56 protein-coding genes, 1 other RNA gene and 2 pseudogenes (2 of these 59 only partly in view) are annotated in these 57,671 nt (G+C 47.3%); 35 read left to right on the top strand and 24 right to left on the bottom strand.

From position 1 onward, the window contains the following. From BUQ89_RS07760 to BUQ89_RS07720, 9 genes are all read right to left on the bottom strand, one after another. Positions 1-904, bottom strand: the 5' portion of a protein-coding gene (locus tag BUQ89_RS07760; RefSeq protein WP_074202559.1) for an efflux RND transporter periplasmic adaptor subunit. It extends 368 nt beyond the left edge of the window; the window shows 904 of its 1,272 coding nt (coding positions 1-904); its start codon is at positions 902-904; its stop codon lies off the left edge, out of view. Between the two features lie 134 nt (positions 905-1,038). Continuing rightward, the gene (locus tag BUQ89_RS07755; protein WP_083399534.1) at positions 1,039-2,172 is read right to left on the bottom strand and encodes a PepSY-associated TM helix domain-containing protein; all 1,134 of its coding nucleotides are present in this window, start codon (positions 2,170-2,172) and stop codon (positions 1,039-1,041) included. A gap of 61 nt (positions 2,173-2,233) precedes the next feature. Next, the gene (locus BUQ89_RS07750; RefSeq protein ID WP_028461744.1) at positions 2,234-3,004 is read right to left on the bottom strand and encodes an HpcH/HpaI aldolase family protein; all 771 of its coding nucleotides are present in this window, start codon (positions 3,002-3,004) and stop codon (positions 2,234-2,236) included. 1 nt (position 3,005) lies between these two features. After that, positions 3,006-4,220, bottom strand: a complete 1,215-nt coding sequence (locus BUQ89_RS07745) for a type III PLP-dependent enzyme (protein WP_028461745.1) — start codon at positions 4,218-4,220, stop codon at positions 3,006-3,008. Further along, a complete protein-coding gene (locus BUQ89_RS07740; RefSeq protein ID WP_028461746.1) occupies positions 4,211-6,052 on the bottom strand; it encodes an IucA/IucC family protein in 1,842 nt (613 codons plus the stop codon). Before BUQ89_RS07740 ends, BUQ89_RS07745 begins: the two co-directional genes overlap by 10 nt. A 21-nt stretch (positions 6,053-6,073) precedes the next feature. Beyond that, positions 6,074-7,246: an MFS transporter gene (locus BUQ89_RS07735; protein ID WP_028461747.1), complete on the bottom strand. Its 1,173-nt coding sequence runs from the start codon at positions 7,244-7,246 to the stop codon at positions 6,074-6,076. Continuing rightward, positions 7,243-9,090 carry an IucA/IucC family protein gene (locus BUQ89_RS07730; protein WP_083399532.1) on the bottom strand — a complete coding sequence of 616 codons (1,848 nt, stop codon included), beginning with the start codon at positions 9,088-9,090 and terminating at the stop codon, positions 7,243-7,245. The genes BUQ89_RS07735 and BUQ89_RS07730 overlap by 4 nt, the downstream gene beginning before the upstream one ends. Beyond that, the gene (locus BUQ89_RS07725) at positions 9,087-10,295 is read right to left on the bottom strand and encodes an ATP-grasp domain-containing protein (RefSeq protein WP_028461749.1); all 1,209 of its coding nucleotides are present in this window, start codon (positions 10,293-10,295) and stop codon (positions 9,087-9,089) included. Before BUQ89_RS07725 ends, BUQ89_RS07730 begins: the two co-directional genes overlap by 4 nt. A 13-nt stretch (positions 10,296-10,308) precedes the next feature. Then, positions 10,309-12,369: a TonB-dependent receptor family protein gene (locus tag BUQ89_RS07720; protein ID WP_245812944.1), complete on the bottom strand. Its 2,061-nt coding sequence runs from the start codon at positions 12,367-12,369 to the stop codon at positions 10,309-10,311. Positions 12,370-12,822: 453 nt separating this feature from the next. Here BUQ89_RS07720 and BUQ89_RS07715 point away from each other — a divergent pair. Beyond that, positions 12,823-13,283 (top strand): annotated as a pseudogene (locus BUQ89_RS07715) (transposase). Between the two features lie 52 nt (positions 13,284-13,335). Here BUQ89_RS07715 and BUQ89_RS07710 read toward each other — a convergent pair. Further along, the gene (locus tag BUQ89_RS07710) at positions 13,336-14,601 is read right to left on the bottom strand and encodes an alpha/beta fold hydrolase (RefSeq protein ID WP_028461750.1); all 1,266 of its coding nucleotides are present in this window, start codon (positions 14,599-14,601) and stop codon (positions 13,336-13,338) included. A 262-nt stretch (positions 14,602-14,863) separates the two neighbouring features. Between BUQ89_RS07710 and BUQ89_RS07705 the strand changes: the two genes are divergently transcribed. The 3 genes from BUQ89_RS07705 to BUQ89_RS07695 all read left to right on the top strand — a co-directional run bounded on the left by BUQ89_RS07705 (position 14,864) and on the right by BUQ89_RS07695 (position 16,952). Continuing rightward, the gene (locus BUQ89_RS07705; RefSeq protein WP_028461751.1) at positions 14,864-15,640 is read left to right on the top strand and encodes an MEDS domain-containing protein; all 777 of its coding nucleotides are present in this window, start codon (positions 14,864-14,866) and stop codon (positions 15,638-15,640) included. Positions 15,641-16,098: 458 nt separating this feature from the next. Beyond that, positions 16,099-16,725 carry an RNA polymerase factor sigma-70 gene (locus tag BUQ89_RS07700; protein WP_028461752.1) on the top strand — a complete coding sequence of 209 codons (627 nt, stop codon included), beginning with the start codon at positions 16,099-16,101 and terminating at the stop codon, positions 16,723-16,725. Further along, a complete protein-coding gene (locus BUQ89_RS07695) occupies positions 16,722-16,952 on the top strand; it encodes a zf-HC2 domain-containing protein (RefSeq protein WP_245812942.1) in 231 nt (76 codons plus the stop codon). Before BUQ89_RS07700 ends, BUQ89_RS07695 begins: the two co-directional genes overlap by 4 nt. A 28-nt stretch (positions 16,953-16,980) precedes the next feature. Here BUQ89_RS07695 and BUQ89_RS13545 read toward each other — a convergent pair whose 3' ends face one another. Next, the gene (locus BUQ89_RS13545; protein ID WP_143071255.1) at positions 16,981-17,202 is read right to left on the bottom strand and encodes a hypothetical protein; all 222 of its coding nucleotides are present in this window, start codon (positions 17,200-17,202) and stop codon (positions 16,981-16,983) included. A gap of 60 nt (positions 17,203-17,262) precedes the next feature. On the opposite strand from BUQ89_RS13545, the gene arsS reads away from it, so the two are divergent. From arsS to BUQ89_RS07595, 20 genes and pseudogenes are all read left to right on the top strand, one after another. Further along, positions 17,263-18,216, top strand: coding sequence for an arsenosugar biosynthesis radical SAM (seleno)protein ArsS (gene arsS / locus BUQ89_RS07690; RefSeq protein WP_028461754.1), 954 nt, complete (start codon positions 17,263-17,265; stop codon positions 18,214-18,216). Between the two features lie 66 nt (positions 18,217-18,282). Continuing rightward, on the top strand, positions 18,283-20,469 hold the full coding sequence (locus BUQ89_RS07685) for an FAD-dependent oxidoreductase (RefSeq protein ID WP_028461755.1): 2,187 nt from the start codon (positions 18,283-18,285) through the stop codon (positions 20,467-20,469). Continuing rightward, positions 20,432-21,235: a DUF547 domain-containing protein gene (locus BUQ89_RS07680; RefSeq protein ID WP_036573232.1), complete on the top strand. Its 804-nt coding sequence runs from the start codon at positions 20,432-20,434 to the stop codon at positions 21,233-21,235. Before BUQ89_RS07685 ends, BUQ89_RS07680 begins: the two co-directional genes overlap by 38 nt. Continuing rightward, the gene (locus tag BUQ89_RS07675) at positions 21,222-21,953 is read left to right on the top strand and encodes a TIGR04283 family arsenosugar biosynthesis glycosyltransferase (RefSeq protein ID WP_051537613.1); all 732 of its coding nucleotides are present in this window, start codon (positions 21,222-21,224) and stop codon (positions 21,951-21,953) included. Before BUQ89_RS07680 ends, BUQ89_RS07675 begins: the two co-directional genes overlap by 14 nt. 16 nt (positions 21,954-21,969) lie before the next feature. Continuing rightward, entirely contained in the window at positions 21,970-22,608 is a 639-nt protein-coding gene (locus BUQ89_RS07670) for a TIGR04282 family arsenosugar biosynthesis glycosyltransferase (protein ID WP_245812941.1), read from the top strand. Positions 22,609-22,636: 28 nt separating this feature from the next. After that, positions 22,637-23,071, top strand: a complete 435-nt coding sequence (locus BUQ89_RS07665) for a hypothetical protein (RefSeq protein ID WP_028461758.1) — start codon at positions 22,637-22,639, stop codon at positions 23,069-23,071. Positions 23,072-23,127: 56 nt separating this feature from the next. Next, complete coding sequence (locus BUQ89_RS07660) at positions 23,128-23,886, top strand: class I SAM-dependent methyltransferase (RefSeq protein ID WP_143071254.1); 759 nt, start codon at positions 23,128-23,130, stop codon at positions 23,884-23,886. Positions 23,887-24,466: 580 nt separating this feature from the next. Further along, entirely contained in the window at positions 24,467-24,664 is a 198-nt protein-coding gene (locus BUQ89_RS07655; protein ID WP_028461760.1) for a hypothetical protein, read from the top strand. Between the two features lie 26 nt (positions 24,665-24,690). Further along, positions 24,691-25,731 (top strand): methyltransferase domain-containing protein, encoded by a 1,041-nt coding sequence (locus BUQ89_RS07650; RefSeq protein ID WP_028461761.1) that lies wholly within the window; start codon positions 24,691-24,693, stop codon positions 25,729-25,731. Positions 25,732-25,942: 211 nt separating this feature from the next. Then, a complete protein-coding gene (locus BUQ89_RS07645; protein WP_245812939.1) occupies positions 25,943-26,710 on the top strand; it encodes a phosphate ABC transporter substrate-binding protein in 768 nt (255 codons plus the stop codon). A gap of 236 nt (positions 26,711-26,946) precedes the next feature. Then, on the top strand, positions 26,947-27,837 hold the full coding sequence (gene pstC / locus BUQ89_RS07640; RefSeq protein WP_028461763.1) for a phosphate ABC transporter permease subunit PstC: 891 nt from the start codon (positions 26,947-26,949) through the stop codon (positions 27,835-27,837). After that, the gene (gene pstA / locus BUQ89_RS07635; RefSeq protein ID WP_028461764.1) at positions 27,830-28,663 is read left to right on the top strand and encodes a phosphate ABC transporter permease PstA; all 834 of its coding nucleotides are present in this window, start codon (positions 27,830-27,832) and stop codon (positions 28,661-28,663) included. Before pstC ends, pstA begins: the two co-directional genes overlap by 8 nt. Next, on the top strand, positions 28,660-29,493 hold the full coding sequence (locus BUQ89_RS07630) for a phosphate ABC transporter ATP-binding protein (RefSeq protein WP_074202558.1): 834 nt from the start codon (positions 28,660-28,662) through the stop codon (positions 29,491-29,493). The genes pstA and BUQ89_RS07630 overlap by 4 nt, the downstream gene beginning before the upstream one ends. A gap of 77 nt (positions 29,494-29,570) precedes the next feature. Further along, positions 29,571-29,762, top strand: a pseudogene (locus tag BUQ89_RS14595) (Csu type fimbrial protein); the annotation flags it as partial. Between the two features lie 481 nt (positions 29,763-30,243). Beyond that, on the top strand, positions 30,244-30,942 hold the full coding sequence (locus BUQ89_RS07620) for an OmpA family protein (protein ID WP_028461766.1): 699 nt from the start codon (positions 30,244-30,246) through the stop codon (positions 30,940-30,942). 78 nt (positions 30,943-31,020) lie between these two features. Further along, positions 31,021-32,355 (top strand): TRZ/ATZ family hydrolase, encoded by a 1,335-nt coding sequence (locus BUQ89_RS07615; protein WP_028461767.1) that lies wholly within the window; start codon positions 31,021-31,023, stop codon positions 32,353-32,355. Between the two features lie 17 nt (positions 32,356-32,372). Beyond that, on the top strand, positions 32,373-33,077 hold the full coding sequence (gene ubiG / locus BUQ89_RS07610) for a bifunctional 2-polyprenyl-6-hydroxyphenol methylase/3-demethylubiquinol 3-O-methyltransferase UbiG (RefSeq protein WP_028461768.1): 705 nt from the start codon (positions 32,373-32,375) through the stop codon (positions 33,075-33,077). A gap of 49 nt (positions 33,078-33,126) precedes the next feature. After that, on the top strand, positions 33,127-33,774 hold the full coding sequence (locus tag BUQ89_RS07605) for an HAD family hydrolase (protein WP_028461769.1): 648 nt from the start codon (positions 33,127-33,129) through the stop codon (positions 33,772-33,774). Between the two features lie 85 nt (positions 33,775-33,859). Next, positions 33,860-34,221, top strand: a transfer-messenger RNA (tmRNA) gene (gene ssrA / locus BUQ89_RS07600). 177 nt (positions 34,222-34,398) lie between these two features. Further along, the gene (locus BUQ89_RS07595) at positions 34,399-34,629 is read left to right on the top strand and encodes a hypothetical protein (RefSeq protein ID WP_143772756.1); all 231 of its coding nucleotides are present in this window, start codon (positions 34,399-34,401) and stop codon (positions 34,627-34,629) included. A 24-nt stretch (positions 34,630-34,653) separates the two neighbouring features. Here BUQ89_RS07595 and BUQ89_RS07590 read toward each other — a convergent pair whose 3' ends face one another. The 5 genes from BUQ89_RS07590 to BUQ89_RS13935 form a co-directional block, all read right to left on the bottom strand. Further along, on the bottom strand, positions 34,654-34,947 hold the full coding sequence (locus tag BUQ89_RS07590) for a type II toxin-antitoxin system RelE/ParE family toxin (RefSeq protein ID WP_028461771.1): 294 nt from the start codon (positions 34,945-34,947) through the stop codon (positions 34,654-34,656). Continuing rightward, on the bottom strand, positions 34,948-35,190 hold the full coding sequence (locus BUQ89_RS07585; protein ID WP_036573213.1) for a type II toxin-antitoxin system ParD family antitoxin: 243 nt from the start codon (positions 35,188-35,190) through the stop codon (positions 34,948-34,950). Between the two features lie 248 nt (positions 35,191-35,438). After that, a complete protein-coding gene (locus tag BUQ89_RS07580; RefSeq protein WP_028461773.1) occupies positions 35,439-35,810 on the bottom strand; it encodes a thiol-disulfide oxidoreductase DCC family protein in 372 nt (123 codons plus the stop codon). Positions 35,811-35,903: 93 nt separating this feature from the next. Then, positions 35,904-36,743, bottom strand: coding sequence for an RNA-guided endonuclease InsQ/TnpB family protein (locus BUQ89_RS07575; RefSeq protein WP_218612784.1), 840 nt, complete (start codon positions 36,741-36,743; stop codon positions 35,904-35,906). After that, the gene (locus BUQ89_RS13935) at positions 36,716-37,135 is read right to left on the bottom strand and encodes a helix-turn-helix domain-containing protein (protein ID WP_218612783.1); all 420 of its coding nucleotides are present in this window, start codon (positions 37,133-37,135) and stop codon (positions 36,716-36,718) included. Before BUQ89_RS13935 ends, BUQ89_RS07575 begins: the two co-directional genes overlap by 28 nt. Before the next feature lie 30 nt (positions 37,136-37,165). On the opposite strand from BUQ89_RS13935, the gene tnpA reads away from it, so the two are divergent. Beyond that, on the top strand, positions 37,166-37,582 hold the full coding sequence (gene tnpA / locus BUQ89_RS07570) for an IS200/IS605 family transposase (RefSeq protein ID WP_074202557.1): 417 nt from the start codon (positions 37,166-37,168) through the stop codon (positions 37,580-37,582). A 738-nt stretch (positions 37,583-38,320) separates the two neighbouring features. After that, the gene (locus BUQ89_RS07565) at positions 38,321-39,544 is read left to right on the top strand and encodes an ADP-ribosylglycohydrolase family protein (protein WP_245812938.1); all 1,224 of its coding nucleotides are present in this window, start codon (positions 38,321-38,323) and stop codon (positions 39,542-39,544) included. A gap of 512 nt (positions 39,545-40,056) precedes the next feature. Here BUQ89_RS07565 and BUQ89_RS07555 read toward each other — a convergent pair. Beyond that, positions 40,057-40,407 carry a hypothetical protein gene (locus BUQ89_RS07555; protein ID WP_143071273.1) on the bottom strand — a complete coding sequence of 117 codons (351 nt, stop codon included), beginning with the start codon at positions 40,405-40,407 and terminating at the stop codon, positions 40,057-40,059. 490 nt (positions 40,408-40,897) lie between these two features. On the opposite strand from BUQ89_RS07555, the gene msrB reads away from it, so the two are divergent. After that, positions 40,898-41,416 (top strand): peptide-methionine (R)-S-oxide reductase MsrB, encoded by a 519-nt coding sequence (msrB, locus tag BUQ89_RS07550; RefSeq protein ID WP_028462171.1) that lies wholly within the window; start codon positions 40,898-40,900, stop codon positions 41,414-41,416. Between the two features lie 174 nt (positions 41,417-41,590). Further along, positions 41,591-42,250 (top strand): thiopurine S-methyltransferase, encoded by a 660-nt coding sequence (locus tag BUQ89_RS07545; RefSeq protein WP_028462170.1) that lies wholly within the window; start codon positions 41,591-41,593, stop codon positions 42,248-42,250. A 157-nt stretch (positions 42,251-42,407) separates the two neighbouring features. Here BUQ89_RS07545 and BUQ89_RS07540 read toward each other — a convergent pair whose 3' ends face one another. Continuing rightward, complete coding sequence (locus BUQ89_RS07540; RefSeq protein WP_028462169.1) at positions 42,408-42,956, bottom strand: FecR family protein; 549 nt, start codon at positions 42,954-42,956, stop codon at positions 42,408-42,410. Positions 42,957-43,126: 170 nt separating this feature from the next. On the opposite strand from BUQ89_RS07540, the gene BUQ89_RS07535 reads away from it, so the two are divergent. Continuing rightward, positions 43,127-44,308, top strand: coding sequence for a DNA polymerase Y family protein (locus tag BUQ89_RS07535; protein WP_028462168.1), 1,182 nt, complete (start codon positions 43,127-43,129; stop codon positions 44,306-44,308). Between the two features lie 162 nt (positions 44,309-44,470). Here the strand turns inward: BUQ89_RS07535 and BUQ89_RS07530 are convergent, their stop codons facing one another. Continuing rightward, positions 44,471-46,159: a glutamine--tRNA ligase/YqeY domain fusion protein gene (locus BUQ89_RS07530; protein WP_028462167.1), complete on the bottom strand. Its 1,689-nt coding sequence runs from the start codon at positions 46,157-46,159 to the stop codon at positions 44,471-44,473. Positions 46,160-46,523: 364 nt separating this feature from the next. Between BUQ89_RS07530 and rplM the strand changes: the two genes are divergently transcribed. The 6 genes from rplM (at position 46,524) to erpA (ending at position 50,323) form a co-directional block, all read left to right on the top strand. After that, a complete protein-coding gene (gene rplM / locus BUQ89_RS07525; RefSeq protein WP_028462166.1) occupies positions 46,524-46,958 on the top strand; it encodes a 50S ribosomal protein L13 in 435 nt (144 codons plus the stop codon). A 3-nt stretch (positions 46,959-46,961) separates the two neighbouring features. Next, complete coding sequence (gene rpsI / locus BUQ89_RS07520; RefSeq protein WP_028462165.1) at positions 46,962-47,354, top strand: 30S ribosomal protein S9; 393 nt, start codon at positions 46,962-46,964, stop codon at positions 47,352-47,354. Positions 47,355-47,463: 109 nt separating this feature from the next. Further along, entirely contained in the window at positions 47,464-48,492 is a 1,029-nt protein-coding gene (gene argC, locus BUQ89_RS07515; RefSeq protein ID WP_028462164.1) for an N-acetyl-gamma-glutamyl-phosphate reductase, read from the top strand. A gap of 159 nt (positions 48,493-48,651) precedes the next feature. Further along, positions 48,652-49,392 carry a DUF6776 family protein gene (locus tag BUQ89_RS07510; RefSeq protein WP_028462163.1) on the top strand — a complete coding sequence of 247 codons (741 nt, stop codon included), beginning with the start codon at positions 48,652-48,654 and terminating at the stop codon, positions 49,390-49,392. Between the two features lie 12 nt (positions 49,393-49,404). Continuing rightward, positions 49,405-49,815 (top strand): bactofilin family protein, encoded by a 411-nt coding sequence (locus BUQ89_RS07505; protein ID WP_028462162.1) that lies wholly within the window; start codon positions 49,405-49,407, stop codon positions 49,813-49,815. A gap of 148 nt (positions 49,816-49,963) precedes the next feature. Next, positions 49,964-50,323 (top strand): iron-sulfur cluster insertion protein ErpA, encoded by a 360-nt coding sequence (erpA, locus tag BUQ89_RS07500; RefSeq protein WP_036573648.1) that lies wholly within the window; start codon positions 49,964-49,966, stop codon positions 50,321-50,323. Positions 50,324-50,335: 12 nt separating this feature from the next. Here erpA and BUQ89_RS07495 read toward each other — a convergent pair whose 3' ends face one another. The 5 genes from BUQ89_RS07495 to BUQ89_RS07475 form a co-directional block, all read right to left on the bottom strand. Then, on the bottom strand, positions 50,336-51,559 hold the full coding sequence (locus tag BUQ89_RS07495; protein WP_218146771.1) for a lytic murein transglycosylase: 1,224 nt from the start codon (positions 51,557-51,559) through the stop codon (positions 50,336-50,338). Between the two features lie 706 nt (positions 51,560-52,265). Beyond that, positions 52,266-53,087: an ion transporter gene (locus BUQ89_RS07490; protein WP_028462159.1), complete on the bottom strand. Its 822-nt coding sequence runs from the start codon at positions 53,085-53,087 to the stop codon at positions 52,266-52,268. Between the two features lie 581 nt (positions 53,088-53,668). Then, the gene (locus BUQ89_RS07485; protein WP_177183605.1) at positions 53,669-55,006 is read right to left on the bottom strand and encodes a putative bifunctional diguanylate cyclase/phosphodiesterase; all 1,338 of its coding nucleotides are present in this window, start codon (positions 55,004-55,006) and stop codon (positions 53,669-53,671) included. Beyond that, entirely contained in the window at positions 54,975-56,216 is a 1,242-nt protein-coding gene (locus BUQ89_RS07480) for a cyclic di-GMP phosphodiesterase (RefSeq protein ID WP_051537662.1), read from the bottom strand. The genes BUQ89_RS07485 and BUQ89_RS07480 overlap by 32 nt, the downstream gene beginning before the upstream one ends. Before the next feature lie 607 nt (positions 56,217-56,823). Further along, a protein-coding gene (locus tag BUQ89_RS07475) for an anhydro-N-acetylmuramic acid kinase (RefSeq protein ID WP_028462156.1) crosses the window boundary here: on the bottom strand, positions 56,824-57,671 show its 3' portion. It continues 244 nt past the right edge of the window; 848 of the gene's 1,092 nt are visible here — the last part of the coding sequence; its start codon lies off the right edge, out of view — the gene reads right to left on this strand; it ends in the stop codon at positions 56,824-56,826.

Below are 57,671 nucleotides of genomic sequence, written 5' to 3'. Positions count from 1 at the left end.
GCGCAAGCATGACCCTGACATACATACCAGGCCAGAGATCATTATCTGCATTGGGAAATTCTGCCTTCAACCGAATCGTACCGCTCGCGGTATCCACGGCATTATCAACAAATGTTAATGCGCCTGGCTGTATCGTCTGTTCCAGCAGCGCACTGACATTGACTTGACCCTTTTCAAGCGCTTGCCGTATGCCTCTGAGCTCTTTCTCTGGTAACGAAAAGCTGATATGTATCGGATCAATCTGTGTGATGCTGACCATTGCAGAATCATTTGGCATGACCAGACTGCCAGGATTCACGGAGATTGCACCGGTGCGTCCGGATATCGGTGCGGTCATTTCAGTAAAACTGCGCGCCACCTGAGTGGCATCCACAGCGGCCTGGTCAGACCCAAGCTGACCCCGCAAGCTGTCCACCTGATTCCTCACCATATCCAGAGCCGCGTGTGAGATAAAACCTTTCCCAAACAATTCCTGGTGGCGTTCAAACTGATGCTCGGCATTCACCAGATCGGCGCGGGATTTCGCAAGCTGTGCCTTAGCCTGATTATGACTGGCCACCGCAGCGCGTGCATCGAGTGTAAACAATTTGTCACCCTTCTGTACGAATTGTCCCTCTTTGATATGCACGACTTCAACGGTAGCGCTGGTCTGCGGGCGGACATCAACCATCTGCTTTGCCGTCACAACCCCATTAGCTACCAATCTCACAGGCACATCCATCCGGGCAATTTCTGCACTCACGACCGGTACAGTATCCGTATGGATGTTCTCGTCAGCCTGAGCGGAGCCCGTTTGCTGAGACCCAAGCCAAGCGCCGTACACCAGTGAGATAAATAAAAAGCTATAACAGGCGGCTCGTATATTTTTTCTATTGAACATTGTGGGCGCTGATCTGGTTATCATCGAAATTCCAATTCATGGTTATGATCAAAATGGGATGGTCACCTATCCATGACAAAACTTTACGGAACCATCCATTGAATTCAGAAAATACGAAAAAATATAAAATAATTAGCAGGTTATTCAATAAAAATCCATCACCTAAAAAGTTTTCCCGACTGCCCCATAAAGGAGATGCCGTCAGTTACTTTGCGCTTATTCGTTTTTCTTTTATTTCGCCACATCACATAGCCAGTAAGAAACAGAACGACAGTAGAAAAGCCGGCAGCAACTTGCAAAATACGCGTAGGCAGCCCGCCTGCCACGCCGATATGCAATGGATACAATGCGTTATAGATGCGCGTTCCCAAGGGCGCTGTCAATGCGTTCTCGGTCAGCAGTACTTCACCGGTATATTGATCAAAATGGATAAAATTTCGGCCATTGGGATGAAGTTCCTCCGGGGCTTTTTTTCGCACAATCCAGGGTGCCTGCGGCGTTTGTGGAAAATTTATCCAGGTTGTTTGCGCCGGCAGCAGGCGATCAGCATGCTGTAACAATTGATCCAGTGAACGTATGTGGCTGTCTTTTCTGGATGGATCGGATAGCACTGGCGCAGGTCTTGGCGGACTGATGGTCAGAAAATCAACCAGCTCAACCGTCGTTTTATTAAAGACCAGTGAGACACCTGTCAGACCGATTATCAGAAGAAAAAAGACCGTATAGATCCCGAATGCGCGATGTAAATCAAAAATCCGTCTTTTCCAGGAACCGGACCGGTTGACCTTGAAACCCTCAAGCACCCGGCCATTCGGTGGAAACCACAGATAAAGACCGGTTGTGCTCATACAAATCAGCAACAATCCACCAATACCCAGAATCGTCTTTCCACGCTCCCCAAGCAAAAGCTGTGTATGCATGAGCGTAATCCAGCCCATGAACGTATCGCTTTGCCGGTGCGCACCCAGTAATTCACCGCTATAAGGATCGGCATAAACAAATAGATCATGCGCATGATTCATTTTTACCAGATAAGTCTGCCCGGGCTGACGCGGCACGCGCAGAGAGAAAATATGATCCTGCGGATAGGCGCGCTCAACCGCGTCCAATATACGCTGCACCGGTGCCTGTTCGCCGCGCACGTCCGTTATCATTAATTCCGGGTATAGCTGAGTTTCGATTTCCTCCCGAAAAACAAGCAAACTACCCGTCAACGCAACGATTACCAGAAAAAGGCCAACCACCAGGCCGATATAAAGGTGTAAATTAAAAACAATGCGACGTATTTTCAAAATAGAGATCTTATTGAGATAACACTCCATTCCGTCTGGAATGATTGCTTTATGAATGGGGTTAATCCGACTCTTTGAATCCGGTCAGGTGTGCCTTGATCGCACGATAACCGATTCCTCTGTCGTCCCCCAGCAAATAGGCGCGTGCCGCATATTTCTGCTCACTTTCCGATCGACTGTATGTGCGGGGCACAGTACAAAATGGAATATCGCTGTCCAGGCAGGCTGAAGCGATTTTGTCGAGTGCATTCTGCACCACAGGATGCTGCGGTTGCCCGGGTACGCCATAAGATTGAGATAAATCGACCGCACCCTCAAGTACCATGTCAATGCCTGGGACAGACAGGATATCATCCAGATTCTCCACCCCTGCTTTGTCTTCAATCATCACAACCACCATGATCTCCGAATGGACTCGCTCAATATAAGTCAGCAAATCAGTTGTTCCAAAGCCCGTTGTACGCCCTCCACTGATCCCACGATTCCCGGCAGGATAATAACGGGCTGCCGCAACGGCCTGTTCAGCGTCTGCACGGTTACACACATGCGGCACAACGATGCCTTGTGCGCCACAATCCAGGGCACGCAAGATAGCACCGGGTTGCGCATCGGGTACGCGCACGAGAGGCGTGATGCCGGCACACTCTGCCGCCCGCACCATGTTTTCAATCGTTTCCGCATTAACACAAACATGTTCCATGTCCAGAATAACGAAATCATAACCAGCATAACCAATCATTTCGACCAGTAACGGTAATGGAATTGAATTAAGTAATCCGAATACAATTTCTTTATCAGCTAATTTACGTTTCAGTTCATTAATTTGTAACATATTATGATTGCTCCGTTGGCAAGTACCATTGCATGGGAGGGGGATGTCGCAAAAAATCGTGGTGAGAAATATTCCAGGCATAGGCACCTGCATAAGGAAATACCAGCAAGTCTCCACAAGAGACCGATTCAACCGGCGCATCGAATGCCAGCAAATCCTTCGGCGTACATAACTGCCCCACAATGCTTACCCTGTCGTTAGAAACGCTTAGCCGCGGATACGCATGGGGCCACGCATTGACCGGCAATACATGAAACGGGTGACTATGGCCTTGGGCGTAAGGCGTACGAAAGTGATGGGTCCCTCCCCTGCCGATCAGAAAATACTGATCATAACTGTGTTTAATATCGATGACTTGCATCACATAATAACCACATGCCGCCGTAATATAACGCCCTAACTCAAAACGAATGTTGATCCCCGGCAGGACAGTATTATCCTGCAGCGCTACCAATCCAGTACTGAAAGCCTTCCAGTCAAACTGTTGCTCAGGCTGCCGGTAATTGATGCCGATGCCACCCCCAACATTGATATGATCGATTTGCAGATCATACGCGTCACACCACTGCCGCACCTGAAGCTGATAAGCGGCCAGCAATTGCAAATGTGCCTGGGCATCCAGCTGATGCGACAACAGATGAAAATGGAAACCACGTAACCGAATCTCCGGATGGGTCTGCAACCAATTGAAGCAGGCTTCTAATTGTTCGACAGGCATACCAAACGGGGTGGGTTTTCCCCCCATCATCAAACTGGTTTTTGTCAGATTATCAACCGGTAAATTGACACGCAATAATATGCCCATCGGTTGACTTGCTCCCTTTGCGATCTCAGCCAGTCGCTGTAATTCGCTAAAGCTTTCTATATGCAGACACTCAACGTTAGACTCAAGTGCGCGGCTGAGTTCCCGATCCAGCTTGCCCGGCCCGCTAAAGGCGACCGGAATATCGGCAAAATGTGCACGCACCCAGTCCAGCTCGCCGCCAGACGAAACTTCGAAACCATGTACCAGCGGCGCCAGCGCTTCTAAAATCGGCAAATCCGAATTGGCTTTGATTGCGTAAAATAACCGGCAATTATCCGGAAGCGTACTGACCAATTGATCTACATGCTGACGTAAGGCTTCTAGATCATATACATAGGCACAGAGGGGTTCATCAGATTTGACTTCTGCAGCACGAACACTTGTAAAAACCGCTGCCAATCTCAACTCCACGTGCAATCCTCCATTAAAGCACCTAATGGATTGTTGACCGGCAGGTAGTCAAACGCACGATCGGGCCGCTTAAAAAAACGATTAATCAAATTGGCTTTAGCCGGAAATGCTTCACCATTCAGCAAAGCATTAATACGGCAGATCGAAGCGCTGTCACCGTAATGTCTCTGATAAGTATACAAATGATGACGTACTATCGACCACAAACGATTCTGCATGGCCGGCTTTCGGGCACTGAGCTGGCTGATGGCTTCACAAAAATTATTGACAAACAAACAATAGCAGACACGTTTCCATCCCTGATCATTATCGTACCAGAGGGCTTCACGCGCACGTAAACTAATGCCCGCCAGTTGCTCGTTGTCATAACGCGCCTGCACCAACTTGACACCTTCAAAATCCCGCAAAAGAATCTGCCGCGGCTCCCCATCAATCACGCCGATCAGAACATTCTGCAGATGCGGCTCAAAGATAATGCCGTGTGCAAAATAACAGTGTAAAACCGGATACATTATCTCCGCGACATAGCTTGAAAACCATTGCTCCACCGCCGCCTCAAAAGACATGCCGCCCCGTTGCTGCATGACTGCCAACAATTCACGAAGACGGGCGGCACCATAGATATGATTACCAAATAAGGCACCCGCCAGCAGTGGCGTGATACCCGGCGACAGGACTTGCGTCACATTCTGCCGCAAAATCATGCCGAAACCTTCAGTCACTTCTTTATCCTGCTGCAGCTGATTCGATTTCAAATCTACTGACATAAATGCAGGCTCTTCAAGTACCCGGATATTTGGAAATTCCCGCTGCAAACCGGGCAGCAAGGTACGCATGAGCTGGGTTATCTGCACGGCACCTTCCAGTTCGTAAACCGCATTCTTGCGTACACAATTAGTGATCCGGATATTTAAAGAACACTTATAAAAATAGGGATTTTCCGGATTAAACAATGTGCGAATCGACGAGGTCGGATAATAATCTTCACCCTGTTGCCCCACATTACAAATACGGCCTGCCCCGATAGCCGCTACAACACCGGGATGAGTCAGCAGATAGCGCGCCTGCCATGGATGGGTTGGAATCAGAACAAATTCATCGTTTCGAATAATATTGCTCGGTGCTTGCGCCGCAATAATCTGATCGCAGGTTTCCGCAATCACGGATCGCTGCACGATATATTCGCGCCGCACTGCAAAGTAATGCAGTGGGAAACACGCGCCCATTTCAGGAGAATATTGGCGCATGTCCGCATCGCTCACACCCTGACGGCTTTTGGGTGCGGGATGAAAGGGATGTCCGAAAACCAGTGACTGTTCGGATTCAATGAAGGCCGCTAAGGGCACCTGCGAAAAACAACCCGGATCGATTGTGTTCAGTATGGCGGTTGTAACGGTCACACTGTCATGTATCTGTTGCATCAATTCACTATTTGAAGGCATCTCATACTTCAATGACAACTCGTTTAATAACAATCCCGCAAGCATCTGCCAATCCAGCATAATCCAGGGTTTTCCAAAGGACTTATAATAAAATGGGGATTGATAACGAAAGTTGCCTGTGGCCGAAGCACTACTGACTACCGTTAGCAGGCGCGTCCCGGTAAACGGCAAATGGATATGTAGAATGCGACCACCGCTGCGCTGCAAAGCCAGACGCACCGATGTCGGACTGTCGTTCTGGCTGAGTAAAGGCCCTACACTTAAATGCCGCTCCGGACCAGCTACCTCACGGCAATAACAATTCAACAGCGTTTCCATCGCACGCCGCCCTGCTTCCTGTTCCGCGATCACATCAGAATCAAAAACTTCCGCCAAATTATTCAAATGCATAATTTCTCCTGTTGGTTACAATTAAGAATCACTCAGCCGCATCCGGTAGCGCGTCAATCCAGCCAGGTGACAACCGGCAATAAACATAATCAGCGCACCGACAAAAAAAGGGGCATTCAGATCAATCGCCTGCACAACAACCCCGGCCACCAGACCAGCTGCAACCGCTCCCCACTTTGAATTACTTTCAAACCAGCCAAATGTGCGCCCGGCATGACTGCTGTGGACAATACCTGCGATCAAAATATGTAAACCAATGAAGCCCAGTGTCATGCTAAACCCCATGACGATGCGCCAGATTACGATTGAAAACAGCGAGGGAAACAGCACCTGACCCAGCAGTGATATAGCAAATAAAAAATAAGACAAAGACAGCATCCGCAACGGTTCGCCTTGCCATTGATACCGACTTAATGGAACCGCAAACAGCAAATAAACCAAATGCGGCAGGCCAAATAACAAACCGGCAATGGCGGGTATATCAGACTCAGTGCTCAATTGAATAAAGGAAACGAAATAAGGGAAAGTAATCACGGTAGAAAAAACGAAAGCAAACTGGAGCAGATACAGTTTTGTCGGCGTGATTTCATGCGTTTTATCTTTAGCTGGCACATCTGCGGCCATGTGTGCGGGCGCCGGATAACTCGGCAACCATGTAATACATACCGCAGCGATAAGCGGCAACAAGGCCAGATAACGATAGAGCTCCAGCGGGGAAGCAATCGTAACGAACAGGCCCAATCCAGCAGGCGCAATAACCAGCGCTGCACGGGCCGACCATTGCATCAATGTCAGACTGTGGACAAGCTTTTCACCACTGACTACCGTTGCCAGATAAGCGTTAGAGGCGGCAAACGTGCCACCAAGCAAGCCTTGTAAAGACAAGGCAGCAAAAAATACCCAGGCATTGGGCGCAAAGCCGGCGAGCAGAAAACTGCCCGCCAGCCCGAGTTGGGCACGCAACAACAACGGTTTTTTGCCATATTTATCCGCCAATCGACCCCACCAGGGACTGCTTATTGCAGCAAAAAATGTCGGCACAACGTAAAACCAGCCCGCCAGATAAGCCGCCTCACTGTGTAACGACTTATCCAGTATCAAAGCAAAATACGGCGGCATACCCAGTGCCGTAAAAGCAGCGACAAAATGGCAGATCATGATGGTTACGACGATATAACGCTGATTCTTGTTCATTTCACCCTCAGAAAATTAGGTGAACTCATGCCATAGAATTTGTTTACGTCATTTGCACCTGTCTCGCTCTTATCAGTCAAGGTAGCGGCAATCAGCAAATATTTGATATGCAGGCGCTCATTTTCAAGCAACAGTTGACGCGCCAGCGAGATTTCTTCGCCATCTGCCGCCAATGCTTCCAGTACAGTCTCGATTCGCCGTCTGACATTTGCATACAACGTGTTAACGGGTAAGCCAAGAATCGGCCCGATACCTTCCACCAGCACCGCAATATTGAGCTGCAAGGTAATCGTTATGAACATCTGCCCAAGCGGCAGCGCATCTGAGACAATAATACGGCGATCGTGCAGACTGTCCGCATACTCCGCCAAATCCGGCCAGCGCATCGCCAGGTAGTCAGAATGAATGCGGGCCGCGTCGTTGTCTTTAAGCAACAAACGCAATCGCGGATGCGCCTGGCTTAAAACAACAATGGAATTTTGCTGATTCGATTCCAGCGCAATGCCATAGCGCAGCCAGAGTAATAAATGATAGCGCAATGTAAGATCAAGGTAGTCATTCCAGAATGCTTCCAGATCCCCATCATAAAATTGCGCAGCCATTTCCTCAATTACCGTACAGCCTGCCGGTGTTTTCGCCAGCAATGATGCTACGGGAACCAATGTACTGTTGCGCAGATTTTCAACCGGATAACGCCGCAGGATATAACCCAGAAACAATTGATGATCGACATGGCCGCCACAATCTTCCTGAGTTAACACCAAGCGATCAGCAATCGATAGCTCACGGGCTGCAATACTGGCAAGCAACGTCTGAATGCGATGTCCGTCGTGAATCGTACTGGGTTTAATGGTACGAATATTTTTCGCACCCAGGGTACGGATGGTCAGCGGCAGCTTTAAGTGCCATTCTGGCATATCCAACAGTACAACCGTGCGCACCGATAAGGTCGGCGTAGCCGTCAGATAAGGCCATGGTGCCCGAATGACATCACGCATGCCAGCGGCACTGAGCAGATTTTCGAGTTCATATTCCCATACAAATGGATGAACCGGAATCAGATCATATGTATTGGCCAATTCAGCAGGCAGACCGACCGTTTCAAACGAAGGCCATAAGGCCGGCAGATTCTGTGCATTGGACGCACTTGGATAAAAACAGGCCCTGGGTACTGCCAGCCAATGAATGAGGAAGTTACTCTGAAATTCCGGACTGTAAGCCGTCAACGACCTGATATCGAATCCGATCTTGGCGCGTGCGGTTGGATAAAAGGGATGATCAAGAAAAGCACCCAGGCGATCGAAGTGTATCAGACGGGTATGCCAATTCGCTAACTCGGAACCCGTCACTTCCCCCTGCAGTGCGCGGTATTCAGTGAACCAGTGCTCACGTTCAGTTTCACAGACCTGTCGATGCTCAGCAGCCAGTCTGCATTCATCAACAAATGCCCTGAAAGCACGTTCTGCAACCGAATGCAGGCCATGCGCAAAACAAACAATGAGCGCTTCCAGTGTGTGCAGCGCCTCCACTTTGTCACCTTCCTGCCATAACAATGGCAATCCGACACTCCGCCAATCCTGCATGAATGTGGATTGCGTGACGGGAATCCATAAATAACCATTGCCGAGATGACTGATTCTAAGCCACTGATCTTCTTTTTCTACGTGCCTGTCACATCTTGCCGACAGTGCCGTACCTGACATCAGCACCGCCTGACTGACACAATTCCGAACATTTTCACGCAGCAATGTATCTACCACACGATGATAAATATACTGCGTATGATCGGCAGATACGTCCATCATGGGAAAATCACTGGTCTCTTTACGTAATATCGCCTTCATGCATTAATCTCCCATACCAATTGCTCACTGACACGCCCCATCTCCTGCCCCAGGCACTGTGCATCTGAGCCTGTACCACGCAACACACCCAGATAATCCTTGTTGGAATGGGTTAAGCTGATCATATCCCCGATCGCACGCAGTGGTTTAAAGGTGATCTGAGCATTCGCCAATTGCTGCACGAACGGCTCAGGCGCCTGCACCAGACAACCGTCGGATCTCGCCGTGAAATAGCGAATCAGAGCCGCACCAGGCACATTATTTAGCTGTGGAAGCGGTTCGCCAAGATAGAGCCTCAAAACAATCTCAAATACCGGAATATCCAATGCATCCTGCAACATAAATTCTCGATAATCGCCGATATTGCGATAATTAATCTCGATCAGACGAGGTCCCGCGTCCGTCATAACGAACTCTGTATGACAGGCACCAAAACCAATACCGAAGTCGCGGATAATCGTTAACACCTCCGCTTCCTGCTGGGCAGTTAACCCAGTCCCCCAGCTTGCTTCCAATTCGATAAAATAGGGCGGCGGTGATAATTTCACCTGAAAACCGCCCAGCACATGAAGCCTGTCATGATCACCCAGCGTCTCCAGCGTATAAAGCGGGCCTTCAAGGTATTCCTCGATGAGCAATGACTGGCCCGGCTGTATATTCCAGGCCGCTGCTGATTGTGCCTTGAGTTCGGCCTGGTCATAACTCAGGCTCACTTGTTGGCTGGCAACACCTTCACATGGCTTGATAATGCAAGGGAAAGGAACATGAGTTAGCTGGCGCTCAAGTTCAGCCTTATTACAAACCACGGCATACCACAGCCCATCAAGGCCGCGATTCTGCAATGCAGAACGCATTTCCGCTTTATGTTTGGCACGATAGGTCACATGCCAGTTTTTGCCGGGCAGCCCGAAATAATCAGCAGCAATCGCAGTACTTGTTTGCAGGTGATCACTATTGGAAAAAATGGCGGCCGGTCTTTGAGCACGACGCGTAACTGCCTCGATTATCGCCAGCGGATTGAATACATCGCACGTCACGATTGCAGCAGGATAAGCGGGTAATCCGGATTGGCTAAAATATTTTCGATGCGCCTCGGCATTATCAGTCAGTAATACTACGGACAGACCCAGACGTTGTGCTGCCGGTATAAATCCGACATTCACGGAATCAGTTATTACATGAGTTACAATAATCAGCTCTTGCATGGCATACACCTCGTTAAAAATCCATCTGTGCTGTGAATAACAACGTCCGTCCTGGCGAGGGCATACGGCCCCGGCTAAAATCGACTCCTCTGAAAAAATAATGGTGATTGAACATGTTATTAATCCCCAAACCGGCTGTAATTTTCCGGTTATCCCAACGAAAATTATGGGTTACTTGCGCGTTCCATACCCAGAAAGAGGGGATTTTCCCAATGGCGCCGGATTCATTCTCGACTACGGTATTAGCCCCATCGCTAAATGATTTGCTTTGATACAGACCATTCAGATTCCAGTTCCAGTTTGCGCGGCGGTAGTTGGCCCAGAAGTTAAGCTGGTGATGCGCGGCTAAAGGCAGTTCATTGCCTTTAAATTGACCAGAACGCTGTTCCGTATCGATATAGGTATAGCCCGTTCTAAGATCAAGCCCATTAATCTGCTTGGGCTGCCACGTCAATTCAGTTTCAATCCCCTGGTGACGCGCTTTCCCAAGATTTCGGAAGCCCACGGCCTGGCTTATAAATTCCAGCTTGTTATCAAACTCGATGCGAAAGGCGGCAAGATTGATTCCAACATTCTCCAGCGGATTTAGGCGCAACCCTGCCTCAAAATTGTCGGCCCGTTCGGCGGCCTGAGCACCCCCAAACGTAATTTGCGTAAACTGGACTGGACGAAGTGATTCGTGGAAGTTACCAAATAAAAATATAGCGTCGGTGATCTGATAACCGACGTCGACCCCCGGTAACCAGTCTTTGGTTGGATTGCTTTCTTTAGCGCCCGTTTGATTATTACGAAAATCCAGATAGACCTGTTCACGGCGTATGCCCGGCGTGATCTTCAATTTATCGTCGAAAAGAAAAAAAGTATCGCTGATATAAGCGGCAAAAGCGTGATTCCCAAAACGCCAATCCCGTGCAACGCTGAACTCATTTGTCAATAAATTACGTGCATCAACGATATAATCAACTTCTTCGCGCATATAACGCGCACCAATAGAAATTTTCTGTTTAATCCCTTTGTTAATATAGAAAGAAAATCGGGGCTCACTGCCATAGACCAGAAATTCTCGCGGTGAAGAGCGCTCTAATGTGGACGCTTCATCCGCATTAAGGGCATCACCAAAGAAGAATTCGCGATTACTGCGATGGGCAAAATTGGTCCAGCTGAATTCGGCACCATTATCAAAATACTGGTTATAAATTAAACTCCCACGCAAGGTATCACCCGTAAATCGATCTAACGGGCGCGTGGATTGATTGCGATTCTGTTTATAGGATTCGGGCGTTAATGCCCCGGGTAGATTATTTCTGGTTTGATAATATTGCAGGCTGCCTTTGATATCGATATTATTCGTGGGATACCAATTTAGATCAGCCATTATATTGGTAACCTGCGTATCAGAATGCGACCGTATCGAGTCACCATTAATGAAGTTACCCTGCAGCTGTAGCCCAAGCCTGTCGTTAACGAAGCCGCCCACGCGAATATAACTGTCTGCCAGCATGTGTTGCGTGGATGGTGATAAGGAAAGGGTTTCCCTTAGGGTCATGGTTTTACGTGTCGGAATTCGCTTGGTCACGAAATTAATGACACCACCCACATTATTTGGACCGTAATGAACCGCAACCCCCCCTCTGGCCACGTCAATACTTTCTATCGCATTCATCGTTAGCGGAAACAATGACAGTCCGGTTTGCCCATAAGGCGCAAGCGTAATGGGTACGCCATCAACCAAAACCAATGCCTGTTCGCTACGTAACGGGCTGAGGCCACGTATGCCGATATTGGGTAAAATACCCGTCCCGCTTTCATCGAAAACCCGTACACCGGGCACATTGCGTAAGGCATCTTCCACAGTGCGTGCACCCGATTCAGTCAGTTCCTCGCTGGTAACAACCGTACGTGCGCCAGGATGACTGCTCACGGTTTCTGGTGTTGGGGAACCCAGCCAGTCACCTTTGATCGTCATTTCCTTGAGTGTTGCCGTCGACTTATCGTCTTGCCCTTGTGCCAACCCAGGAATAAAAATAATCAGACAAAATAAGCATGCCCACTGAATGTTGGCACCTTTTACCATTGAAAGCCTCTCCGCACTTTTTTCTCCTAAATAAAACAATCAGAAAATATCGGCTGGCTTCCTACCCGGAAAAAGAGTGCGGTGGCTGGCTGCTATAATTTTTATGAAAACGCTTCTTTAATACCCCCCTCATAGGAATGCTTTCTTACCATCCCCTTTTCTACCATTACCCTGGAATAACCTGTTTATGACCCCAACAAAACATGATGACAGCAGATGGCGCTCATTTTTTGTATCAGTCTCTATTCATAGCAGAGATGCACAGTAAAAACGTTAAAGCGACTTCAAATCCACGAACTGAATACCGCTAATGCGACTAATAATACGAATGATAATGATTGTTATCTAGATTGTCTATAACAACCCGAACTTTTTGACAACCCACTAAATAATGCAGTCACGAAATGGAAAATATGAAATGCTTGTAAAAAAAGTCTTATATGACACGTTCGCATCGTAGGCACGATCGAAGTATGGGCGCTGCTTGAAACTCATTTGCCTGGCTGCCAAGGCGTTTGGGGAGGCATAACTAGAGATAACCGCCAGTCCATTAATGCCGTTTTCTGGATTATACGCACGGGCGCATCATGGCGGGATTTTCCGCCGGATTATGGGGGTTCGAACAACACACACCACCATTTTATCCGCTGGCGCGACAAAGGTATCTGGGAAAAATTAATGGAAATTTTGATTGACGATCCGGATTACCAGTGGCTTATGATTGATGTCAGTCTCATCCCCATGCCGCCGGGGCTAGGGGCGGAAATCAGGACATGAGTCGCACGAAAGAGGGCTCAATACAAAGATACATCTAGACATGGCGCGGCATCGCCACAAGATACGCCAAAAATACTGCTTCATTCCTTGCCACTGTGCAAATCAGATGTATCACTCTCTGGGCAAACATCTCATGACTGTAATTCCAGGATGCACACAAGTATTAGCGTGCATATTCTCTATATTTAATCAAACGGTAACACGATGCAACACACGTAATTCCTGAATCATTTGGCGTTCATCCCCTTTCCAGATGCCTTGATTTCCAATATAGATATCAGCCAGCGCACTGCGTCCCATGACGCGACGAATAAAATTAAGGATGGTGTCTGCGACACAGTCTGGATTATCCGTGGCTGGGAAATGTCCCGCCCTTGGAATATAAGTAATTTGCACATCATCTGTGCCTAATACATGAGCAAATCGTTGTGTCTGTGCTGCCGGCATCATATTGTCATACTCACCCCACATAATCAGTGTCGGAACAGTGATGTTCTGGTACTGCACACCCTGAGGATTATATTGTGGATGATATGGCAGTAGCAGAGCTGGGCTAAGAACTGCAGCGCGATCTGCTAGCACTCGGATGTTGTGTAATTTTAGGCGCATAGTAGTTGATTTGGCGACATCGGTGACGCCATCATCTGCACTATTGCGCTCATAATCCACATCAACATAAGGAAAAGTTAGATAACGCAAATTGTATTGATTGTATTTGGAAGGGTTATGCACCATTGATTTTAGAATTTGTACCAGCGTCTGATCAAAGGCTGCAAATACCATCGCAAACTGGGCATCGCCCTCTTGTGTATTGGGAATTTCGGAGGCTCTGCCGATAGCCTGTATTTCATTAACCGGATAACCATCGAAAGCAACCGGATCCATCTGTACGAATGCATTCAAACGGTCGCCATGCATCGCGGCATATTGTGACGCAATACCGCTACCCCAGTCGTCGGCAATAAAAATGAATTGCCGTCCTGGATATTCTTTCTGCATTAGTTTTTCAATATAATTAACATCGTTAACCCAATTCCACATGGCATTAGGAGCGCGATTATTTTTACGACCATAAAGTCTTGGCTGGGAACTTTCACCCATCCCCAGCATGTCAATGGAAATCGTTTCACAGAAGCGTGATACTTGTGCCTGCACTGCTTCCCATTGCGAGCGGTTGGTTGGAACACCATGCAAAAATAAAACTAATGGCCCCTTATTGCCCATTTTAGTCCATGCAATTTCAAAATCATCCGACCAGTCAGTTTTAGCACTATGTGCATCACCTATTTGCAGCAAACCCTCGACCGGTGCCTTGTAACGGAAAACACCCACTTCCGGGATGCCTTGGGGACGATAGATTGACAAATCAGGAGTATTACCTGCGGCCCGCAATGGTGGATGGCTGAGTGCACTATAAAAATTGTAACCCTCCGAACTTTCGGGAACTGAATTCATCTTGTTATCCTGTAATTATTGATTTGATTGGCGCTGTGAACATCTGAATATCATGTAAACCACATTATCATAAATGATCATTGATCATCATACATAATCATTCCTATAATGTGACCCATGCTATAATAAAAGTCAATATTTTTATAAAGCCAGGCTGGTGACCTGAAAAAACTTGAAAAGATGCAATTGAAAACTATAAGCATAATCACAAACCTAAGAATTTTACTGAACTAAATAAGCGTTATTTAGGGAGAGCGTCTGCATGAGCACTACTGAAAATGTTACTGAATCACTTCTGAACATCAAACAAGCGGCCAAGATTCTAAATGCCAGTGAGATATCATTAAGGCGCTGGAGTGACTCGGGCAAATTAACATGCCTGCGTATAGGGGTTAAACGCGAGAGGAGATATCGCTTAACTGATCTACGGGCTTACCTTGAGCAGGATCAGGTGCCTGCTAATATGGTTCCATTTGAACATGCGCCAAGCCGAATCGCTCATATTGATCTTGAAGGTATCACAATTAATTATGGTAGCCACTTATGTGCATTTTATGACACCGATTTGGGTCGACTAAAATTAGCCTTACCTTTTTTACTCGGTGGCCTTCAAGCAGGTAATCGTTGTTTCGTAGTTGCTACTGCCGAGGTTCAATCCATCATATTAAACGAGCTACGTGATGTCAGATCCGATATTGATCAGGATGTTGAGAATGGTCATATTGTTTTGACCGAGGGTATGGCAGACAGCACAGCGCTCTATACTTTCTTCGAAAATGCTTTTATGAATGCCAATAAACAAGGTATTCAAGGTCTGCGAGTACTCGGTGATATGGCTTGGACCTTACAAAAAGGTATGGGAACGGATGAGTTAAATGATTTTGAGACCAGATACAATCAGGGATTAGGACACCATTTTCCAGTTGTAAGTTTGTGCCAATATGACGCTAGGCTATTTTCAGGTATAGCTATTTTAGGCGCACTCAAATGTCATGGCGACACTTTCCATTATCCATTGGCTCATTTCTTAGGTGTGTAAGTTTAAGTCGTATTTATACAATGAGACCTTTGCAAAACCCCTTGCCGGAAGTTTTATACTATTGATTATAAAAGATTAATTTTTCAACTATTGGGGTTTTGCAAAGGTCTCACAATATATAACTAACACAATTAACAGGTTTAATCGTGTGACCCTGCGCATGTTGCCTTGATATGTACTGTCAAAATGGAGTCTATCGGTTTAAGCAGCCAGCAGATTGGCATCTTTTCTTACACCAACTGTAAGAATCATCAGGTTAGGCTCGACCAATGTGTTAAGAATTCGTTTTATCCATGAGGAGAGTCTGTGAGCAAAACCGCACTGTTGGCAAGACTCCATCCGTTTATTGACTAGCTACAGGAGATCGCTTGGGGGCAGGTATTATTGAATCTTTGTGACACCTACGGCATGGCATCCTATAGCGCAACAATGAACGAAATCCAAGGGAATAATAATGAATGAAGATTGAACAAGCACCGGTCGCCGATAATGAGGCTTCCAATACCACAGATTTCACGGACCCAGTGTTCCTCCAGCAATTACGCATCCAGATGTTGAAATTTGCCAGCCTTCAACTAAGAGATGAAGCATTGGCGGAAGATGCTGTGCAAGAAGCATTAATTGGCGCATTAAAAAATGCCGGATCTTTTGGCAGGCGCTCAGCGTTGAAGACTTGGGTCTTCGCCATCCTTAAGAATAAAATCACCGATGTGCTTCGCAAAGGACAACGGATGGTCGAAGCCAGCCGGTTGACCTCAGGCCATGAGAATGAAGAAAATCTTGATACACTGTTCGACATCAAGGGTTTTTGGCAAGAGAGTGAGCGTCCCGCTTCCTGGTCCCAGCCGATGGAATCCGTCAAGAACACTCATTTTTGGCGGGTGTTCGAGACCTGCTTGAATGATCTGCCAGAGAATCAAGCACGACTGTTCATGATGCGGGAGTTTCTCGAATTGAACAGCACGGAAATTTGCGAGACTCTGAATATTACAACGAGTAACCTGCATGTCATGCTGTACCGAGCGCGATTACATTTGCGTGAATGTCTGGAAAATCGCTGGTTTAGTGAAGGTAAAAAATCATGATGATGAATTGCCAACAGGCCACTCGCCTATTTTCTGACGCCCAGGAGCGTCAATTATCTTTAACAGAGCGCGCTACGCTCAAGATCCACATCATGATGTGCGCTGGCTGTCGTAATTTTGGCAAGCAAATGGGCATATTACGCGAAATTGCGCATGATTATGCAAAGGGACCCAAAGGTGCCAACAGCGATGAAAAATCAGTAGATTCTGGTGATCATCGAGATTAGTTCATCTCGAGTTTGCTTCAATCACAAGTTACGGCCAGTTAGCCTCTATTGGGTCACGGAAGAAACCCTGTAGCACTCTGATCAGGGTCTGCAACAGGTGATTAGTATAGTTGCTCAGCGTCTTTTGCGTGACACCCGGAATGACTTCGAACGCCTGTTCTGGTAGATAAATTAACGATATGTGGAGTGTTTCAATACTCAACCACGCTCTTACACCACTGCACAAATGAAATAATCTGTAAGAAATCATCCAGTATCCCCGACAAAGCTTCAAACACTGACTATTTGTCTTTGAACACAGGAGAACGCGATGCATGCAACTTTACCGCTTTTGAGAATCACTGACTTTCCGGCCATTCAGCGAGGAAGCCTGGAAACTCTGCAAGTCAGTCTTGGTTACAAATGCAACCAGCGTTGTCTACACTGTCACGTCAATGCTGGCCCCGATCGCAAGGAGATGATGGATCGGGAAACGTTGGATCTGATCCTCCCGGTCATCAAGTCCCGCAATATCAAAATCCTGGATCTGACCGGTGGAGCACCGGAGCTACACAACGACTTTCGTTATCTAGTGACACAAGCCAGAACGGCAGGTAAGCATGTGATTGACCGGTGCAATCTGACCATTTTGTTCGAGCCCGGGCAAGATGGTCTGGCTGGATTTCTGGCCGAGCATCAGGTGGAGATTGTTGCGTCGCTGCCGTGTTATTCCCTGGAAAACGTAGACAAACAGCGTGGCAAGGGTGTCTTCGATAAAAGCATCGCCGGACTACAAAAACTCAATACACTTGGCTATGGCAGACCGGGCAACGATTTGCTGCTTAATCTTGTCTATAACCCCCAAGGAGCGTCACTGCCCCCGAACCAACAGGCGCTGGAGGCCGATTATAAGCGAGAACTGTTCGATCATTTTGGGATCGAGTTCAATCATCTGTATGCGCTGGCCAACATGCCCATCAAGCGCTTTGGCTCGACTCTGATTTCCAGGAACCAGTTTCAGGACTATATGCAGCTGCTGAAAGCCAACCACCAACCGAACAACCTTGAACAAGTCATGTGCCGCTCCCTGGTGAGCGTAGATTGGCAAGGTTATTTATACGACTGCGACTTTAATCAGCAATTAAAATTACCTTTGGGCGGTGGAAAACGCAAACATCTACGTGACCTGCTAGAAGATGGTCTGGAAGGCAAATCCATCCGTGTAGCGGATCATTGCTTCGGTTGCACTGCCGGACAGGGTAGTAGCTGTGGCGGAACCCTCTAGAGAAAAAGAGCAGAAAAAAAAGCGATAACCATCAGCCATAACGGACCTCAACGACGGAGTAATCTAATGAAGAAAGTAATTTTATTAACCGTACTCGCTGCGATAGTCGTTGGCTTTTTCTATTTCGATCTCCATCGCCTACTCACACTGGAAGGATTAAAAAGTGGACTGACGCAATTTGAGTCTTGGCGTGGAGCACAACCCGCTCTGATAGGCGGTGCCTTCTTACTACTGTATGTGTTGGTCACTGCCTTGTCCCTACCTGGTGCCGCTGTGATGACACTGGCTGCCGGTGCCTTGTTTGGTCTGTTGTGGGGAACTGTGATTGTGTCCTTTGCCAGCACGATTGGTGCTACCCTGGCTTTTCTCGTATCCCGCTATTTGCTGCATGATGCCGTACAAAAACGCTTTGGTGATCGCCTGAAATCCGTTAATGAAGGCATTAAAAAGGACGGCGCTTTTTATCTGTTCACATTACGTCTTGTACCCGTATTCCCTTTTTTTCTGATTAATCTGTTGATGGGGCTGACACCCATCCGAGTAGCCACTTTCTATTGGGTCAGCCAGTTGGGCATGCTGGCTGGTACCCTCGTTTACGTTAACGCAGGCACACAGTTAGCACAGCTGGACAGCTTGTCGGGCATTTTATCCCCATCGTTGCTGTCGTCATTTGCACTACTGGGGCTTTTTCCACTGATCGCTAAAAAAATGCTGAGTGTGATTAAAGCACGCCGTATCTATGCCCGGTACCCAAAACCCAGGCACTTTGACCGCAACTTGATCGTGATTGGTGCCGGAGCCGGAGGTTTGGTCACGGCTTACATCGCGGCAGCGGTTAAGGCAAAAGTCACTCTGATTGAAGCCCACAAAATGGGCGGTGATTGCCTGAACTATGGCTGTGTGCCAAGCAAGGCGTTAATTAAAAGCGCAAAACTGGCGCACCAGATGCGGCATGCAGGCCATTATGGTTTAGAAGATACCAACCCCGAATTTTCCTTTCGCAAGGTTATACAGCGGGTGCACGAAGTGATTGCCAGGATCGAGCCTCACGACAGTATCGAGCGCTACCAAGACCTTGGTGTAGAAGTAATCCAGGGTTATGCCAATCTGGTCGATCCCTGGACGGTGGAAATCAAATGCATTGATGGCAGCATTCAGCACCTCACCAGTCGAGCCATCGTACTGGCCACCGGCGCGCGCCCCTTTGTACCACCGCTGCAGGGTATTGAGGAGGTGGGTTATGTTACCAGCGATACCCTGTGGGATGAATTCGCCAAACTGGACGAAGCCCCCAAACGATTGGTAGTGCTGGGTGGTGGACCTATCGGCTGCGAGCTGGCACAGAGTTTTGCACGCCTGGGTTCTCAGGTAACCCAAGTAGAAATGGCACCACGCATCATGATTCGTGAAGACCAGGCAGTTTCCGAGCTCGCCAAGGCTTCACTGGAACACGATGGCGTGGCCGTGTTGACCCATCACAAAGCGCTTCGTTGTGAAAAGGATGGTGATCGCAAATGTCTGGTTGTGGCACACAATGGCGAGGAAAAAAACATCGAATTCGATGTCCTGCTCTGTGCCGTGGGCCGTGTGGCAAGGTTACAGGGTTACGGCCTCGAAAAGCTGGGCATCGAAACTAACCGCACCATCGTAACCAACGACTATTTAGAAACCTTATATCCTAATATTTTCGCCGCTGGTGATGTGGCGGGCCCATATCAATTCACACATACCGCAGCCCATCAGGCCTGGTATGCAGCTGTCAATGCTTTATTCGGCCAATTCAAAAAGTTCAAGGTCGATTACCGCGTCATTCCGTGGACCATTTTTATCGATCCTGAAGTGGCTCGGGTGGGGCTCAACGAACAGGAAGCCCGGGAAAAAGGGATTGCTGTTGAGATGACGCGTTACGAGTTGGACGATTTGGATCGCGCCATTACCGATGGCGCGGCCAAAGGCTTTGTCAAGGTACTCACCGAACCTGGCAAAGATCGCATTCTCGGCGTGACCATCGTCGGCGAATATGCAGGTGACCTGATGGCGGAATTCGTACTAGCCATGAGGTATGGCCTTGGGTTGAACAAGATCCTTGGCACGATTCACGCCTACCCCACCTGGGCGGAAGCTAACAAATATGTTGCAGGCGAATGGAAGCGAGCCCATGCACCACAACGTGTGCTGGTCTGGCTGGAAAAATATCACAACTGGAGAAGAGGTTATGCCCCAAAAAAACACACTGATAATACTACTATTTAGCTGCCTGACACTACAGACCGCCTGGGCTGAGAATATCGATTACAGTACCTGGAACAGGCTGTTAAAAACACATGTGTCATCCGTAAATGGTGGTAAATCAACCACGGTAGACTATCAGGGTATGGCCGAGGAACGTAGCCGACTAAAACAGTACTTATCAACGCTATCGAATGTCAGCCAGGATCAGTTTGACACCTGGCCCAAGGATGAACAGCTGGCCTTTCTGATCAACGCCTACAATGCCTGGACTATCGAGTTGATATTGACGGCATGGCCGAATCTGAAATCGATCAAGGATCTTGGCGGCCTTTTCAGCTCACCCTGGCGCAAAGAATTTATTCCTTTGCTGGGCAAGACGCGCTCACTGGATGATATCGAACATGGCTTGATTCGCAGTTCAGGGCGCTATAACGATCCGCGCATTCACTTTGCCGTCAACTGTGCCAGCGTCGGTTGCCCGGCATTGCGCCCGGAAGCCTATGTGGGGAATCGTCTGGATGATCAGTTAGAGCAACAGACACAGCTATTTCTCAGCGACTCTAGTCGCAATCGCGTGGAGAATAGTGTGATCAAGCTGTCTTCCATTTTTAAATGGTATCGGGAAGATTTTGAGCAAGGATGGTTGGATTATCACCGCCTGGAGGATTTTTTGATTGCTCACGCCGCTGCGCTCAATCTTTCAACGGCAATGAAAGCCAGGCTGAAAACCGATGATGTTGCCATTGAGTTCCTGGATTATGACTGGCAACTTAATGAAAAACGCTGAACAAAAAATTCAGGCCTGCCGTTCCGAGCTATCTATTATCGTACCCATGCTCAACGAACTCGATACCCTGCCGGATCTAATGGCTCATTTGCAGCAATGGCAACGTCTGGGTTGTGAGGTTTTATTGATCGATGGTGGCAGTGACGACGGATCTGCGGATATCGTGGAAGCAATCGGATTCAAGGTCATTCGCTCGGCTCGGGGACGTGCCTTGCAAATGAATGCAGGCGCGGCAGCGGCCAAAGGTTCTATTTTGTTATTCCTTCATGCTGACACACGCCTGCCAGAAGATGGCCTTGAACACATTTTAGGTGCCTTAAAGAAGCATCGGTGGGGCCGTTTTAATGTCCGTATTAGCGGTGAAGCACTGATGCTTCGCGTGGTGGCTTTTTTTATAAATCTGCGATCGCGGCTCACCAATATTGCAACCGGCGATCAGGCCTTGTTTATAGAAAGAACCCTTTTTGACAAAGTGCATGGTTTTCCAGCGCAGCCGCTCATGGAAGATATTGAGCTATCTAAGCGATTACGATATTTTGAACGGCCTGCCTGTCTTTCTGCAAAGGTCACCACCTCCGGACGTCGATGGATAAAATACGGCATCTGGCGCACTATCCGATTAATGTGGATATTACGTTGGGCCTACTGGCGAGGCGTACCGGCTGAACAACTGGTAAAGCGATATTACCGAGCGGAAAATGATGAAAAAATCCCTTAGAAAGCGAATTCGAATCGTGATTTTTGCCAAGGCACCTTTACCCGGTTTGGCCAAAACAAGGCTGATACCGGCGCTTGGCCGGGCAGGTTCAGCTCAGTTAGCAAAGAGATTGCTCAACCATACCCTTGAGCAGTCCCTTGCTGCAAATATCGGACCAGTGGAACTTTGCGTGTCACCAACCGCGCTGCACCCGATCTGGCAGGACTTGGCTCTGCCGGCCTCGTTCGAATGGAGCGAACAAGGCGATGGTGATTTGGGCGAACGTCTCAATAGGGCCTCTCAACGCGTTACCAGCAACGGAGAGGCCATTTTGTTGATCGGCACCGATTGCCCTGGGCTGACCGCTGAAAAATTGTGCATGGCTGCTGAAACACTGCATCATCACGATGCCTGCATGGTGCCGGTGAGCGACGGTGGTTATGCGTTGTTGGGTATGCGTCAACACCTACCTGCCGTATTCAGCGACATACCGTGGAGTACGGATGCTGTTGCGAGAATAACGCGGCAACGGATTTTAGAGCATGGATTTGCTTTACAACAATTAACAGCGTTACATGATATTGATGAACCACAGGATCTGCGCTATCTGCCTGCAGGCTGGAGACAAGACTCAGCCAGGAAGGGTGGGATTTACGACATTAACACTAACGATTAACTTTTAAATGCGATAGGAGGAAAAATCTATGAGCCGAGAATCATCCATTCCTGACGACCTAAAAAAGCCATTGTTATATTCATTACTGGCATTACGCCTTGGCGTATTTATTGTGATGTTGATGTGGACGCTCGACAAATTCATCAACCCATCACATGCCAGTAAGGTGTTTGAGGCCTTTTACGGCATTGGCTGGTTGAATCAGCATTCATCTTATTTTATTGGCACGGTCGAGATGTTGCTGATACTCGCTTTTGTCGCAGGTCTTTGGCGGCGCTGGACATACGGTGGCGTTTTATTAATACATGCCATCTCAACCTTTTCTTCCTACAAACAGTATCTGGCGCCTTTTGATAACCTGCTTTTTTTGGCAGCCTGCCCTATGTTGGCTGCTTGCCTTGCTCTTTACTGGCTAAGAAACTGGGATATGCTATTCACTTTTCCTCTTAAGGGTAGCAGATAATGTGGCGAATACTACGAATCCTGTTTTTTTCATTCATTATTTGTATCGATTACACAATGGCTGATCAACTGAACGATATGGTCAATGCGCCCCATCGCGAAACGACATCACAACGGGATCACTATCGACACCCGCTGGAGACACTCACTTTTTTTGATATACAACAAGACATGACGGTGGTAGAAATTTGGCCAGGTACCCATGGTTGGTATACCGAAATTCTTGCGCCTTATTTACGAAAAAAAGGGAAACTCTATGCGGCGCATTTCAACGCGAATTCCACATCACCTTTCTATCGAGATTCGCGCAAGCAGTTTCTGGATAAACTCCGGGTATCCCCTGATTTTTACGATAAAGTAACTATTACTTCCTTTAATCCCCCATCATACGTTGACATAGCGCCTGCCGGTAGTGCCGACCGGGTTCTTACTTTTCGTAATATTCATAACTGGTATATGCGAGGAGGTGGCGATGAACGGGTACTGGCCGCCTTTTCAGCCTTTTACAGGGCACTAAAACCCGGTGGTATTCTGGGCGTTGTCGAACATCGCCTGCCCGACACACGACCGGAATCCGATCAGGAAGGCAGTGGATACCTACGAGAGAATTACGTTATTCGATTGGCAGAACAAGCGGGATTCAGATTGCTCGCAAAAAGCAATATTAACGCCAATCCAACCGACAGTACCAACCATCCCAAAGGAGTTTGGACATTGCCGCCCACGCTACGGCTCGGCGAATTACAACGAGACCATTACTTGTCTATCGGAGAAAGTGATCGTATGACACTAAAATTTATCAAGAGCACTGACTAAGGGTATTTTCGGTTTCCGAACCAGTGCTCATGGGGTTGAAGCAATAGAAATAACTCGTCATGATTTGATCTGATTCATTCCCATCGCGGCATTCATTCCAAACGTGCCTTGGCAAAACCCCGTATTGTACGGGCAAGTTTAGTCATCAATCCGAAGTCATTCAATTTAACAAGGATATTTCTCAGGCCCGTTAGCGGATCATTCTCTGGGACAAAAATGCAATCAGGTCGACAGCGAGTGCCAGCATGGCGCTGTTGGTCAGACCGCTGGTGGTGAATTCGAGAAGGACTTTCATCCTGTACTGGCACCGCTCAAATCAGGTGATGATTATGCCGCAACCATCAATAACGACCGGGGCAACCACTACTCTATCGGGACCAATATGCCAAATACCTATACTGAACGTAGCCATATGTGGGTACTCCAATTAAGCATTGATAACGCAGGTTACCGGATAAAAGAGCGACGCAATCTTATTATGGATGTTCAAAAAATCTTTGGAAAATTAATCCTTATCCACTGTAAGAAAACCAGAAATCGCTGCGACCAATAGGAAAAATCATTATAAGGCATTTCTTTTATGTTGCAGCCCAGTCAAGCCATTGCATCTTTCAGCTTATCCGCATTGGGAGAATCAAACTGGCCACCTCCCAAATTGGCAGAAGATATTTCCTACTCACGTATACACACCATGCCAGCGGATTTCCTGGTGGATTACCATGAGAGGATTCAAAAATTTACTTGGCTGCAAGCCGAGTCGAAGCCAGCTAAAGTCTAAGTCATAAAATCTTTGGAGTTAACACTATGCATCAAGTCGTACAAGATTATTACGGTAAACAGCTGCAAAGTACTGCCGATCTAAAGACCACCGTCTGTTGTGACACAAGCAATCTACCGAGCTGGCTGAAGCCTCTGCTGGATCGCATCCATCCTGAGGTACTGTCACGCTACTATGGCTGTGGCTTGGTTTGCCCATCGCTACTTAAAGGGTGCCGAGTGTTAGACCTGGGATGTGGATCAGGTCGTGACGTTTATGCATTGGCGCAGTTGGTAGGCCCGGAGGGTGAGGTTATCGGTGTTGACATGACCGACGAGCAACTGGCAATAGCCCAGTCAAATCAGTGCTGGCATGCGGAAGCCTTCGGTTTTGATAATGTACGCTTTATCAAGGGCTATATCGAAAAACTCGATGAGCTCAATCTGGAACCCGGCTCCTTTGACATCATCGTATCCAATTGCGTGGTAAACTTGTCGCCGGATAAAACAGCGGTATTGCAGGGAGTTCACCGGCTGCTCAAGCCCGGTGGTGAATTCTATTTTTCTGATGTCTATTCCGACCGCCGTATTCCTGATATCGTACGCGAGGATTCGGTGTTATACGGTGAATGCCTAGGTGGCGCTCTGTACCGGAACGATTTTCTGCGTCTGGCTAACATCGCCGGCTTTGCCGATCCCCGGCTGGTAGAGGATCTCCCCTTAAGCGTGACCGATGAAGTGCTGACTCAGAAAATCGGTAACCTGCGGTTCTTCTCAGCAACCTACCGACTATTCAAACTCGACGATTTGGAGAGTGCCTGTGAGGACTACGATCAGGCCGTAGTTTACCAGGGTACCATTCCGCACAGCCCACGCCACTTCATCCTGGATAAATATCATGCCATTCCGGCAAGCCGTGTATTTCCGGTTTGTGGTAACACCTGGCGCATGTTGAAGGACACGCGCTTTGCCAAACACTTCATCTTTATCGGCGATTTCAGCCGGCATTTTGGTTTGTTCAAAGGCTGTAGCTCGAACATACCTTTTGATACCATCAGATCAACGACGGAAGCCAACCCATGTTGCTAGTCGAAAGTTCAGATCATCACTCAGGAAAGCCAGTGGCATCCCGGTTGCGAATCTTGGTGTTCTCTGCCAGGAGCTCCGCCCACCCCATTATGGCGGAAGCCTTGGTGTCACTACTTCTAGCCACTAATGCCAAAGAATCTACCCTCAGCACTATGAGGAAACTCTCATGATAAGATTGCCGGTTAAGGTACTTATCCTATGGATCATCGTCATGAGCAGCTTATCCGTAGCCCAGGCCAACGACAAGCGCCTAACACTGACCGGATCAAGCACTGTGGCCCCCTTGGCATTGGAAATCGCCAAACGCTATGAAGCACAACACCCCGGTGTGCGTATCGACGTGCAAACCGGCGGTTCATCCCGTGGCATTAATGATGTGCGTATGGGACTGGCCGATATCGGCATGGTGTCACGGGCACTAAAGGATTCCGAACAGGACCTGACGCCTTACCTGGTCGCCATGGACGGCATCGGTATCATCCTCCACCAGCGTAATGCGGTATCTGCTTTGAGCGATGAGCAGATCGTCAATATCTATACCGGAAAAATCCGCAATTGGAAGGAAGTCGATGGCGCAGATCAGCCCATCACCGTGGTGAATAAGGCTGAAGGGCGTTCTACGCTAGAGCTATTTTTGCATTACTACGCACTAAAAAACAGCCAAATCAAAGCACAAGTTGTGATTGGCGACAATCAACAGGGCATCAAAACGATAGTCGGCAATCCAGGTGCCATTGGTTATGTCTCCATTGGCACCGCGGAGTATGAGGAGGCCAGAGGCACGCTCATCAAGCTACTGCCCATGGCCGGTCAACCCGCCACAGTAATGGCCCTGGCCAGAGGTCGCTATCCCTTGTCGCGACCACTAAATCTGATTGTCAAAGCACAGCCGTCCGACCTGGCGCGTGATTTCATCACCTTCGCTCAATCTCCCGCCGTTCGGGACTTAATCGAAGCTCAGTTTTTTGTGACACCTTAAGGGGACTGTCTCGCAATATGCGACTTATCCATTTTTCACTATATAACCTGAGACTTTTGCAAAAGCCTTCGTCAGAAATTTTCTACTATTGATTATAAAGAGTTAATTTTTCAACTATTGGACTTTTGCAAAGGTCTCAACCTATTAATTATTAGTAAATAGATAAGATAAGCATCTCAATTTTTGACTATTTCGAGATAGGCCCTTAAGGTGTAAGCAGTGAGGTATCCGCAGACATGGACATCAAAAACATCGATAATCGGGCTGATCGTCGACTCAGTGCACTGCTGGTGTTATTGGCCGGCGGCGTAGCCCTACTGTTAGCACTCATTATGCTGTTATTGCTGAACGAATCCTGGCCCTTTATCGCCAAAGGATGGCGAGAAGGTACATGGCTGGGCCTTTTCCAAAATCAAGGCTGGTATCCGTTGGAGGGGCGTTTCGGCATGGCACCCATGATCTGGGCTTCGCTCGCTGTGACCTTAGGGGCGATCGTCTTAGCGCTGCCGATCGGCCTGGCCTACGCAGTATTTCTGCAGTTTTATGCGCCAACTGCAACCGCATTGGGTTTCCGACTGCTACTCAATTTGCTGGCTGGTGTGCCCTCGGTGGTATTCGGCCTGTGGGGGTTGACGCGACTGGTTCCCTGGATCGCACAATGGCAGCCACCCGGTGCCAGCCTATTGGCAGCCATACTGGTCTTATCGCTTATGATACTACCGACGGTGGCGTTGACCAGCGCCGCCGCCCTGGCTGCCGTACCCAAAGAATTGATTTCCGGAGCTATGGCATTGGGTTTGCGCCGTAAAACACAGATCCTGTACGTTGTAATTCCAGCCGCCAGATCCGGCATCGCCAGCGGCACCTTGCTTGCCACGGCGCGCGCACTGGGTGAAACCATGGCGGTACTGATGGTGGCTGGCAATGTGGTACAAACTCCGTCTGGCCTGTTTGAACCCGTGCGTGTGCTCACCGCCAATATTGCGCTGGAAATGGCCTATGCCATGGGCGATCATCGCGCCAGCCTGTTTGCATCGGGGTTATTACTGACTTTACTGGTTTGGCTCCTCTCCTGGATCGCGCATCGCGTAACCCGTATCACCAAAGAGAAAAGACAACATGTCTGACCGTGTATTTAGCTGGCTGTTATTTGGCTGTGCCCTGCTGGTGGTGTCATCACTACTCTGGGTTCTGGGCGATGTTGTACTGGAAGGCGTTGCACATTTTACCTGGCAGTTTCTGTTCACCGCGCCAATGGATGCTGGCCGTGCGGGTGGCATCAGCCCGATTCTGGTTTCCACCCTATGGCTATTACTGATTGCACTCACCGTAGCCTTACCTCTAGGACTGGGGGTAGCGATCTGGTTGTCGGAATTTGCCCCCAGAAACAGTCGCTTTGCTGGCAGCATCGGTATCACGCTGGATATCCTCGCTGGCGTGCCTTCCATCGTTTACGGCCTGTTTGGCAATGCCTTCTTCAGCATCTATCTGGGCTTGGGTTTTTCCCTGCTATCCGGTGGGCTGACCCTGGCCTGCATGATCCTGCCAGTGTTTGTGCGCACCTGCGAATCTGGATTGCGCGCGGTCAACGACGATTGGCGGCGCGGTGCCCTGGCATTGGGAATGACTCGCAGCACCACCATTTGGCACATACTGCTGCCGGCCGCACGTCCCGCTATTGTGGCCGGCCTGATTCTCGGTATTGGTCGTGCCACAGCCGAAACGGCAGCACTCCTGTTTACCAGTGGCTATGTTGATCGTATGCCTGGATCACTACTGGATTCCGGTCGGGCACTGGCGGTGCACATCTACGATTTGTCCATGAATGTCACCGGTGGCGATGGCGCAGCCTACGCCTCGGCGTTAGTACTGGTGATCCTGATCATTGTGCTCAACACCCTGGCGCAAAGCCTGGTGGACAGCTGGTTTAAACGGAGATTGACTATCCCATGAGCCGAAAAAAAGCAAGCAGCTATACCCTAGGAGAAATCAAACAAGGCACACCCTGTTGTGTGCCCGAACCTCATTTACAGATACAAGATCTTGCAGTGAGTTACAGCAGAAAAACCGTACTCTCGCAAGTGTCCCTTGATATTTACAAGGGCTGCATCACCGCGTTGATCGGTCCTTCCGGTTGTGGCAAGACTACTTTTCTTTCAACGTTGAATCGACTCACTGACCATCATGAGGGTGCTCGTGTCAGCGGGAAGATTCTGTTCGATGGCCAGGACCTGTTGAACGATCCCGTGGATACCCTTAAACTCAGGCGTCGTATCGGCATGATTTTTCAAAAGCCCAACCCGTTTCCATTGTCGATTTGGCGCAACCTGGAATTGCCCCTAAAGGAGCACGGTGTGCGCGACCACGGGCTACGTCGCCGCAAAATCGAACAGGCACTCAAAGACGTGGGCCTCTGGGATGAAGTGTTTGACCGTTTGGAAACTTCCGCCCTGGCCTTATCCGGCGGTCAGCAACAACGACTCTGCATTGCCCGTGCCCTGGTACTGAAGCCCGAAATTCTGTTGATGGACGAACCCTGCAGCGCGCTCGACCCGCTTTCTTCAGCGGTAGTAGAAGAATTGATTCTGCGCCTGCGCGATCGCTATACGGTAGTCATTGTCACTCACAATCTGGCCCAAGCCCGACGTGTAGCCAATTATGCAGGCTTTTTCTGGATGACCGAGCGAGTCGGCAAGCTGATCGAGTTCGGCCAATGCCAGCATTTATTCGAAGCGCCGATACACGAATTGACCGCCGCTTACATTTCAGGCGCCCGGGGGTAAACCAGATAGGTAAAGGTTTGCCTGAGGTGTCCTGATTTTCATGGAGCCCAAAGTTTCATAAAACACAGTATGGTCTCTGCACTGGCCCTGCAAGAAATAATGTTTGGAGTGATGACAGCTCGGGAACAATCCGTATTATCGACGACCATCCATTAAGTTTACTGACCGTAAGCCGGCATTATCCGGTTTATGGTGCCATACCAGCAAGTCAGAATCTGGCCGCCGATATTTATTCGGATTCCGTAACCATGACGATCAATCATCGATGAAATCCCTGGCTTCTTTGCGGGCCGTACACATCAATCCGCTCCGTGAATCCATTCTTCTTCGCCCTACTCTGTTTTGTGAATCCAATATAGCAATCGACAATGCTCCACGTGCATACTGACTGCCAGGCTCCAGGTGATCTCACAGTCCCATATCAGCTTGCATAAATGCATCCCCCTTACAACACTCAAGCAAACGATTTCACTATCGCAATCGATATCATTATTCTTCACCGCGGAATAGACCGGCCTTTTAAAAATGCACATTTAACGAGTTATTCAGCCTACAGATCTGTTTATATTGATTCAGTATAAATGTTGCATTTTAACAACAGTCAGATTTGACAAATATATAATTACAAATGGATAATCTGTGCACAGATATGGACATGAGCATATCATATGGGCGGAACGGTTTTTAAACTTATACCAGAAATAAATAATTGAATACTGAACTGAAGCTTTCACAAAAAAGGATAACAGCATGAAGATAAAGTCAGCCAAAAAATACCTACTTGGAATGATTGTTTTACCAGCATTGTTTTCTGGGACCGTCTTGGCTCATGAAACCTATGCTGATCATGATCATGATCATGACAGCACCGCATTAAAACCAGAAGCTTATGGAGTGGATGAGAGTGGTCAAGTCGTTAGAAATGCTACCGGTCTGTGCTGGCGCACTGGCTATTGGACACCTGCAATGGCAATACATGAATGTGACCCTGATCTGATTAAAAAGCCGGAGAAAGTCGTTGTAGCTCCCCCTCCTGAACCAGAACCCGTACCTGTGGCACCGCCTGAGAAAATCACCTTTTCCGCCGATGCGCTTTTCGATTTCGATAGTGCAAAATTAAAACCCAACGGTATTCAGGCATTAGATGATTTTGCAAACAGACTGCGGAACATTCAATACGACCTGATTATCGCTGTAGGCTACGCAGATCGTATCGGTTCTGATGAGTACAATAAAGCACTGTCAGTGCGTCGGGCTGAATCCGTTAAAGAATATCTGGTATCCAGCAGAGGTATCGATCCAAACCGCGTATTCACAGATGGTAAGGGTGAAGCCAATCCGGTTACCGGCGATTCCTGTAAAGGAGATAGAAGAACCAAAGCATTGATAGACTGCCTGGAACCGGATCGTCGCGTTGAAATCGAAGTAGCAGGAACCCGATCCAGATAGTAAACAAGCAATCCTTTAATCTTAAACTGAAAAAAAGCCCTGCCATTGTGCGGGGCTTTTTTTCTGATTCACAGACAAATGACTTATCCTGTTGAAGTCGATACCTTACTGGAAGCACGCTGGATTATTCCTGTTGAGCCTGCCGGACAAGTATTGCATGATCACGCCATCGCAATAAATGGGGGCCTTATTAAGGCCATCCTGCCAAAGACGGCAGCCCAACTGCAGTTCAGTCCGCGTGAACGCATCGTACTGGACGAGCATGTGCTGATTCCAGGTTTGATAAATTTACACACACATGCGGCCATGTCACTCATGCGCGGACTGGCCGATGATTTACCATTGATGGAATGGCTGAACCAGCACATCTGGCCAACCGAAAGACAACACGTCAGCGCTCATTTCGTCTTAGAAGGAGCTCAACTGGCCTGTGCTGAAATGCTAAAAGGCGGCATTACCTGCTTTAATGATATGTATTTCTTCCCGGAGGCCTGTGCAGAAGCGGCTCTGGCTGCGGGTATGCGTGCGGCCATTGGTATGATTGCTATCGACTTCCCCACCGTCTATGCCAGTGATATCGATGACTATTTGGCAAAAGGAATCGCATTACGCAACCAACTCCACCCGCATCCGTTATTATCATTCTGTTTTGCACCACATGCACCCTACACCGTTAGTGATCAGGCTTTTGCCAAGATACTCACCTACGCCGAACAGCTTGACCTCCCCATACATATACATTTGCATGAAACCCAGCATGAAATCAACAGCAGCCTTGAATCCAGCGGACTGCGGCCGATTGAGCGTTTACACCGACTGGGTATACTGAGTCCCCGCTTGATCGCAGTCCATATGGTGCATCTGACTGAAGATGAAATAAAGCTGATCAGCCAGCAAGGCTGCAACGTGGCACATTGCCCATCATCCAACATGAAACTCGCCAGCGGCTTTGCGCCTGTGACGACTCTGCTGGATTATGGTATAACCGTTGGACTAGGAACGGATAGCGCTGCCAGCAATAATCGTCTCGACATGTTTGCAGAAATGCGACTGGCCGCACTGCTTGCTAAAGCCAACAGTAACCGGGCGCATGCCCTGCCGGCACATCAGGCCCTCAGAATGGCAACACTGGAAGGCGCCAAAGCATTAGGACTAAATGAGATAACAGGCTCATTAACGGTTGGAAAAGCAGCAGATATTACGGCGGTCGATTTTTCCGATATTGACCTATCGCCTTGCTATGACCCGGCTTCGCACCTTGTTTATGCTGCCGGACGTGAGCATGTCAGCCATGTGTGGGTCAATGGTAAAATGCTACTGAACAATAAACAATTGACCACCCTGGATACGATGAAATTGCAACAGTACGCTACAGCCTGGCAAGCACGTATCAAGGCTTCTAACCAACAATAGATGGAAAAGGATAGCAAATGGAAAATGACGGCATCAATGCTGATCCACTCGAGCTAGAGAAATTTAGTCAACTGGCCCATCGCTGGTGGGATCCCAATAGTGAATTTAAACCGCTGCATGAGATTAATCCACTGCGCATGGACTATATCGAGCAATTCTCTGGACTAAAAGGGAAAACCATTCTGGATGTGGGATGCGGTGGTGGCATTCTGTCAGAAGGCATGGCCGTTCGTGGCGCAAATGTTACCGGTATCGACTTAAGCGATAAAGCGCTGAAAGTAGCCAAGTTGCACCTGTTGGAAAGCGGACAGCAAGTCGACTATCGCAAAATCACCGTTGAATCGCTCGCCACAGAACAACCACATCATTTTGATATTGTCACCTGTATGGAAATGCTCGAGCATGTCCCAGACCCACATAGTGTTGTACAGGCCTGTGCCCAGCTGGCCAAACCGGGTGGATGGGTTTTCTTTTCAACGATCAATCGGAATCCAAAGTCATATTTATTTGCCATCATCGGCGCCGAATACATACTGCAACTACTGCCACGCGGCACGCATGAGTACGCCAAATTTATCAAACCATCCGAACTTGCCCGTATGGCGCGTGCAGCAAATCTTACCGGAGAAAAAATTATTGGCATGACCTACAATCCTATCACCCAGGTCTATGCACTGGAACCCGATTCCAGCGTTAACTATATCATGGCATATCGCGCCTGATTCATAAGCATCCTCAATTAACGCATGCAGATTACTCAAATATTATCTGATGATTAAAGCCGTTCTCCTGGATCTCGATGGTACAGTCGCTGACACGGCCCCTGATCTGGGTCATGCCTTAAATCGACAGCGCAGCCTGCGCGGATTAGCACCCTTACCTATGACGCTGATCCGTACCGAAGCATCCGCCGGGGCGCGCGGACTACTGAGACTTGGATTTAATATCCAGCCAGATGACGCGCATTATGAAGGCATACGAGAAGAGTTTCTGAATTTTTATAGTGAACGTCTATGCCACGATACGATTTTATTCTCGGGCATGTCCGCATTACTGGACCAGCTGGATGCGCGTAGCCTGCCTTGGGGTATCGTTACCAATAAACCATCGCGTTTTACACATCCACTCATGCAACAACTGGGCTTGCATCAACGTGCCGCTTGCATTATCAGCGGTGACGAAACAGCGCATAGCAAACCGCACCCGGAACCCCTATTGGTCGCCAGCCGAAAACTCATGGTCACCCCTGCCGAATGCATCTATCTGGGTGATGACATACGGGATGTCAAAGCCAGTCTGGCCGCAGGAATGGAACCGATTATTGCGCGCTATGGTTATTTGGGAAATACGCATCCACCTGAAACCTGGGGAGCCAAATATCTCATAGATCACCCGCAAGATCTGCTGAATTATCTCTAAATTCTGTTAGAATAATGCAGGTTTCGATATTGACGATTGAACTTTTTCATTTCGTTACTATCTTATAGTTACCACAAAGAATACCGGGGACGATCTGGCTTCGACGTGGGTTGCAAAGCAGCGCAGGGCATACCGAGGACCAGAATACCTCGTAAATACATCTGGAAAAAAATAGTCGCAAACGACGAAAACTACGCTTTAGCCGCTTAATACGGCTAGCCTCTGCACCGATGGGCCTTAACGTCGGGTCTGGCAACAGACAGCAGAGTCATTAGCAAGGATCGCGTTCTGTAGGGTCACTTTACAGAACGTTAAACAATAGGTGACTCGCCTGCCATCAGCCCGCCAGCTGGCGGTTGTCAGGTTAAATTAAAGAGCATGGCTAAGTATGTAGAACTGTCTGTAGAGGACTTGCGGACGCGGGTTCGATTCCCGCCGTCTCCACCATCTTCCGGTCTCACCAAGACCAACTTGGACCAGCTAAGACCCAGGTAAAACCGGGTCTTAGACCCGGTCTTACAAACCCACCACTAGTCTCGGTTGGTCTCCAAAAGCCTCGGTTGTGGCAAAAAAATGACACAAATTTGCCACAAGTCATTTTTGCCGATAACCACACCGCAGCGTATGGCACAGAAAATTGTCTTCGAATACGACGGCACATTTATCAGCGAACTCTCCCCGATTGCCGGAGATTTGACAGCTCACTATATCAAAACGGCTGAACGCTCAAGTTTCGAGCAAGAAAAAAAGAAAAAGTATCAGGTCTTGCGATACAACATCCACGCTGCTCCTTCTCTATATTCTCAATTGTTGCTTACATTAATGCAAAACGTGACACTTATGTGTGGGCAATAGATTTCGCAATCAGGATGAATGGCCTTATAAATGATGCTCAATATCCATGCGGCCATGTAGGATACGCACAATTTCTATTTGATCTTTTCCTGCATGGCGAAAAAAGATTAAATGTTTACCTACTCCGTATTTATAATAGCCTTTACGAATTTCAAAGCATGAACGACCTATTTCCGGTTTGCTCGCCAAATCATGAAACGCTGAATCGAGTTGACTCAGATAGCGCCTTTGTTGCTTCTCACCCCATTCTTTGAGTGTATAACGACCAATCGAAAGCATATCAGCCTTTGCCTTCTGTGTAAGTGTGAATGATCCCATCTACTTTTCATCTTCCAATTCATCCAGAATGTTTTGCAATGAATAATCAGACGTGCCGCTTTGTTCACCCTCAATCAAAGCATGGCGCAATGCTTCCAGTTTAATTTCGCGTTCCTCAAGCAAACGGAGTCCCGCCCGTATGGCTTCGCTGGCCGAGCCATAACGTCCGGTTTCAACCTGGTGCGCCAGAAATTTCTCAAAATGCTTACCCAATGTCACACTGGTATTTTTTTGCACAGGCATAACAATCTCCATCAAACACTTTTTGATACCTAATTATAATATTTATTGGTATAATTGGCAATTAAAGCCATTAAATTCGAAAAACTGTGAGATTTTTTTCAAAAGGTATCAGGTCTTGTAATGCAACGTCTATACTGCTTCCCCTCTATATTTTCAGTTGTTACTTACATTGAGATGTGTTGTCAAATATGGAGTCCATCGGGTAAATTCCAGCAAAGGTACGTAAAGCCCAATGGATAACTATCCGTCTACAAGCGCCCACTTTTTCCCAGGCGTCGATTAACCATCCAGCGGTAGAGCGACGACAGCAATGGTCGAATCACTGGCAAACCGATGAACCAAGCCAGCGGTTTTAGGCGCGGCACTCGGGCCATCAGCAAAATATAGGCATCCAGTTCGGAAAATACCTGTTGGCGTTCATCGCGCACATGCAGCTCGGTCATGGCCTTGTAGGGATCGATGCCAATATCGCGCAGATGGGCATCCTGCCCAGTGATATCAAACCAGCACACATCTTCACCTTCTTTTCCCGCCAATTTCTCATAGTTTTTTCGGTCTTTGATGCAACTTGGGCAAGCGCCATCGTAGTAGACGGTAATCTTTTTTTTTGATTGATTCATATCAACACACCCTGTGGTGAAAAATAACAATCTACCGCGAACAATATATTGACATCCTCCCCTTCCTAAACGAAGGGGATTCCTAGCGACTTATTAAGCCGTTAAGAGTAGGTTTGTATTGCTACTGTCTACTGGTTCCTGCTTCTTAGACGAAACTAACGTTTCAACTCCACAGGCTAACAAGCGATGTCCTCGCTCAAGTACATTCAAGGCACCTACCAAGTCGGCATTGGCTTTAAATCCACATTCTGTACATTCAAAAGCACTTTGGCTTTTGCGATTGTCACGACTAACATGTTGACATCTAGGGCAGGTTTGAGAGGTGTATTGAGGGTTTACCTTCAATACATCCCCGCCTGAACAAGCCTGTTTATACTCCAAGAACGAAACGAACATTCCCCATCCTTGGTCAAGAATGGATTTGTTTAGACCCGATTTCGCTTTGACGTTTTTACCATGCTTTTCAACACTGCCCTTGGCACTCTTAGACATGTTTCCTATCTTTAAATTCTCAACTACGACCATTGCGTGATTTTTGCTGATTTCGGTTGAGGTTTTGTGTAAGAAGTCTAAACGAGCATTGGCAATACGCTCATGCAGGCGGGTAATGATTTGTTTCTGCTTTTTCCAGTTAGCAGAGAAACGGACTTTTTTAGACAGCTTACGCTGTTCAAAAGCCAGTTTCTTTGATAACTTTCTGAAACTGTTTAAAGGTTCTACGTATGAGCCGTCTGACAAGGTTGCAAAGCGGGTAACGCCCATATCAACACCAATCATACTGGTTGAGCTATGACGCTTTAGCTCGGTCTCGTACTCAGTCTGAATCGACACGTACCAATAACTGCCTTTACGGGAAATCGTCATATTTTTAACGTCACCAATGACTTGGCGTGAATTACGATATTTCACCCAACCGATTTTAGGCAAGAACACTTTGCAGACTCTTGCTCCAGCTTAAATCCTTGTGGATAACGAAAGCTGTCACTCAAACCTTTTTTCTTGAATTTTGGAATCCGTTTTAAAGGCTGTTTTTTATCAAAACCGTCTTTGAACGCTTTTTCTAAGTTTTTTAAGGCTTGTTGCAACGGTTGAGAATGAACGGTTTTTAGAAATCCATAATCTTCTGAGGATTTCCATAGCTTTAGCCAAAATGACAACTCGTTGTACCAAAGCAATGGCTGTTTCTGCTCTAATCTGAACAGATTCATTGCTAAGGCTTTATTCCAAACAAACCGATTAGCACCCGCAAACTCAACCATCTTCTGTACTTGGTCAGAATTTGGATTGAGTCGAGATTTAAAGGCTTTGCGTATAATCTGCTTCATGGTTATAATTATACAAAAAGGAATTTGTCTATGCAAGTTAATAACGATGTAAGAACAGGAAGACATTGCGTTTTTAATCTTCATGTTCATTTGGTCTTTGTAACAAAATACCGTAGAGATGTTTTCTCCGGAAGGGTATTAATTGATTTGGAAGAAATATTTAAAAACGTGTGTTTGGATTTTGAAGCAGAATTGGTGGAATTTAACGGTGAGCATGATCATATTCACCTTTTAGTTAACTATCCACCAAAAATTGCTATTTCTAACTTGGTAAATAGTTTGAAAGGCGTTTCAAGCCGACTTATTCGCAAAAAGAATTATCCCGAAATTAAAAATAAGCTTTGGGGTAATATGCTTTGGAGTCCAAGCTATTTTGCGGGTAGTTGTGGTGGAGCACCATTCTCGATTATTAAGCAATATATTGAACAACAGCAAAGACCGCATTAAACAGGCTTCGCCTGTGCGCTTATATCTCCGCCCTGAAGGACGAAGTTTTAAGCGCTATTTGATAAACACAAAAAAGAATTAACAAACCGTACTGCTTTAGGGTTTCAAGAAAAAAGGTGTCAGGTCTTACAACACAACACCATGTTGCTCCTTCTCTCTATTTTTAGTTGTTGACTTACATTAATGCAAGACGCGACCCCTATGGGCGCGACCCCTATGTGCGGCTTCTATGTACACCAGGCCCTGTCGGCGTATCTCCAACAAAACACGCGCGCAGCTCGGCAAATGTCGAGACGATTACCCTGAAACAATTATTTTGGGCTGAGTTAATTCTGCAAGTTGATCTATGGACAACTGTCGTGTTCGTTTGGGTTAACAAATGCTTGTTCGAATTATTGCGGAAAGTATATGGCCTGTCATAGAATCTCTATTTTGATTTGTGTATGCGTCGCCTTGTGATAACCACAAGCACCGCAACGACAAGAGGATCGGTACGGATACCATGCAGAATTTCTTAGAGCTTCACCTCAAACCAGAGTCCCGGATGCGGTACGGGTTGCCCGACATTTCGTACCCCACCCCGGCGGTCAATATGCAGTCGGTCCCGTTCGCGGATAGTGAATCACCCCTGCTGGCCGTGATGTTGCATGGACTGCAGCAGCGTAATCGGGCTGGCGAGGCCCAATATGGCAGCAGAAGGGTCTTGTCACCCGACCAGCCGCCCGCGTGGTGACGGAGTTGGGCATCGACTACGCACTACCCGATCAGGCAGACCCGGAGTCTGTCTCTGGAAAAACCAGCGAAGCGGAAGAAACCCAGACATCAGTACCGCCACCGGCCTGGCGCAGCGAGCGCCAGCAACCGCACACTGCCCAGGGGCGCTTTCGGGGCTGCCTGTTGGGTGGCGCAGTCGGCGATGCACTCGGCGCACCAGTCGAGTTCATGACGCAAACCCAGATTCTCCACCACTTCGGCCCCAAGGGCATCACCCAGTACGCACCGGCTTACGGTGGGCTGGGGATGATCACCGATGACACGCAGATGGCTCTATTCACCGCAGAAGGGCTGATCCGAGGTTGGGTGCGCGGCTGCCTCAAAGGCATCACGACCTATACCGACGTGACGGCCCATGCCTATCTGCGCTGGCTGCAAACCCAGGGTGAGCGCCCGAACCGCAATATTCGTTTCGGTACTGATGAGCCTGGCTGGCTGTTTCAACAGCACCAGCTGCACAGCTGTCGTGCGCCGGGCAACACCTGCCTATCCGCTCTACAGGCGATGCGCTCCCTCGGGGAACCCGCCCGCAACGACAGCAAGGGCTGCGGCGGCGTCATGCGGGTTGCACCGGTCGGATTGTTCGCTTGGCGCCAGCACACATCGTCCCAGGACACCTTCCGGCTGGGCACCGAGCTGGCAGCGCTGACCCACGGCCACCCCACCGGGGCACTGACTGGTGGCGTTCTGGCGGTGCTGATCCAGTTGTTGACGGATGGCGCTGCGCTGCTCGAGGCACTGGCGGCTTCCAAGGTCATCCTGCGGGCGGAGGCCGGCCATGAGGAGACGCTGCGTGCGATTGAGTTGGCCGAGGAGCTGGCTATTTCCGGCTTGCCGCATGAAGAAGCCGTTGCCCGGCTGGGTCAGGGCTGGATCGCGGAGGAAGCACTGGCGATCTCCATCTATTGCGCGCTGGTCGCCCGTAACTTTAAGCATGGCGTGATCCTGGCGGTAAACCACGATGGCGATTCCGACTCGACCGGATCGATCGTCGGCAACCTGCTGGGCACCATCCATGGCGTAGAAGCGATCCCGGCCGAATGGCTAGAGCCGCTTGAACTACGCGACGTCATCACCGAACTGGCAGACGACCTCTACACATTCATAGACTGGGAGATCGGCTGCGATGAGCACAGCGAAAACAAAGCGTTGAATCAACAAATCTTACAGAAATACCCGGGATCTTGAGATGGTATGAACCAACAAAGCGGAAATCGATGGGACCCATCTGGCGCGCCCCACAAGAGATGGCATTGTATAGATGTCGTCAACCCGCCAAATGTCCAGCAACGAGAAGATCTGCTACATCCACATCATAGAGCACCCCGACCTGGACGAGGCCAAGCTGACGTTGTTCGATGACCTTTGATCGACGACCCAGCATGACGAGCAGCTGTGGGCAACAGGCGGCCCCGTCATAGACAAGGGCATCCCAAACAAAAGACCGCTGCATAACTGGTTATCTTGGGCTGGGAAAGATTTTTAAGTGTTTGATTTATCAATGCTGCAAGTAATCAGAAAAGCTCAAAAACACAGTTATGCAGCGGTCTTAACAATGAAGACAGGCTTGATCCAAAGTCCGGTGAACCGATGTCAATACGCGTTCAATTCGTTCAATTCTGCGGATAGGAATCGAACTGAGACCCAGTCTCTCAAATCATCCGCTAAATTAGATTATTACTAATCCGGATATCCTTGCATCAACGATGATGACCGCCTCTATGGCCGCCTCTCCGATGCCCACCGCGATTGCCTTTATGACCGCCGCCACGATGACCGCCATCGAAATGGCGATGCCCGCCACGAAAGTGCCGATGGCCACCATGGGAGTGGCGGTGTCCACCACGAAAATGCCGAGGCCCACTACGAAAGTGCCTAGGCGCACCAAAGAACCGCTGATTACCGTAAAATGGCGATCGATATCCGTAACTGGCTCTAACCCCGCCATAATAGCCCGTTCCTCCATATCCATAATAAGGCGGCGCCACACACCCGCTCAGAAAAAAGATCGTCATTACGGCAAAAAGAATAATCCATTTTTTTGCATTCATAGTGCACCTCCAAAACATCCTCAAGGGAGCTGACTATTTTTTTAATTTCAAAGTCAAAACAATTAAGTCAGCAACTCAATATCCAATCCTGGCTGCTCATTAATCCATACCGGGAGCAAACTGATAGCACATGAGTTTCAGACATTGTATGATCTTAAAGCTGAATAGCAGCTGAACGCACCGCCTACCGGCAGTGAACAATCCCAGGCTTATTGAATGCGACTATATTGAATGCGACTACGGGTAACATAGCGCATTATCATGGGCAGAAAGCGGACATCCCGACGATATCCCAATCCAAGAACCGGATCAGATACAGATAATATCGGTTATTTTTTTGAACTTCAGGTGTTATGATAAATCACAAGATGACGTCCACCTTGGGTGTTACTCAGCTTTCTGACACCTCCCTTTTCGGAATTAGAGTGATCCTGACGGCGGACTTACTACGCATAACTGTTCACGATCACCTCTTTCAGGAGAAAATTCATTGAAACGACGCACTGTGTTACAAGGCTTTAGCGTCCTGGTCGCATTGCCGCTCATCCCCGCATGCTCACGCTCACCAGGGGCTGGTGAAGCATCCAGCCTGATTACACCCCTCAAAAAGCCGCATGAAGAATGGCGCGCATTAGTCTCACCCAGGGCTTATCAGATACTCTTTGAGGAGGCAACCGAACGTCCGGAATCCAGCAATCTGGTTTACGAGGATCGTGACGGCACCTTTATTTGCGCCGCCTGCTATCTGCCGCTGTTTGAAAGCGCGAATAAATATGAAAGCTGGACCGGCTGGCCCAGTTTTACCCAGCCTATTGCCGGGCACGTAGCAACCAGGATTGACTTCAAGATGATCTGGCCACGCACCGAATACCACTGCGTACGTTGCGGCGGACATCAAGGACATTTATTCAGCGATGGCCCGCCACCACGCGGCGAGCGTTGGTGCAATAACGGCATTGCTTTAAAATTTGTGCCAACAGATGAACCCCTGCCCGCACTTAGAAGCTGAGGATATTAATTGATGCCTCATCGGCTTACTAACAAGTACGTGTCACGTGCCGGGGAGACATCATCATTGACATTCAAAGGAAACGGATGGCTCTGTGCAACATTACATGTGCCGTCAGAGCTACAAAACACGCTATTTTTATATATATTCAGGCTTACCATCTTTTAGAAAACGATGAAAAATGAAAACTGGCTGAGGCGCTGGAAGCAGGAGGCGATTGGCTTTCATCAGGATCAGATTAACCCCTATTTACGCCAATACTGGCCAGCATTGAATCTTTCTTCCGGCAGCGAAGTGTTTGTGCCGCTGTGTGGTAAAAGCCGCGATATGCTCTGGCTGCGTCAACAGGCACATGCCGTATTGGGCGTCGAATTAAGCCCTATCGCGGTACAAGCCTTTTTCAGGGAAAACAATCACACGCCACAGCGCATTGCACGCAGATCTTTCGATCAATTTGAAACAACGGATATCCGTATCTTATGCGGTGATTTTTTCGATCTGAGCAAAGCGGATCTGGCGAAGATCAGCGCTGTCTATGATCGCGCATCCCTGGTTGCATTGCCGCCTGCGATACGCAAGCATTATGTGCGTCACCTGCTGCACATCTTGCCTCCGGCAACACAAATACTGCTCATTACTTTCGACTATCCCCAGACGGAAATGTCCGGCCCGCCATTCTCGGTGACTCCGGATGAAGTCACCGCGCTCTATCATGAACATGTCGAAATAAAACTGTTAACGCAATGCGACGTGCTCGCCCAGAATCCACGCTTTCAGAAACGCGGACTGAGCCGCGCGCAGGAAAGCATCTTCATGCTGACATTACCGGATTAACCGGGTGGATATTCTGGCTGACCGGATCGCGCCGTTGACCTACATTCGCAACGACCCTCACCCATATCTGCCCCTATCAGCCAGCCCATACGAAACTCCTGCCATACACAGACAGGCCTGTCATCTTGATTGATTTCGGGTCAGGATAATTGCTACGTTAATGGGCAACGCGCCACGGTGCAATATCCGATCCAGTAATGAGTTGGTGATTGTGCACATTAAATCCATCAAAATCCGCTCGCTCACGGGCGCTGATCAGATGGCGGCCCGATGCAACATGAATTTCGGCCTGCCCCGCTGCGACGGCAACCTCATTATTTCCATCCTTGTGCATCTGGATACTAAAACGTGAGCCAACATTCCGGATGAATGCTTTACCTACTTTTATTTCCGGTTTATCAGCCATATCCCCCTTGATCTCAAAATAGACATTCCCCCTAAGCACCTCAATCTGCGGCGGCTGCCTGTTGGTTATGCCAACAGAGCTATTTGCATCCAGCGCAATATGAATATGGGGTGCGGCCATGATATTCAGACGCTCATCAGCTGCCGTCTCATAAAGTCGGGTCGACTGCGGATTTGCAATATACCAGGCCAGTAAGCCCAGAAACATCCCAGTTCCAATGATCGTGCAATGTAATAAAAAACGCCGCCAACTGAAAACAAAGGTGTGGGGCGATGAAATAGGTGGTTTGGTTATCGGCATAGGTCATCCGTCTAGATAAAATATCCAATTACACTATAATTTACACCAAAAAAACCAGCTTTAAAACTTATCTTGAATAGAAATCGGGTATCAACCCTGCTTCATCAGGCTTGATCATGCCAAGGTTGAAGAAAAATTATACGACTTTCAATATCTCTCGTCTATCCCCCATGAACACACCATCACGTCGTATCGCACACCTCGACATGGATGCCTTTTATGCGTCCGTCGAACTACTCCGTTATCCGGAGTTACGCGGATTGCCTGTTGTCATTGGTGGGCGAATGGATCACCGGCCTGTCAGGCTGGCCGACGGCAGCTTGCATTTCTCCAGGTTACACGAATATGCCGGTCGGGGCGTTATCACGACTTCCACTTACGAAGCGCGGGCGGCGGGTGTGTTCTCTGGCATGGGTGTCATGAAGGCGGCACGACTTGCTCCTCATGCCATTTTACTGCCGGTTGATTTTGAGATCTATCGTCACTATTCGCGTCTGTTCAAAACAGCCGTTGCTCGGATTACCACTCAGATTGAAGACACCGGTGTTGATGAAATATACATGGATCTCAGCGATCTGCCGGATGACACCCCGACACTCGCACAACGTATCAAGCAAGCAGTGCGCGATGCAACCGGGCTCTCCTGCTCTATTGGTATCACGCCCAACAAATTACTGTCAAAAATATGCTCAGACCTTGAGAAGCCGGATGGCCTCACCATTCTCGGCATGCCGGACATTCCCAACCGCATCTGGCCACTGTCCGTACGTAAAATCAACGGTATTGGTCCCAAGGCTACCCAGAAGCTCGCATCACTGGGCATTACCACTATTGCCGAACTGGCGCAGGCCGAGCTGAATTTTCTCCAGATCCATTTTGGGCGCAGCTACGCCATATGGTTATCTGAAGCATCCCATGGAATCGACACACGGCCACTCATCAGCAATACCGAACCCAAATCAATCAGTCGGGAAACGACTTTTGAACGGGATCTCCACCCCCGTTACGACCGGCCTGCTTTATCGGAATTCTTCACCGCATTATGCAAGCGCGTGGCAGCGGATCTTCAGAAAAAAGGGTATGCCGGACGCACCATCGGTATCAAGCTGCGCTTTGAAGATTTTCATACCGTGACACGAGATGTGACATTGGCGACACATACGGCCGACCCCATCTCCATACGCCGCGCAGCAGGGGAATGCTTGAAACGAGTGCCCCTGAAAAAAAAGCTCCGGTTACTCGGTGTACGCGTCAGTGCACTCGCCACCATTCATTCCCTGCCAACCCTCAATACTTCGCCTCAACAAGAATTGTTATTGGCACCTTGTTCTCCATTCCCTGCCTCTGAATAAGCTTGTCTTCAATAAGCGTTACCCTCAGGAGTACAGCCACTCTGCTAACAGATTCCATTGATTCAGGCGCACCACAGAAACGAGCTGCTATCCAGCAGGAATGATCGTTTAAGCACGTACTACACCCATTTATATCCGCAATCATCAAAACAAAACAGATGTTTAGACCCCCGCCACCTTCCCCCATGAATCGCGCAATGTCACCGCACGATTAAAGACAGGTTTACCTGGTCGGGAATCGATGCGATCCGCTACAAAATAACCATTACGTTCAAACTGAAAACGCTGCTCAGGTTCTGCCGCGCTAAGCGAAGGCTCCACATAAGCGCTGATCGTTTCCTTCGAATCCGGATTCAGAGAGGCTTTGTAATCCTGATTGCCGGCACCTGGATAAGGATCAGCAAACAGACGATCATACAATCGGATTTCGGCTGACTGAGCATGCCTGGCCGAAAGCCAGTGAATGTTTCCCTTGACCTTGCGCGCAGTAGCGCCAGCAGTACCGCTTTTGGTCTCGGGATCATAGATACAATGCACGGCTTCGATCTCACCTGCTGCATTTTTCACTACCTGTACGCATTTTATAATATATGCATAGCGCAAACGGACTTCGGTTCCCGGCGCAAGGCGGAAATAACCTTTGGGAGGCGTTTCCATAAAATCATCCTGCTCAATATAGAGTATCTTTGACAGCGGTACGGTACGCTTTTCCCATTCCGGTTTTTGCGGGTGATTGGGTGCATCGCAGGCTTCTTCCTGATCATCCGGATAATTATCAATAATCAGCTTTAATGGTTTGAGTATTGCGATACGACGTGGCGCACAGGCATTCAGATCTTCTCGCAAGCAGTCTTCCAATACGCCCATATCTATCCATGAATCCGCCTTACTGACGCCGATACGTTCGATAAACAGGCGAATTGATTCAGGTGTATAGCCACGACGACGCACTCCAACCAGCGTATTCAAACGCGGATCATCCCAGCCATCAACATACCCCCCATCCACCAGTTCGATTAACTTGCGCTTACTCATCACGGTATAGGTCAGATTCAGACGCGCAAATTCAATTTGCTGGGGATGACAGGGTACTTTTTCCTTGAGTTGATCCAATATCCAGTCGTAAAGGGGCCGATGGTCTTCAAATTCCAGAGTGCACAGCGAATGGGTAATATTTTCCAGTGCGTCGGAAATACAATGCGTATAGTCATACATGGGATAAATACACCACTTGTTACCCGTGCGTTGGTGATGAATATGCCGGATACGATAGATAACCGGGTCACGCATATTCATATTAGGCGCAGCCATATCGATTTTAGCTCTCAATACATGCGCACCATCCGGAAACTCTCCTGCTCTCATGCGACGAAACAGGTCGATATTTTCCGCCACGGGGCGATCCCGATAGGGACTGTTTTCACCTGGGCTGGTCAGAGTTCCCCGTTGCTCACGGATCGCTTCACCGGTGAGGCTGTCCACGTATGCTTTTTTCTGACTGATCAGATATTCCGCAAACGCATACAGCTGATCGAAATAATCAGATGAATAATACTGGTGTTGTCCCCAATCAAAACCCAACCATACAACGCTATCACAGATCGAGTCAACATACTCCTGCGCTTCCTTTTCTGGATTGGTATCATCAAAACGTAGATGACATGTGCCGCGATAATCGTGGGCCAAACCAAAATTGAGACAAATGCTCTTGGCATGGCCAATATGCAAATAACCATTTGGTTCGGGAGGAAAGCGGGTTTCCACGCGTCCACCCCATTTCCCCGTGTGATTATCCTCTTCAATAATGCTGCGTATAAAATTGGAAGAAACCGGTGTTGCAGGTGAGTTCATTGCAGATTTATCTTTCAAAGTTAGTCTCTCGGAATAGGATTTATGATATTTTACTGATCAAATCTCTCGTATGGATGGCACAGGCTGTTTTTAATTATCAGGACACATCCTGATAATTATCGAAAGAATTATAGCGGGCACAGATTTAAAATCCACCCGATCCATTTGATTCTCTAAAAACTACAGGCCATTCAGCCCGACAAATTATCAAAATAATGCGGGACACCAAACAGCACATCCATCAATCATCTTAATCAAGACACTCGATGTCATGCACAAAATATTAATTGATTGATAAATTTGACATCGGTGATTATCTGGCATAGAATCTGCGGTTCTTTTTGGACATGTAGGATAGGCTTTTGTGAAAACATTTTCAGCCAAACCGCACGAAGTCAGTCATGACTGGTTTGTCATTGACGCGACCGACAAAGTGCTAGGGCGTCTCGCTACGATTATTGCACACCGTTTACGTGGCAAGCATAAACCCATCTATACACCGCATGTTGATACCGGTGATTATATTGTTGTGGTTAACGTTGATAAGTTACGTGTGACCGGTAATAAAGCAGAAGACAAGATATATTATCGCCATACTGGATATCCAGGTGGCATATACCAGACCAGCTTTAAGAAAATGCATGCGCGTTTTCCAGGACGTCCTTTAGAGAAAGCAGTCAAAGGAATGCTACCGAAAGGTCCGCTCGGGTATGCCATGTTAAAAAAGCTCAAACTTTATGCGGGTGAAGTACATCCTCATGCAGCCCAACAACCTCAATTACTTGAAGTCAGGACTTAATTTATGAGCGTTCAATACAACTATGGCACAGGCAGACGTAAAAGTTCTGTGGCCCGAGTGTTTATTAAGCCAGGCAGCGGTTCAATTATTGTTAATAGCAAGCCTATCGATGAGTATTTCTCACGAGAAACAGGACGCATGATTGTACGTCAGCCACTCGAGCTAACCGAAAACCTCACCACATTTGACATTATGGTCAACCTGCATGGTGGCGGTGAATCGGGGCAAGCCGGCGCCATACGTCACGGAATTACCCGGGCATTGATTGATTATGATGCTACGCTGAAGCCTGCATTGAGCAAGGCGGGTCTGGTTACACGCGATGCACGAGAAGTTGAAAGAAAGAAAGTCGGTTTACGCAAGGCACGGCGGCGGAAACAGTTTTCTAAACGATAATTATCTGCATACTGAAAAAGCCGCCTACTCATGGCGGCTTTTTTATTTGAATCTTGCTATTCTAAAAGCAGCCGAGGCGGGCAATCTCTCGTAACCAATTGGAGTCACAATGATTAATGTTGGTATTGTTGGCGGAACCGGTTATACAGGCGTAGAGTTACTACGTATCCTATCCCAACACCCTGAAGTCAATATTCAAACGATTACTTCGCGTAATGAAGCAGGCATTGAGGTAGCGGAGCTATTTCCCAGCCTGAGGGGACATATCAAACTAAAATTTAGTGATCCAGTTGAATCTGAGCTGAATCAGTGCGATCTTGTTTTTTTTGCAACACCGAATGGCATTGCCATGCAGCAAGCTCAAACGCTGTTGGATGCCGGTGTCAGAATTATAGATTTAGCGGCGGATTTTCGCATTAAAGATATTGCTGAATGGGAGAAGTGGTATGGCATGCGTCATGCCTGCCCAGGATTGGTAGCGGAAGCGGTTTATGGCCTACCTGAAATTAATCGAGAAGAAATAAGGAAAGCACGCCTGATAGCCAATCCTGGTTGCTACCCTACTGCGGTGCAGCTGGGTTTTTTACCCTTGATAGAGGCTGGTATTGTTGACAATCAGAATTTAATCGCCGATGTGAAATCGGGTGTTTCCGGTGCGGGAAGAAAAGCGGAGGTACACACACTACTGGCAGAAGCAGCTGATAACTTCAAAGCTTATGGTGTGCCGGGACATCGACATTTACCTGAAATCAAGCAAGGCTTATCCAATATTGCCAAAGAGCCGGTCGATCTCATATTCGTCCCGCATCTCACACCCATGATCCGAGGTATCCATGCCACGCTCTACGCAAACCTTGCTGCCCATATCGATTTACAAACATTATATGAGCAACGTTATGCCAAAGAGCCATTTGTTGATGTATTGCCCGCAGGAAAGCATCCCGAGACACGTTCCGTACGTGGCTCCAATCTGTGCCGTATCGCTGTGCATCAACCCCAGGGAAGAAATACTGCAGTCATTCTGTCGGTTACCGATAACCTGGTCAAAGGCGCGGCAGGCCAAGCCGTACAAAACATGAACCTAATGTTTGGTTTTACGGAAACGCTCGGTATTAATTTTGTGCCTCTATTGCCGTAAATAGGATTATCTTTTTATTAGAAAAATAATTTCCAATTATCTTTTCTTCCTGTCATCCTATATCATCCATAGGAAATAATTTATTGTTTCAATGTATGCTGGGTCGATCTACCTATTTTCTTGCTGGTCTCATAACTTTGAGTACGTATAAGGTCTCAAATGATCAAGCTATTTAGAAAGAATCCGGAGATTCTCGCTTCACAAGTTGTAATCAAGCCGCATACACCATGGTATTCTCGCCTATTTGTTGTCGCTATCTTTATTGCATTACTCTTAGCGCTCTCTTGGGGCATGTATAAGGCGGGCATTCAATCTGCGAAATTTAATCAGAAGGTTGAACAGAAAACATTAGAGCATTTATATGATTTAGATACTTGCTCAAAAAACAAAAAACAGGAACTCTGTACAAAAATAGCAGGACTCATACGTCAGTCACAAATAAATAACACCACTCATCAGGATATTGCCAAAGAAGTTAAATCTCTTGGTGACGAAAATAATCGACTGAAAGAAGAACTCGCTTTTTTTCAGCGCCTCATGTCAGGTAACGGAGAAATCAGCAGTGGTGTTTCTATCTACCATTTTAATCTCAGAAAAGAAACATTACCCGGAAAATATCGCTATGCACTCTCACTCGTTCAAGGTGGACAAAGACCCAAAGATTTTCAAGGTAGTTTAAAATTCTCAGTGAATCTAGTACAGAGTGGGCAAAAAAAAACAATACCATTGACTCATAAAAATACCTCAAAAGAGTTTTCGATTAATTTCAAGTTTTATCATAGAATAGAAGAAAATTTTCAGGTACCCCTCGATACGATTGTCGAGAGCCTGCAAGTACAGGTGTTTAAGCATGATGAAACCGAAGCCATATTAATGCAAACGGTTAAACTGTCTACGTGAAGGGGAAAAACTATGTTTGGAAAAAAAAAAGAGAATAAACTTCACAATCATATTGATTCACTCATTGGATCAAACACGCATATTGTGGGTGACATCAACTTCAGCGGCGGTTTGCGTGTGGACGGCTGCATCAGTGGGAATGTAATTGCCACTGAAGACGAGCATAGTACGATTGTATTGAGTGAACAAGGCACTATAGAAGGCAAAATAGACGTCACGAATGTCGTTATCAACGGCACTGTTACTGGCCCAATATATGCCAGTGGATATATAGAACTACAAGCAAAGGCAAGAGTCTTTGGGGATGTGCACTATGGCTCCATGGAAATTCAACTAGGCGCATCCGTTGATGGAAAACTGATTCATCAGAATAAACTGCCCACCGAAAAATTAGTCACATTTATTCCTGCTGCAACTGATTGATTGTTTATGTACATACAATCTTCATAAATATATTTAAGCGCATCACACAATATATTGGCAAGCCGGGAATCTATTCCGGTTTGCCAAGTCTAATTAATTTCCCATTGTTTATTAATTTTGTATTTGAGAATTCAACATGAGCACTACTATGGTAACAAGCAATTTGACTACTGACGCACCGTCAGCATTATTATTTACTGATAATGCAGCCACTAAGGTCAAACAACTGATTGAAGAGGAAGGCAACGATAATCTTAAACTGAGAGTCTTCATCAGCGGTGGTGGATGTTCGGGCTTTCAATATGGTTTTACTTTTGATGAATTAGTCAATGAAGATGATACCGTAATAGAAAAAGATGGTGTCAAACTACTGGTTGATCCCATGAGTTTCCAATACCTGATAGGAGCTGAAATTGATTATCAGGAAAATTTACAAGGTGCTCAATTTACCATTAAAAACCCTGGTGCTTCGAGTACCTGCGGTTGTGGATCCTCTTTCTCAGTATAAATTCAATCAGCGCTATCGGCTATTTCTCAACACATCCAGAACCGTTTGTGTCGGCATACCGTCCACTGCCAAGCCTGAATTTTCCTGAAACTGCTGGATAGCCCGACGCGATTCCTTACCCAAGTTGCCATCAATCTCACCATTATAGTATCCTCGTTTTTTTAATTCTGCCTGCAATTCAAACTTATCATCCGCATTGAGTGATCCCGCAGGGCGAGGCCATGGCTGAATCAAACTAGCCTGGCCCGCCAAGCGATCCGCCAGCAACCCCACGGATAAGGCATAGAAGTCTGAATTATTATAGCGTTTAAGCACAAAAAAATTACGCATCATCAAAAAAGCAGGGGCCTTTGCATCTGACATGAACTTGAGCTCCGCTCTTTTTTCGGACTGGGGAAATGAGCCTCCACTCGCCCGTAAGAAACCCAGCTTTTCCCATTCTGCCAATGTTTTGGTTGCATCTTCATAATCCATACCATTTACAGGCGACTTGACCTCATATCCCCATGTTTCATCTGTACGCCACCCATTTTTTTTCAAAAGATTGGCTGCTGTCGCGAGCGCATCAGGAATTGAATTCCAGATATCACGAGAACCATTTCTATCCATATCGACAGCATATGCCAGATAACTCGTCGGAATAAACTGCGTGTGCCCCATTGCGCCTGCCCAGGAACCCATAAGCTGCTTAGTCGAGATATCACCCGATTGTAGGATTTGCAGCGCCGCAATCAGCTGGGAGCGGGCGAATTTTTTACGGCGATCATCCGCATAAGCCAATGTGGCAAGCGCTCGGGGAACATAGTGCAGGCGATCGGTGCGTTCAAGTACTGCACCATAACTTGACTCAACTGACCAGATTGCTAATAAAATAAACTTATCCACCCCAAATTTCTGCTCAATTGCGGCAAGTTCAGGCGCATGCAGATTTGCCATATGCCGACCATTCCTGATGGATAAGGGATTCACTCTTGCATCAAGATAATCCCATATCTTGCTAATAAATTCTGGCTGATATCTCGCCTTCCTCAGTACCTCAGAATCCGGTGTCGTTATACCATCAAATGCCTGATCATAAACAGACCGCTGAATACCATTTTGAGTTGCGGTACCATAAAAATCAGTGATCCACCGCTGGAAATCGGCATCCGCATTTGCCTTCATGGGTATTAAATTAAAAACAATGGCGATTGCTATAATGCCTGACCTGTGGATTGAATATTTAAAATATTTCACAAAACTTATCCTGTAATGGAGTTGCTATCGATAACATAGAAAAAAACGGATCATACTTATCATTACACCATTTATCACATCAGTTACCAGATTCTATTTTTTAGCCACGCTATTCTGATGGAGCAGGTTTTCTGATTTGTTCCATCAGATCATGATTCCACTCGCCATGAATCCTGATTTTCGATATTGCACTTAACATCAGAGCTTCGATTAGATTATGCGATAGATAAACGTAAGCACCCAGCTTCATCGCTTTCCAGCGTTAAAATCACTGCCTTACGGAATCAACAATCGTCAGTCCTCCTCCACCCAATGCGCCGGTTCTCCCCCGAAGGAATCTATAGTTAACAGGCAAGTTGTCACTATTAATATTCTGGGATCTTTGCAAAACTCCAATAGTTGAAAAACCAACCTTTTATAATCAATAGTAGAAAACTGCTGGCAAGGACTTTTGCAAAAATCTCATTCTGAATAGCATTCGTTTCATAACCCTCTTTCCGGTGAAGAAATAAGTCGTACTCACACATTAAATGTATCCGTCGATTAACTGGGCTAATTACAGAAAAACATCGACTGGACCATTTTCTAAGACCTATAGTCCATCCGTTCAGTGCATCAATCCGAAAAACCAAAAGAGCCTATCATCTTTTCTGTTCAATAACAGAGATTAGGTGCCATTTATCTATCCATACCAGACCGCCATCAGCTAGATATCACTATCCGGAAGCTGTACACCACAATGATAGCAGTAGCTTGCATCGTTATGATGGCCATTGCGATTGCAATTATCGCAATGACGATGGCTCCTTTCCTTTCTCATTTCGTTAGAAATTTCCGCTGTCAAAATACCCGTGGGAATCGCAATAATGGAGTAACCTGTCAGCATTGCCAGTGTCGCAGTAATCTGTCCAATTGTAGTTTGCGGTGTAATATCCCCATATCCTACTGTTGTAATCGTCACTATAGTCCAATAAATACTTTTAGGAATACTCGTAAAACCATGCTCTGGTCCTTCCACTAAAAACATCAAGCTACCAAAAATAATACTGATTACTAGTATCACAGTAAAGAAAACCAGCACTTTACGTCGTGATTGATAAATAGAACGCAATAAAAGATTCGCTTCCGCAAGATGGCGAGCCATTTTGAGAACTCTGAAGATGCGCAGCACACGCAGCAGACGCACTACCAACCAATAACTGGCTTCGGGAATAATCAATGCTAAATAACTGGGAATGATCGAAATAAGATCAACGATTCCATAAAAACTAAAAATATATTTCAATGGCTTCGGTGAGGAATAAATTCTTAGCATGTATTCCAAAGAGAATAAAACGGTAAATATCCATTCGAGCCTGAATAACCAGCTTCCAAACTGGTTATTTACTGACGCTATGGAATCAAACATGACCGCCAATACGCTTAAGAGGATGATGTAGATTAGGAAAATATCAAAACGCTGGCCAGCGGGTGTATCGGTTTCAAAGATCACTCTATAAATTTTTTGTCTGGTATTTAATTCAAGCATACTTGGTGCCCGTATAGTTATTTTCTTTACTTTGATAAGGATTAGCTTGCATAATAGAACCATCAGGTAATCAACTGATACTGGGTATGTTTGCTCAATAGTTTATCTGCTACGTTAACGGTATCAGCCTGTTCTCGGCAAAATAGGGCCGGAAGTAGTAGAGAGTCATTCTATATTTTTGCTACTGAAATACACGGAAGAGTGAATCAGCGATCTTATCAAGTTCTCTATATAACGACATTCAACTATAGCGCGTTTGATACGGCCGACCACTACCAAGCTGTTCGAGAGCCAGGGATCAGCAAAAACATTGGGTAAACATTGAACGAGACCAGAGAGACAATCCATAACGTAACGTCACTGCTCACACAGACGTTTATTCAGATTTATACTGCAGCTTTTTAATGCAAAGGAAAGAGGCGGTTATAATGATAAGAATTTAATTCCAGGGAATACCAATACGCTCTCACAGAACCTGGTTATGCTGCTAAATGGAAAGCACTCATGCCACGTTAAGCCTAGCGCAACCTATCTCCCATCCAAGGAAAAAATAATCAACTTTATGATGCTGACCACATTGCTCACACCGGGAAATTATAGGCCTGATTCTTAATATTTTCAATCAGTTCTGGCAACGGGATGCCCCGCCCGATGAAATAACCCTGGATCGTATCACAACCAAGCATTCGCAAACGTTCATAAGTAGCCAAGTCTTCCACACCTTCAGCAACCACCTGTAAATTGAGTGTATGTCCAAGACTGATCATAGAATCAACGATGCGTTCATGTGCAGGCTGAGTAATCATATTTTTGACAAATACCATATCGACTTTAATTTCGTCCAACGGAAGCTCCAGTAGACGTGCCATCGAAGAATAACCTGTCCCAAAATCGTCCATTGCAAGCTTGAGTCCCATGTCTTTAAGCGCGTATAACACATCCAAAGAACCAGGATGATCCTCCATTACAGCTGTTTCAGTCAGTTCAATCACAACATCGCCCGGCGAAACGCCCCAAAGCTCGAGTCCCTGCATGACGAGTTCCACCAGTTCCGGATCACGTAGATCATCCGCTGAGAAATTAATTGAAACGCCCGCACTCAATCCGGCTCTACGGTATTCAGCACATTGTCTTAGTGCTGTATTAAAAACCCATAACGTCAGCTTTGGCATGAGATCTGTACCTTCGGCAACCTGTATCAATCTGTCAGGTCGAATGGGCCCGCGCTGAGGATGATTCCAGCGCAATAATGCCTCCGTAGATTTTATTTCTCCACTCGCAATATTGAACTGAGGCTGATAACTCATATACAACTCGCTGGATTCAATCGCACGCCCCAAATCTGACCAGAGATCGATTCCCAAAAGTAACAGATTTTCCTCTTCTTCAACAAAGAGTTTGATCGATTCTCGCTCAAGCTTTGCCTGACGCAATGCCGAGCTCGCATTACTCATAAGTTGGCTCAGCTCACCGTTGTTCTGGCTGCTTAATGCAACACCAATACGAGGCGACAATATGAGCCGTCGCTCATCCAGCAAAAAAGGCGCGGTGAGCACACGTAAAACCTTATGTGCTGCCAACAGGGCATGGCTATCGGTAAGCAAGTCACTCAGCAGACAGCATATTTGATAGCGCCCAACTATACTGACAAGATCTGCTGTATTTAATGCATCACCCAGTTGCCCTGCAATCCGTCGCATTATTTCATCTACCATCGCGTACCCGAGTACGCCATCCAACTCTGACAGCCTCTCAAAATTGATCACCAGAACAGCATGCCGTCGACCGACACGATCAGAATCGAATAATATCTGCGAAGCTGTTTGCAAAAATTTCCGATAAGACAATGCAGTCATAGAAGGAAGATAATAAGTACGATCAGATAGTTTACAAATAATATTGCCTGGCATCGATTCCATAAGCTCCTTGAGGCAGGTCGCTGGCAATTGCATATGGGACACCACCCGCTCCAGGAGCCGCTGATTTTAAATCCAGCGTCAAAGGCATATCACACGGTTGCTTTTTCGCATCAAGAATAATCATGACACGCGGAAGAAATCTCTGCGAGCGTGCATGTGTCAGTACAATCGCAACTTCACCCGTATTGAGTTCAACCAAACTGCCCACCGGAAACACGCCAATACAGTGGGAGAATTGCTCTACTAAGGCAGGATTGAGCCCACCCCGCGAATTATCCTTCAGCTCCTTGAGTGCTTGAAATGGTTTTGCTGCTGGAATGCCGGGCCGCGCACCGATTAATTCTTCGTAACAATCAACAATTGCTGCCATCCGCGCATAAGCGTGCAACTGATTAGCATATAGGCCTCGAGGATAGCCTCCACCATTTTCGCGCTCATGATGTTGCACAATAATTTTGAAGACGGCTTCCGGAATATCGCACGATTGAGTAATGATCGCTTCTCCATAAGCAACATGCTGTTTCATCAGGTTTCGCTCGGTTGCATTAAGAAAACGATTGCTTGTTAATATCTCCGAGGGCAAACGTAGTTTACCAATATCCATCAGCAATCCACCCAACCCGAGTATCGATAACTCCTCCCGCGGCAAACCCAACTGACGGCCAAAAGCAAGCAGGCGAACCGAAGCATTAATTGCATTATCGTAAAGTATTCGCCCTGTAGTTTTAAGCTGTGCGAGCAAAAGTAGTGCATCTGGATTTCGTATAACACTCTCGCGTAGCGCATCAACCGCATCTTGTGCGATACGAACATCTAACTTAGTATTCCGTTCAATTCCGACATTAATTTCGCCAATCAGGGAAAATGCGACATCATGTGCTTGTGTGGCGGCGGAGAGCTCCTCCTCTGCCGTACAGGTATCCAGATAGGTTTCTGTACCGTGGAAGGATGTACGCGATATTTCAACACCTTGCGTCTTCGGCGGCGTCTGGACATCATGCTGCGAAATGACAAATGGTTCACTTTTATCCGTATCCACATAAACGTGAGTACAATAACGTACAAGCTCATCGATATCGTCTTGAGACTGAATGAGAATACCTTGAATCAGATAGGGTGTTTCAAGCCAAGGGCGATCAAGCTCGCTGACATACATTCCAGGTTGTAAATCATTTACCGCAATTTCAAGTGTTGTCGCATTCGCTGTCATAGTGAATCCAAGCTAATAAAGGTATAAAAAAATAAATAGCCTGTCTCGTCAAAAAACCGGCTACATCAGAAAGAGAAAGGGAAAGACCCATAATTAATATACGATTTAATTGATAAGCCAAAACACTCCCACTCCGGAGAATCTACAAAATATTCGTAAAAAAAAAGGCGAATCAGCGTTTCCTATATCGCTAATAATCGTTTCTGTAGAATTCAGCCTCATTACTTATCAGAGCTAGTTAGAATGCCGGATAATAAAAATAACTTAAGATCCAGAAACGCAAATCACACGAATGACAACTGACCGACTATTCTGATAATTACGGCAAGTTCATCCAATGCTTTAAGCGCAAAAAACATAAAATGATCGGAATTGGTTTGGATTTACCCGGATCATATCTGCCCCGGGTTATTTTTTATCGGATTACTGAATGTTGACGGGAAAATCGATTGGCATGTAAACTGATATCATCTCAATGCCCCTTGAATATTTCGATGAGAATCTATTCCTGATGGGCCTTAAGAACCATCTTGGAATGTTCAGAGGGCAAATATTTTATTCCCACATAAAATAGGGAGATACATTATGAAGTCGTCAAAAATCGGTTTCAGGCACGATAGATTGCTCCCAGGATTCTGTCTCCTTGTGCGCCCGTAACAGCAGCAAGATTACTTGGTAACCCTAAAATAGTTTGTTGTGCCAACCAGGCAAAAGCGTAGGCCTCTACCCAGTCAGCATCTACACCCAGTTTATCCGTGAGTGCAACTTCCTTTCCGAACAAAGCGGCTGTCAATTGACTAATTAACGCCCCATTGCGTGCCCCACCACCACAAATATAGACTTCTTCAAAATTCGGGCAATAATTCAGTATTGACTGGGCAACCGCCGTCGCGGTCAGCTGTAGCAAAGTGGCCTGCACATCCTCCGGTCGTTCATTATCAAGTAGATGATTTTTCAACCACTGCATATTGAACGTCTCTCTGCCAGTACTTTTGGGAGGTGGCAAGGAAAAGAATGGATGAATAAATAACGCCTCCAGTAGCATTGGGATCACTTGGCCGGATGCCGCCCATTCCCCATTTTTATCATACGCTTGGCCCGTATGATGCAAACACCACGCATCCATTAGCAAATTACCCGGACCACAATCAAAGCCGATGACGGTTTTACCTGGCTCAAGATCGGTTATATTTGAAATACCGCCGATATTAACGATAACGCGATGACGACTTGTGCTCTTGAACAACGCCTGATGAAAAGCAGGTACTAAAGGAGCGCCCTGTCCACCTGCTGCGATGTCTCGACTTCTAAAATCGGTGATTACTGTAATATGAGTCAGCTCAGCTAGCAAGGCTGCATTAACAAGCTGGATCGTATAGCCCTTCTCCGGCTCAGGGCAATGCCGTACAGTCTGACCATGGCATCCGATTGCAACAATACACTGCGGCGCTATGC

It is taken from the genome of Nitrosomonas cryotolerans ATCC 49181 (assembly GCF_900143275.1).
GTDB lineage: Bacteria > Pseudomonadota > Gammaproteobacteria > Burkholderiales > Nitrosomonadaceae > Nitrosomonas > Nitrosomonas cryotolerans.
Note: the sequence above shows the minus strand (reverse complement) of the source record. Positions and strands in the feature narration are given on the sequence as shown.

What these genes read in the sequence shown, in the direction of transcription:
- BUQ89_RS07750 (WP_028461744.1), bottom strand. Translation starts at nt 3,004, where the DNA reads ATGTTACAAATTAATGAACTGAAACGTAAATTAGCTGATAAAGAAATT.
- BUQ89_RS07740 (WP_028461746.1), bottom strand. Translation starts at nt 6,052, where the DNA reads ATGCATTTGAATAATTTGGCGGAAGTTTTTGATTCTGATGTGATCGCG.
- BUQ89_RS07735 (WP_028461747.1), bottom strand. Translation starts at nt 7,246, where the DNA reads ATGAACAAGAATCAGCGTTATATCGTCGTAACCATCATGATCTGCCAT.
- BUQ89_RS07730 (WP_083399532.1), bottom strand. Translation starts at nt 9,090, where the DNA reads ATGAAGGCGATATTACGTAAAGAGACCAGTGATTTTCCCATGATGGAC.
- BUQ89_RS07725 (WP_028461749.1), bottom strand. Translation starts at nt 10,295, where the DNA reads ATGCAAGAGCTGATTATTGTAACTCATGTAATAACTGATTCCGTGAAT.
- BUQ89_RS07720 (WP_245812944.1), bottom strand. Translation starts at nt 12,369, where the DNA reads ATGGTAAAAGGTGCCAACATTCAGTGGGCATGCTTATTTTGTCTGATT.
- BUQ89_RS07710 (WP_028461750.1), bottom strand. Translation starts at nt 14,601, where the DNA reads ATGAATTCAGTTCCCGAAAGTTCGGAGGGTTACAATTTTTATAGTGCA.
- BUQ89_RS07705 (WP_028461751.1), top strand. Translation starts at nt 14,864, where the DNA reads ATGAGCACTACTGAAAATGTTACTGAATCACTTCTGAACATCAAACAA.
- BUQ89_RS07700 (WP_028461752.1), top strand. Translation starts at nt 16,099, where the DNA reads ATGAAGATTGAACAAGCACCGGTCGCCGATAATGAGGCTTCCAATACC.
- BUQ89_RS07695 (WP_245812942.1), top strand. Translation starts at nt 16,722, where the DNA reads ATGATGATGAATTGCCAACAGGCCACTCGCCTATTTTCTGACGCCCAG.
- BUQ89_RS13545 (WP_143071255.1), bottom strand. Translation starts at nt 17,202, where the DNA reads ATGATTTCTTACAGATTATTTCATTTGTGCAGTGGTGTAAGAGCGTGG.
- arsS (WP_028461754.1), top strand. Translation starts at nt 17,263, where the DNA reads ATGCATGCAACTTTACCGCTTTTGAGAATCACTGACTTTCCGGCCATT.
- BUQ89_RS07685 (WP_028461755.1), top strand. Translation starts at nt 18,283, where the DNA reads ATGAAGAAAGTAATTTTATTAACCGTACTCGCTGCGATAGTCGTTGGC.
- BUQ89_RS07680 (WP_036573232.1), top strand. Translation starts at nt 20,432, where the DNA reads ATGCCCCAAAAAAACACACTGATAATACTACTATTTAGCTGCCTGACA.
- BUQ89_RS07675 (WP_051537613.1), top strand. Translation starts at nt 21,222, where the DNA reads ATGAAAAACGCTGAACAAAAAATTCAGGCCTGCCGTTCCGAGCTATCT.
- BUQ89_RS07665 (WP_028461758.1), top strand. Translation starts at nt 22,637, where the DNA reads ATGAGCCGAGAATCATCCATTCCTGACGACCTAAAAAAGCCATTGTTA.
- BUQ89_RS07660 (WP_143071254.1), top strand. Translation starts at nt 23,128, where the DNA reads ATGGCTGATCAACTGAACGATATGGTCAATGCGCCCCATCGCGAAACG.
- BUQ89_RS07655 (WP_028461760.1), top strand. Translation starts at nt 24,467, where the DNA reads ATGTTGCAGCCCAGTCAAGCCATTGCATCTTTCAGCTTATCCGCATTG.
- BUQ89_RS07650 (WP_028461761.1), top strand. Translation starts at nt 24,691, where the DNA reads ATGCATCAAGTCGTACAAGATTATTACGGTAAACAGCTGCAAAGTACT.
- BUQ89_RS07645 (WP_245812939.1), top strand. Translation starts at nt 25,943, where the DNA reads ATGAGCAGCTTATCCGTAGCCCAGGCCAACGACAAGCGCCTAACACTG.
- pstC (WP_028461763.1), top strand. Translation starts at nt 26,947, where the DNA reads ATGGACATCAAAAACATCGATAATCGGGCTGATCGTCGACTCAGTGCA.
- pstA (WP_028461764.1), top strand. Translation starts at nt 27,830, where the DNA reads ATGTCTGACCGTGTATTTAGCTGGCTGTTATTTGGCTGTGCCCTGCTG.
- BUQ89_RS07630 (WP_074202558.1), top strand. Translation starts at nt 28,660, where the DNA reads ATGAGCCGAAAAAAAGCAAGCAGCTATACCCTAGGAGAAATCAAACAA.
- BUQ89_RS07620 (WP_028461766.1), top strand. Translation starts at nt 30,244, where the DNA reads ATGAAGATAAAGTCAGCCAAAAAATACCTACTTGGAATGATTGTTTTA.
- BUQ89_RS07615 (WP_028461767.1), top strand. Translation starts at nt 31,021, where the DNA reads ATGACTTATCCTGTTGAAGTCGATACCTTACTGGAAGCACGCTGGATT.
- ubiG (WP_028461768.1), top strand. Translation starts at nt 32,373, where the DNA reads ATGGAAAATGACGGCATCAATGCTGATCCACTCGAGCTAGAGAAATTT.
- BUQ89_RS07605 (WP_028461769.1), top strand. Translation starts at nt 33,127, where the DNA reads ATGATTAAAGCCGTTCTCCTGGATCTCGATGGTACAGTCGCTGACACG.
- BUQ89_RS07595 (WP_143772756.1), top strand. Translation starts at nt 34,399, where the DNA reads ATGGCACAGAAAATTGTCTTCGAATACGACGGCACATTTATCAGCGAA.
- BUQ89_RS07590 (WP_028461771.1), bottom strand. Translation starts at nt 34,947, where the DNA reads ATGGGATCATTCACACTTACACAGAAGGCAAAGGCTGATATGCTTTCG.
- BUQ89_RS07585 (WP_036573213.1), bottom strand. Translation starts at nt 35,190, where the DNA reads ATGCCTGTGCAAAAAAATACCAGTGTGACATTGGGTAAGCATTTTGAG.
- BUQ89_RS07580 (WP_028461773.1), bottom strand. Translation starts at nt 35,810, where the DNA reads ATGAATCAATCAAAAAAAAAGATTACCGTCTACTACGATGGCGCTTGC.
- BUQ89_RS13935 (WP_218612783.1), bottom strand. Translation starts at nt 37,135, where the DNA reads ATGAAGCAGATTATACGCAAAGCCTTTAAATCTCGACTCAATCCAAAT.
- tnpA (WP_074202557.1), top strand. Translation starts at nt 37,166, where the DNA reads ATGCAAGTTAATAACGATGTAAGAACAGGAAGACATTGCGTTTTTAAT.
- BUQ89_RS07555 (WP_143071273.1), bottom strand. Translation starts at nt 40,407, where the DNA reads ATGAATGCAAAAAAATGGATTATTCTTTTTGCCGTAATGACGATCTTT.
- BUQ89_RS07545 (WP_028462170.1), top strand. Translation starts at nt 41,591, where the DNA reads ATGAAAAATGAAAACTGGCTGAGGCGCTGGAAGCAGGAGGCGATTGGC.
- BUQ89_RS07540 (WP_028462169.1), bottom strand. Translation starts at nt 42,956, where the DNA reads ATGCCGATAACCAAACCACCTATTTCATCGCCCCACACCTTTGTTTTC.
- BUQ89_RS07535 (WP_028462168.1), top strand. Translation starts at nt 43,127, where the DNA reads ATGAACACACCATCACGTCGTATCGCACACCTCGACATGGATGCCTTT.
- BUQ89_RS07530 (WP_028462167.1), bottom strand. Translation starts at nt 46,159, where the DNA reads ATGAACTCACCTGCAACACCGGTTTCTTCCAATTTTATACGCAGCATT.
- rpsI (WP_028462165.1), top strand. Translation starts at nt 46,962, where the DNA reads ATGAGCGTTCAATACAACTATGGCACAGGCAGACGTAAAAGTTCTGTG.
- argC (WP_028462164.1), top strand. Translation starts at nt 47,464, where the DNA reads ATGATTAATGTTGGTATTGTTGGCGGAACCGGTTATACAGGCGTAGAG.
- BUQ89_RS07510 (WP_028462163.1), top strand. Translation starts at nt 48,652, where the DNA reads ATGATCAAGCTATTTAGAAAGAATCCGGAGATTCTCGCTTCACAAGTT.
- BUQ89_RS07505 (WP_028462162.1), top strand. Translation starts at nt 49,405, where the DNA reads ATGTTTGGAAAAAAAAAAGAGAATAAACTTCACAATCATATTGATTCA.
- erpA (WP_036573648.1), top strand. Translation starts at nt 49,964, where the DNA reads ATGGTAACAAGCAATTTGACTACTGACGCACCGTCAGCATTATTATTT.
- BUQ89_RS07490 (WP_028462159.1), bottom strand. Translation starts at nt 53,087, where the DNA reads ATGCTTGAATTAAATACCAGACAAAAAATTTATAGAGTGATCTTTGAA.
- BUQ89_RS07485 (WP_177183605.1), bottom strand. Translation starts at nt 55,006, where the DNA reads ATGGAATCGATGCCAGGCAATATTATTTGTAAACTATCTGATCGTACT.
- BUQ89_RS07480 (WP_051537662.1), bottom strand. Translation starts at nt 56,216, where the DNA reads ATGACAGCGAATGCGACAACACTTGAAATTGCGGTAAATGATTTACAA.